This is a genomic window from Ramlibacter sp. (assembly GCF_035548915.1).
Lineage (GTDB): Bacteria > Pseudomonadota > Gammaproteobacteria > Burkholderiales > Burkholderiaceae_C > Ramlibacter.
On the sequence record NZ_DASZSE010000016.1, the window covers coordinates 1 to 55,268 of the forward strand.

The following is a 55,268-nucleotide window of genomic DNA, read 5'->3' on the forward strand; positions in this document are numbered from 1 at the left end:
CACCATCGAGTGCCCGTCCACCATCTCCATCACGATGATGAAAGCCGTGATGGGCGCCTGCGTGATCGCCGCGAGAAAGCCGGCCATGCCGAGCGCGATCAGCGCGGGCGGCGCCGCGTCGTAAGCGCATAGCAATGCGACGTCGCTGCCGAGCCCCGCGCCGATCGCGAGGGAAGGCGCGAAGAGCCCGCCCGGCACGCCCGACCAGATCGCAAGCCACGTGGCGACGAGCCGCAGTGTGACGTACAGAAGCGGTAGCGCCGTCTGCCCCGCCACCAGCGAGCGCGTGAAGTCATAGCCGCTGCCGAACGTCGCGCCTCCGCTCGCCCAGCCGATGCAGGCGATCGCGAGCCCGCAGCCGGCCGCGAAGCGCACCGGATAGCGCGCCTTGCAGCGGCTGAACACATCCGCGCCGCCCGCGCTCGAGGCGTGCAGCAGCCGCGAAAAGACGCCGCCCAGAAGGCCCGCCAGCACCGCCACCAGCACCGCGGGCCCGATGAAATCGGCGTGCAGCGCGGGCACGCGAATCACGCCGAAATAAGTCGAGTTGCCAAAGGCCGACACGGCCACGAGGCCGGCGAGCACGATGGCCGCCACGAGAAGGCCGCTGCTGCGCTGCTCGATGCGCGGCGTGAGCTCCTCGATGGCGAACATCACGCCCGCGAGCGGCGCGTTGAATGCGGCGGCGATCCCCGCCGCGCCGCCGGCCACCAGGAGCCCGTGCGGCTTGATCGACACGTCCTGCGGCAGCCAGCGCCGGGCGTGCAGCATCACGCCGGCGGCGATCTGCACGGCCGGGCCTTCGCGCCCGATCGCGAGTCCGCCGACAAGCCCCGCCGCGGTGAGGCCGATCTTCGCGACGGCCAGGCGCAAGGAAACGAACCGCCCGCGCTGCGCGGGCGCGACCTCCGGGCGCAGCGCCGCGATCACCTGCGGGATGCCCGAGCCGGCCGTGCCGGGAAACCAGCGGCGCGTGATCCACACGACGAGCGCGCACACCGCCGGTGTCCACACGAAGGGCGCGAGCGGCTCCTCGCGGTTCAGGAGCATGAAGCCGTGCAAGGCGCGTTCGCTGAGCCAGGTGAAGCCGACGACACTCGCGCCGGCGAGCGCGGCGTAGGAAAGGACGATGCAGCGCGCAACCCATTCGCGATGGTCGGCGAGGTCCTTGCGCATCGAGGCGAGGACGCTCGGCTGCGCGTGCGCGTGCGCGGTGTGCGGGTCTTGCATCCACCGATTGTATTTGTCGAAATATACCTGGCGCGAGCCGGACTGCGCCTGCCCGAAGATTGTGTCGGTTTGATGACAACCCACCGTCGCGGGCCGCGGCCGACCGGCGCGCTGGACACCCTCTGCCGTCTTGTGGGAAATTAGCGGCTGGCCGCGGTTCACCCCCCTGCCGCCGCACCCCCCGCGTCGCACCCGATGCCCCGGCCCCGTTGCCGTCGAGGATTCCCATGATCGCCATCAAGGCTGCCCGCAAGTTCATCGAGAGCCATCCCACCGATCCGGATGCCGCCATCCTGGCCGACCTGGTGCTCGCCCTGGAGAACGAGTCGGTGTTCTCGCTCGGCACGCTGTACCGGCTGCGTCCCGACCAGTTCGAGCTCGCGATGAGCATCCTGAACGACTGGCGCATCGACCGCTACTACATCGGCAAGGCGAAGCTCTTCGACATCTCGTGGCAGCACCGCGAATTGCGCAAGCCCGACGCTCCGCCCGAAGGGCAGTAAGCTTCGGGGCATGTCGCTGCGCACCCTCCTGGCCGACGAGGCCGTCTACCGTTACGTGCTCGACCATTCGCTCAGGGAGCATCCCGAGCAGGCGGCCCTGCGCGCGGCGACGCGCGGCCATCCGCGGGCGGGCATGCAGATTTCGCCCGAGCAGGGCCAGTTCATGGCACTCCTTGCCAAGCTCGTCGAGGCGAGACGCTGCATCGAGATCGGCGTCTTCACCGGCTACAGCGCGCTCGGCGTGGCGCTCGCGCTGCCGCACGGCGGCAGGCTCGTGGCGTGCGACATCGAGGACACGAACGTGAACATCGGCCGTCCGTTCTGGGACCGCGCGGGCGTCGCCTCGAAGATCGACGTGCGCATCGCGCCTGCCGACCGGACGCTCCAGTCGCTGCTCGATGCCGGTGAGGCAGGGCAGTACGACTTCGTCTTCATCGACGCGGACAAGACGGGCTACGACACCTACTACGAATACGCGCTGAAGCTGCTGCGCGCGGGCGGTATCGTCGTGCTCGACAACACGCTCTGGGGCGGCTCGGTGGCGCGCGAAGCGCGTGACGAGGATACGCGCGCGATCCAGGCGCTCAACGACAAGCTGCATCGCGACGAGCGCATCGATATGGTGCTGCTGCCGTTTGGCGATGGCGTGACGCTCGCGCGCAAGCGCTGACGCGGCGCCGATGAGCTTGCCGCGCGCGCGGCAGGGCGGCAAGATTTGAATAGACTCCCGCCATGAACCCGAGCGCCGCCGACGCCTGGCTCGTGCGCAGCGCCGCCGTCGCCGCCGCGCAGGCCGAGGGCCGCGCCGTGGTCGCCCTCGAGTCGACCATCATTGCGCACGGCATGCCGTATCCGCAGAACGTGCGCACGGCGCGCGAAGTCGAGGACATCGTCCGCCGCCTCGGCGCGGAGCCCGCGACGATCGCGGTGATGGGCGGGCGAATCCGCATCGGGCTCACGAGGGACGAGCTCGATCTGCTCGGCGCCGAAGGCCACGCCGCGCGCAAAGTGAGCCGCCGCGATCTGCCGGCGGCGCTTTCGAGCGGCGCCCTGGGCGCGACGACCGTGGCCGCGACCATGATCTGTGCGGCGCTCGCGGGCATCGAAGTGTTCGTGACGGGCGGCATCGGCGGCGTGCATCGCGGCGCGGCGCAAAGCTTCGACATTTCGGCCGATCTCCAGGAACTCGCGCGCACGTCGGTCGCCGTCGTGTGCGCCGGGGCCAAGTCGATCCTCGACATCGGCCTCACGCTCGAATACCTGGAAACGCACGGCGTGCCCGTGCTCGCTTGCGGGCAGGACGACTTCGCGGCGTTCTACTCGCGCGAGAGCGGCTTTCGCGCCGATTGCCGCATCGACGATGCCGTGGAGCAGGCGCGGTTCATCCGCACGAAGTGGGCTCTCGGGCTTGCCGGCGGCGTGCTTGTGAGCGCTCCCGCGCCTGAACACGCGGCGATCCCGCGCGAGGAAATCGCGGCGGACATCGACGCAGCGCTGGCCGATGCGAAGTCGCGAGGGATCACGGGCAAGGCCGTGACGCCGTTCCTGCTTGCGCGGCTCAATGCGCTCACGGGCGGCCGCAGCCTCGCTGCGAACATCGCGCTCGTGAAGCACAACGCGGAAGTGGGCGCGCGGCTCGCGCAGGCGCTCGTGTCGATGCGGTAAGCAGAGGTCCGCGGTGCGCCTGCGCGAGGCCCTCGGGCGCGCCGAGTCGCTCGCGCCCGCGGGGCGCATGCGAGCGCGGTTCACCGGCGCGCGGGAAGCTGCGCGCGCGCGTCGTGCTTCGCGAGCCGGCCAAGCAGATGCTCGACTTCCGCGAGCGCCGTCTTCGAGATCGCAGCCGCCGGCTTGCGCTGCGCGGACGAAGCGAGCAGCCCCCGCCGCATCAGCACGTGCTTGCGCACGGCAAGCCCCACGCCCGGCTGCTGCTCGTAGCGCAGGAGCGGCAGGTGCGCGTCGAACCGGTCGTGCGCGGCTTCGCGCTGCCCTGCCGCGGAAAGACGCACCACGTCGCACAGCATGTCGGGAAAGCAGTAGCCCGTGTTCGCGCCGTCCGCGCCGCGTTCCATTTCGTAGTCGAGGAACAGCCCGCCGTTGCCGCAGAGGATCGAGATGTGCCGCATGACGCCTTCGCGTTCCCACTCGCGCAGCTGCGCGATCTTCTCGAGGCCCGGCCAGTCCTCGTGTTTCAGCATGGCGCACGAGGCGAGCTCCGTCACGATGCGGCGGATCACGCCGGGCGTCATCTGCACCGAGAACGTGAGCGGATAGTCCTGGATCACGAAGGGCACGTCGGCACCGATCGCCTCGGCCGCCTGCCGGTAGTAGCCGACGATCTGGTCGTCGGTGCGAAGCGTGTTGGGCGGCGCGATCATCACGCCGGCCGCGCCCGCGTCCATGACTTCTTGCGTCAACGCGCGCATCGCGGCGAAGCCGGGTGCCGATACGCCGACGACCACGGGCCGGCCCGCCATGCGGCGGATCATTCGCGTGGCGACTTCGACCGATTCGGAATGTTCGAGCTTGGCGGCCTCGCCGAGCTGGCCGAGCACCGTGACGCCGGCCGAGCCGCACGCGGCGTAGAAGTCCGCGAGCCGGTCGATGGATGCGAAGTCGATCGCGCCGTCGTCGAAGAACGGCGTGGGCGCGATCGGGAAGACGCCACGGGCGTCGGGGGTGAGCTTCATGGGCTGGGCACTCCTTGCGATCCGCGGATCATCTCGCACATCGCGCACATCGCGCGCGCCCGTGCAGGAGCGGCACCCGGGCCGCCGCCCGCACGCGAGCGATACGAACGTCTGGCTGAAACGATTCTGTACCGGCCGCGGGAACCGCGGCCGCGCGGCGGGTACTTATCGGTCTCTGCAAATGCTTTCACAGGAGTCGTACGATGCCACTTTCTCTTTCTCCCCAGCAAGCGTTCGAACGTGTGCAGCGCCACGATCAGGAGCGCGACGCGTTCATCCTTGGCAGCCCGGTGGGCAAGGAGATCGCCGATGAAGGGACGCTCCGCCTCAAAGTCCCGCGCTCCGTGAAGATTGTTGATGCGGATGCGCCGCGGGCGCCTGTGCAGGAACGCTTCGCGGCGGCGGTGAAGTCGCTCGTCACCTCCGGCGGGCAAGAGCCTTCGAAGGACTCCTGAGCGCGGCGTGGCGCGGCGGTGGAGTTCTCGCGCCTGGAAAATTCCGTACCGGACGATGGAACCGAACCGGCTTCGCCGCCACTCACTTGCTCCTCTTTCAGCGCAATCGAACGATGAATGCATGCTCCGCCGCCGGTGCCCGTGCCGGCGAAGTCCAGAAGAGCCCAGGCCCCGCCATTGCGTCAACCGAGAGTCCCGTCGAAGCCAACGAGCCGCGCGCAGCGATGGCGAAGCTGATGGCGGCACTCGACGGACGTCATGACCCGGTGGACGCGGCGAAGGTGTTCCGGATCATCGACGCGGATATCCGGCGGGTTGTCGCGGCTTGGGAGTCCACCAGCAAAAGACAAGTCGATCGCAGGCTCACGGAGAGCGTCCACGACTGCATCCGCAACGAGATGCTCGCCCATCGCGTCGCCAGAGGCTTCCGCGACGCGGTATGCGACGGAATCGACCGCGTCCTCCAGGCCAATCACGCAGATCCGCAGTCCGAAGCCCAGCAACGGGAGGACCTCCTGTTGCTCATCAGACGGCAGTGCGTGACCCCGTAGCCGGGTTCCTCGACAAAGCCCACCGCACGTGCTCCCGCACGAGCGCGCCCGGATGCTCGAGCCGCGACTGCAAGGCTGCGCGAACCGCCGGATCGTCCTGCAAGCCCAGCGCATTGCCCATCGCCACCGCGATGTTCCTGAGCCACCGCTCATGGCCGATGCGCCGGATCGCACTGCCTTCCGTGCGCCGCAGGAATTCTTCTTCGTTCCATGCGAAGAGCTCCACGAGCTCGCTGCCCGTCAACCCTTCGCGCGGATCGAAATCCGCAAGCGGACTGCGTTGCGCGAACTTGTTCCACGGGCAAGCGAGCTGGCAGTCGTCGCAGCCGTAGATGCGGTTGCCCATGAGGGGCCGCAGCTCCTGCGGGATCGCTCCGGGATGCTCGATCGTGAGATACGAAATGCAACGCCTCGCATCCAGCCGGTACGGCGCGACGATCGCGCGGGTCGGGCACACGTCGATGCAGGCCGTGCACGAACCGCAATGGTCCGTGACCGGTGCCGTCGGCGCGAGCGGCAGCGTGGTGTAGATCTCCCCCAGGAAGAACATCGAGCCGCCCGCCCGATCCAGCACCAGCGTGTGCTTGCCCCGCCAGCCCTGGCCGCTGCGCGAGGCGAGCTCCACTTCCAGCACCGGCGCGGAATCCGTGAAGACCCGGTGTCCGAACGGCCCCACGGCCCCGGCGATGCGGTCGCTCAAGCTCTGCAGTCTCGCGCGCAACACCTTGTGGTAGTCGCGGCCCCGGGCATAGAGCGACACGACGGCCTCCTTCGGCTTCGCGAGGCGATTGAACTCGACGGCCTGCCAGCCCTCCAACGTTGCGGCGGGGAGGTAGTCCATGCGCGCGGTGATCACGCTCACGGTCCCGGGCACGAGTTCCGCCGGGCGTGCGCGCTTCAGGCCGTGGGCGGCCATGTAGGCCATCTCGCCGTGAAATCCGTTATCGAGCCAGGCGAGAAAACCCGGCTCCGCGCTCGAAAGATCGACACCGGCCACCCCGATTTGGGAGAATCCGAGCGCACGAGCCCACTCGCCGATCCGATCCGGCTGTAAAGGAAGATCGCCCTGACCGCTCACGAACGTCACTCGCCGATTCTAGAAACCCCGCCGCGCATGGTGCGCTGGCGCACCGAAGCCGACACCCGCGCGTTTGCCGCGCGGCTCGCCGCGCACCCGCTCATCGCCAACGCGTTCATCGAGCTCGAAGGCGACCTGGGCGCGGGCAAGACCACCTTCACGCGCCATCTGCTGCACGCCCTGGGCGTGGAAGGCCGCGTGAAGAGTCCCACGTACACGGTGGTGGAGCCGCACGAGGCGGCCGGGTTCGCGGTGTGGCACTTCGATTTCTACCGCTTCGACGATCCGCGCGAATGGGAAGACGCGGGCCTGCGCGACATCTTCGCATCGCCGGGCCTGAAGATCGCCGAGTGGCCCGAGAAAGCGGCGGGGCTCCTGCCCACGCCCGACCTCGTCGTGCGCATCGAAGCGCAGGCCGACGAAACGCGCGAAGTGACGCTCACGCCGCTCACCGAACGCGGGCAGGAGTTGCTCTCGTGAAGCGCCGCGACGTGATCCAGCGCGGCAGCGTGGTGCTTTTGCTCGGCGCGCACCAGATCGCTTTCGGCGCGACCATCGTGGCCGTGCGCGTGTGGCCCGCGGCGGAGTACACGCGCGTCACGATCGAATCGGACGCGAAACTCGCATCGCGGCAGGCGCCCACCACCACGCCCGCGGGGCTGGCTGTCGACATCGAGGGCATCGAACTCAACCCGGCGCTGAAGGAACTCGTGGGCCAGCTGAAGGCGGACGATCCCTTCATCGCCGCCGTGCGCATCGGACAGCACTCGCCCGGCACGGTGCGGCTTTTCATCGAGCTGAAGCAACCCGCGCTGCCGCAGGTATTCAACCTGCCGCCGGTGGCCGCGTACCAGCATCGGCTCGTCTTCGACTTCTATCCGGTGAAGCAGGTGGACCCGCTCGATGCGCTCATCGCGGAGCTGAAGGACAAGCCGCCCCGGCCTTCGGTCGACGTGACGCCGCCACGGCCGAACGCGAATTCGAACGATCCGCTGGGCGAACTCATCGCCGAACGCAGCGAACGCGCGGTGCGGCCCTCCACCACGGTCGCGGAATTGCCCCGCCCGCTGAAGTCGGCGCCGCCTCGCAGCGTCGGCAAGACCGATCGCCTGATCGTGATCGCGCTGGACCCCGGCCACGGCGGCGAAGACCCCGGCGCCGTCGGCCCGAGCGGCACGCGCGAGAAGGACATCGTGCTGCAGGTCGCGCAGCGCCTGCGCGAGCGCATCAACGCGACGACGGTCAACGGCAATCCGATGCGCGCCTTCATGACGCGCGACTCCGACTTCTTCGTGCCGCTGCACGTGCGCGTGCAGAAGGCGCGGCGCGTGCAGGCCGACCTCTTCATGAGCATCCACGCCGACGCGTTCATCGAGCCCACCGCGCGCGGCGCATCGGTGTTCGCCTTGAGCCAGGGCGGCGCATCGAGCGCGGCGGCGCGCTGGCTCGCCGACAAGGAAAACCGCTCGGACCTGATCGGCGGGATCGACATCAAGACGCAGGATGTCCACGTGTCGCGCGCGCTGCTCGACATGAGCACGACCGCGCAGATCAAGGACAGCCTGAAGCTCGGCAGCGCGCTGCTCGGCGAAATCGGCGGCGTGGGCCGCCTGCACAAGGGGCTGGTCGAACAGGCGGGCTTCGCCGTGCTGAAGGCGCCCGACATTCCGAGCGTGCTCGTGGAGACGGCCTTCATCAGCAACCCCGACGAGGAACAGAAGCTGAGGCGCGACGACTACCAGGACGCGCTCGCCGACGCGCTGATGCGCGGCATCGAGCGCTACTTCGCGAAGAACCCGCCGCTCGCGCGCAACCGGGCTGTGTGACACCGAATGACAGCGTTCCCGCGCGAGCGGACGCTCTCGTTCTTCAGAGGTATTCCTTGTCCGACGAGCCCTGACCGCGGCTGCCGGGCACGACCGAAGCGATCGCGTGCTCCGCATTCTGCCGGGGCATCGGCTGGTCCGGGGATGCGCTTGCAGCGATCGGGCGATCCGCGTTCAGCTGGGGCATCGCCTGGCCCGGGAAGGCTGTTGTCCAGCGCCGTTGCAGACCTCGGAGGATGGCCAGATTCGGCTCGAGCAGCAGGGAGTGGGCTTCCATGGCCTCTCGCAAGGGACGGTCTCTGATATGGTTGTTTTGAATGCTTTGGCAGTTGCTCTCGCAAGCAAGGATTCGCTTTTCCAGTTCGCCCTTCGACATCGGTTCCTTGTTCAGACGTTCGAGGTAGGTCGAGGCGCCGGTTTCGTTCTGCGTCACTTCTTGCGCGAGCTGGCCGAGTCGCTCCCGACACGTCGGCCGTTGATTCTCGATGTCGGTAGGTGCCGACTTGCGGTCGGTTTTCGAGTCCGTGCGCAGGTCGGCGTAGGCCTTGCCGATCTCAACCTGCAGTTCGGCCTGCCGCCCATCGAGCCTTTTCACGGCATTCGTGAGAGATTTCCTCTCCCACCACCCGGGGGACGGTTGACTCAGGGAGAGCGGGCTGGACTTGAGATTGGCAGTTGCGCCATCCGCGGGACGCTTCTCGAGACTCAGAATTCTTGGATCTTTCGAGCCGCCGACACCTTCACCGGCGGCTGGGCGCGGCTCGCCCGAATCGTCAAAGCGTCGAGCTGCATCAGCTCTATTGAGCGACCACATGGGTTAGTCCTTCGATAAGAAGATATGTTCTCCGAAGTAACGACCGGCCCGAACTCGTTCCATCCAACCGACCATACTTTGGGCTGGCCTTGCACCACTCACGCCAAGATGCAGTCAGGTGCATCCCGTTGCTCGCCGCGGCCACGATGACACGCATTCGAAGTCTCGGGCGCCGAGCGCGATCCGCGCGCGCCTCAGGCACAGCAATGTCGTGGCTTCGGCGCGGCACCGGCGATGAAGGGCACCGCGCGGGGGTCACCGGCGGTTTCGGCTTGCACGGGCTCGCGCGGACAAGACGACAGGCCCCGTCAAGCCGCTCCTACAGTCCCGCTGAGGCCTGCTTCCTACAGTAGACGCACGCTACGGCCGCGGCTCGAACCTCAATGCGGCTACCAACAAGGATCAGGAAGGTGAACGCTATGAAGACCCGTTTGATCGCCACGATGCTCGCCGCTGCCACGCTGCTGGGCCTGGGTGGCTGCGCATCGATGGACCGTGAGACCACCGGCACGGTGGGTGGCGCGGTGGTGGGTGGCCTGCTCGGCAACGCCATTGCCGGCACCGGCGGCGCGATCGTCGGCGGTGCGGCCGGCGCGTACGTCGGCAACCAGGCCGCGAAGCGCTGACGCGCCTCGTGGACAACGACAGCGTTCCCGCGCGAGCGGGACGCTGTCGTTCCGTTCAGACTTACCTCTTGCACCGCGCAGCCCTGACGTCTTGCGTCTCCGGTTCCGGGTGGCCCGCGATCTCCCCGCTTTCGATGCGCCAGGCCTCGCATCCGGCGAGCGCTAAGATGCATTCATGCGGTGTTTCCCGATCCTGCTCGCCGCGGCGGCGATGACGCTCGCGTTCGAAGTTCAGGCGGACGAACGCGCGCTCGACACCGAAGTCATGGCCGCCGCGCCGCCCGTGCAGCGCGCCTGCCCCGGCGAATTGCCCTCGGGCGCGCTCTGCTTCGCCGGCCAGGACGGCGTGGGCTCGACCTACTGGGTGGCGCTTCCCGAAGCCTGGAACCACGACGTGCTCGTCGTGCACACCCACGGCGGACCGGCAGACACCGGGCCCGCGCGACCTTCGCGCGCGCTCGAAGACCTGAAACGCTGGGCCGTGACCGTGAAGGCGGGCTACGCCTGGGCCGGCACGACGTACCGGCGCGGCGGCTACGGCGTCACGATGGCCGCCGAAGACGCCGAACGGCTGCGGCGGATCTTCGTTCGCTTCTTCGGCACGACGCGCCGCACGCTCCTGCACGGCAACAGCTACGGCGCGGGCGTGGCCGCGAAGACCGCGGAACTGTTCGCGACCGTCGACGGCCGCCGCGGCCCCTACGATGGCGTGCTGCTCACGAGCGGCGTGCTCGGCGGCGGCGTGCGCGACTACGAGTTCCGGCTCGACCTGCGCGTGGTCTATCAATTCTTCTGCCGCAATCATCCGCGCCCCGACGAGCCCGCCTACCCGCTGTGGATGGGCCTGCCCAAGGAGAGCACCCTCACGCGTGCCGAACTCGCGCGCCGCGTGGACGAGTGCACGGGCGTGCGGCATCCAGTCGCCGAACGCACGATGGCACAGCGCTCGCGGCTCGCGGCCATCCTCGACGTGATCCGCATTCCCGAGAAGACGCTCGTAGCCCACCTCGCCTGGGCGACCTTCCTCTTTCGCGACCTGACGCAGATTCGGCTGGGCGGACGCAATCCGTGGGGCAACGTCGGCGCCACGTACCAGGGCTCGGAGCAGGACGACGTGCTGAACGCGGGCGTGCTGCGCTATCCGGCCGATCCGGCCGCCGTGGCGCAGCTCGCCGCGGACAGCGCGCCCACCGGGCGCGTGAACGTGCCGATCCTCACGCTGCACGCGGTGGACGACCCCACGGCCTTCGTCGAATTCGAATCCGCATATCGCGCCGTCCTGGAGCGCGCGGGCACGGCCGATCTGCTCGTGCAGACGTTCAGCGATGACGCCGAACATAGCTACCTCGGCGACACGAAGTACGTCGCGGAATTCCAGGCGCTTTTGGCGTGGATTGACCAGGGCAACAAGCCCACGCCGCTCGCGGTCGCGCAGCGTTGCCTCGGTCTCGAGCCGCGCTACGGCGCCACGTGCCGCATGCTGCCCGGGTACTTTCCCGCGCCGCTCGAGTCCCGGGTCGCGCCGCGGCCTCGGTGAGTTGCCGCGCCGGCTCTTTCGGTCAGTAGAGCGGCGACGGATACAGGATGGCCGGCAGCGCGAGCTGGCCGTTCACGAGGCCGAAGAAGCGCAGCGACGGCCCTTCGGCCGGCGTCGCGCCCAGCACCTTGTAGCCGAGGAACTCGCCGACACCCTGCGGCACGCCCGCCGCCGGGCAGCCCGTGCCGCTGAAGGCCGCGCGCAGCCGGTAGATGTTGCGGTTCGGATCGGTCGCATGCAGCGTGCCCTCGATCACGCAGTTGAGCGCGTAGAGGCCCGCGATGCGCCCGGTCTGCCCGTCGATGCGGACGCTGTCGCCATTGAACCAGCCGCCATTCGGCAGCGCGGCCGTGTTCGGTGCCGTGCCGACGTACGTCTGCGCGAGCGTGAAGTCGCTCGCCACCAGCGGCTGCGTGGCCGAGCCGAGCGTGAGGTGCATGCGGGGGTTGCCGCGCGTGTCGAAGTCGGGCCCCATCGTCGCGCTCACCGTCACGGTGCCGGTCACGAACGTGCTGCTGGATGCGGCGCGATGCGAAAGCACCGCCCCGATGCTCGTCGCGTGCGCGCCCGTCACGTTGAAGGTGCCCATGATCACGTCCTCGGCATTCGGCGTCTGCGGCGCCGCGGTCGAACTCACGGTCGCGATGAAGCGTCCGCTCGAATCCACCAGCATCTGGATCGCCGGTGCGAACGTGTCGGCAAGGGTGGCCGACGGACCTTCGAAGCCCTGGTACTCGCCGCCGATCAGGTTCGTGACCGCGGCCACGGGCGGATCGATGAAGCCGCCCACGGGCGAGAGCGAGCCGTCGGGAATGTGCGCGTTCGGGTTCGTGACGCGCACGGCGTCGAACATCACGAGATCGTTGTCGATGAGCGCTGCCATCTGCAGCACGGCGTCGCCCTGCTCCGCGCCCGCGGGCTGGTGCGCCGTGCGCAGGTACCCGAGGAATTTCGAGGGCGCGTTCGAGGTGCCTGGGCAGCCGGGGCCCTGCAGCGTGGTCTGGAACGTGTAGACCGGACTCGTGTCCGAGGTGATGATCGTGTCCGCGATGATGTGGCACGCATCGTTGATCTGGCCCACGATGTGGCCGTTCGCGTCGATCGCGAATTCGATGCCTTGCGAGCCGTGCATGTAGAGGCCCTGCAGCGTGGCCTTCGAAGCCGTCGCGAACGCCGGATCGGGCGGCGTATAGCTGAGCGTGAGCTGCGGAAACTGGATCGCGGGCAGCGGCGGCGGCGGCACGTTCACGACCAGCCGGACGCCCGCCTGGACGCTGCCCGTGATGGTCGTCGTGCCGGTGCCGTAGAGCACCGAGCTCAGCGCGCCCGCGGGCGCGATGCGGTAGCCGATGTCGGCCGGGCCAATCGTCCACGAGTTGTCGGCCTGCAGCGCCGCATGGCCGTCGAACATCGCATCGACCTTCTGCTGCGGATCGGTGCGGCTCACCTGCCCGACCATGTAGCCCGTGGCGTCGGCAAAGACGAAGCCGTCGTTGCCGCTGCCGGGCGCCGCGACCCAGAAGCCCGCGAGCGGCGTGCCCGGAACGGATGTGTCGACGCCGCCGCCGCTGCCGCAGGCGGACAACACGAGCGCCAGGGCCAGGGCCGCCGCGGCATCGAGCCATGCAGCCAGGCGTGCAGTGAATGCCTTCGTTCGCATCGCGCTTCCTCTTCGGGCGTGACGCCCGCCGATACCGATCTTATCCGCGCCGCGCGCGCCATCCGCTCGCGATCACGATGAGGCCGGGAACGAGGATCATGGTCCAGATGATCTTGTCGAGATTCGCCTTGACCCATGGGACGCTGCCGAAGAAGTAGCCCGCGGTGACGACCGAGCCGACCCACAGGGCGCCGCCCGCGACGTCGTAAAGCGTGAACCTGGCGCGCGTCATGCGCGCCACGCCGGCCACGAACGGGGCGAAGGTGCGCAGGAAAGGCGCAAAGCGCGCGGCGACGATCGTGATGCCGCCGTACTTCTCGTAGAACGCGTGGGCGCGATCGAACGCGTGCTTGTTGAAGTAGCGCGAGTGTTCCCACTGGAAGACGCGCGGGCCGAAGAAGCGGCCGATCGTGTAGTTGCTCTGGTTGCCCGCCACCGCGGCGGCGAAGAGGAGGCCGAGCGAAAGCGGATAGCTGAGGACGCCCGCGCCCGACAGCGCCCCCACCACGAAGAGGAGCGAGTCGCCGGGGAGGAACGGCATCACCACCAGGCCCGTCTCGACGAAGATGATGAGAAAAAGGAGCGCGTAGACCCAGCTGCCGTAGTTGCCGATGAACGCTTCGAGGTGCCGGTCGACGTGCAGGGCGAAGTCGAGCACGAAGGCGAGGAATTCCATGGGGCGCGATTATCTCCGGCGGGTCCTAGAATCGACGGCTGTGCACGCCGTCCTCACCCCGCCCGAGCGCCGACCGATCCGCGAGCTGCCCGACGAACTGGTGAGCCAGATCGCCGCGGGCGAGGTGGTCGAGCGGCCCGCTTCCGTCGTGCGCGAACTGGTGGACAACGCGCTCGACGCGGGTGCCTCGCAAGTCACGGTGCGGCTGCTGGCCGGCGGCGTGCGGCTCGTCTCGGTCGAAGACGACGGCATGGGCATCGCGCGCGAGGAACTGCCGCTCGCGTTGCGCCGCCACGCGACGAGCAAGATCGGCTCGCTGGCCGATCTCGAGTCGGTGGCGACGATGGGATTTCGCGGCGAGGCGCTGGCGGCGATCGCATCCGTCTCCGATCTCAGCATCCTCTCGCGCACGGGCGGCGATGCCACGGCGTGCCTGCTCGAAGCGTCGACGGGCGAACTGCGGCCTGCCGCGCGCGCGGTCGGCACGACGGTGGAAGTGAAGGAGCTTTTCTTCAGCACGCCTGCCCGGCGCAAGTTCCTGAAGACCGATGCCACCGAACTCGCGCATTGCGTCGAAGCCGTGCGGCGGCATGCGCTCGCGCGGCCTGACGTGGGCTTCGCGGTGTGGAACGAGGGGCGGCTCGTGGAGCAATGGCGCCCGGCGAGTTTCGACGGGCGGCTGGCCGACGTGCTGGGCGAAGACTTCGTCGCGCGCAGCGTGACGCTCGAGTACGAGGCGGGGCCGGTGCGCGTGCGCGGTCGCGCGGGCCTCCCCGATGCGGCGCGGTCGCGTTCGGACTGGCAGTTCGCCTACGTGAACGGCCGCTACGTGCGCGACAAGGTGCTTTCGCATGCCGCGCGCAGTGCGTACGAGGACGTGCTGCATGGGCAGAAGCAGCCGGTCTATGCGATGCGGGTGGAAGTCGATCCGGCGCGCGTGGACGTGAACGTGCATCCGACGAAGATCGAGGTGCGTTTTCGCGATGGGCGGGAGGTGCATCAGGCCGTGCGGCATGCGATCGAGAATGCGCTGGCCGCGCCGCGGGCGGGGATGGCGGGAGTTGGGTCCGGCGCGGAAGCGCCGGCGCACCGGAGGCCGACGCCGTGGGTGCAGCCGGCGATGCAGTTCGGGCATGTGGTGTCGGATGTGGGGGCGTTGTGGGGAAGTGGGTCCTCTGCGGCCGCGTCCGGTCCTGCCGGCGACCCTGCTTCCTCTTCCGGCATCTCCGCTTTCTCTCCCGTCATTCCCGCTTCCTCACCCGCCATACCCCCGTCCTCTTCCCTCATTCCCGCCCCCTCACCCGTCATTCCCGCCTCACCCGTCATAACCGCCTCACCCGTCAGTCCCGCGAAAGCGGGAATCCAGGACTTCCAGGGCGCCCTGGATTCCCGCTTTCGCGGGAATGACGGGGAGGGACACGACACCCGCTCCCAGTGGCCGCTCGGCCGCGCCATCGCCCAGCTCCACGGCATCTACATCCTCGCCGAGAACGCCGAGGGCCTCGTCATCATCGACATGCATGCCGCGCACGAACGCATCGTGTACGAGCAGCTCAAGTCCCAGGCCGACACGCACGCCGTGAAAAGCCAAGCCCTCCTCATCCCCGCCACTTTCGCCGCCACGCCGCAGGAAGTCGCGACCGCCGAATCGAACGCGGCCGCGCTTGCCGAGCTCGGACTCGAGATCACACCCTTCTCTCCGAAAACGCTCGCGGTGCGCAGCGTGCCCAGCACGCTCGCGCACGGCGACCCCATCGAGCTCTCACGCAGCGTGCTGGCCGAACTGGCTCAGCACGATGCGAGCGGCGTCATCGAACGCGCACGCAACGAGTTGCTCGCCACGATGGCGTGCCACGGTGCGGTCCGCGCGAATCGCAAACTCACCGTCGAGGAAATGAACGCGCTGTTGCGGCGGATGGAAGAGACGCAGCGTTCGGATCAGTGCAATCACGGACGGCCAACGTGGCGGCAGGTGACGGTGAGGGAGCTGGATGCACTGTTCATGCGGGGGAGGTGAAGGGTGCGTTTGGGTCGGGGTGGGTGAGGGCTTGCGTTGCGTGTGACTGAGTGGGATCGGGGCGCTCGTGCCCCCATCTCAGTCACCACCGCGACTCTACCGCCCCCCGCCGCAACACCTCCAGCACCGCACGCACCTCATCGATCGGCACCTGCCCGGGCGCGGACGCATTCGCTCCCACCGCAAACGTGAGCGCCGAGCCGAACACCCCGCCCGCAAGCCGAGTCACAGCCCCCAGCCCTCCCATCGCCATACCCACCACCGGGATTCGCAGCGCGCGACTCGCCCGCAGCGTCGCCTGCAGCAGCGCGAGCACGTCTTCCTCGCGCCGCGGCATCACGGCGATCTTCGCCACATCGGCTCCGAGCCGCTCGGCCCGCTCGAATCCTTCCAGCAGCCGATCCGGCTCGGGCGTCCGATGGAAATCGTGCCACGATAGCACGAGCCCGACCCCATTCGCGCGCGCGGCATCGCGCACCTCGCTCAGGTGTCGCGGCTCACTCGCGGCTTCGAAGTCCACCAGGTCGGCCGCGCCGGCCCGACACACTTCGCGATAAAGCGCGACTACCTGCTCCTCGCCGATCGAAGCGGCCTCGCCGCCCTCACGCATCGACCTGCGCGTGAAAAGCAGCGGCATCCCGGGAGCGGCGCTGCGAATGGCGGCGGCCGTGTCGATCACCAGGCGCGCATCGCCGATCCCCGAGAAGAAATCCACACGCCACTCGAGCAGATCGGGCCCGCGCGCCGCGACGGCCGCCGCCTCGGCGACGAGCGCATCGCGGTCTCGCGCAACGAGCGGCGCGCAGATCGCGGGCAGGCGCCCGCCCGCAAGCGCCGAGCCGTGAACATGGATAGGTCGCATCGCGACCATTCTAGGCAGAGGCGATGCCGGCCCGGAAGAGACTTCGAACGGACCTCCAGCGCGATGCGCCGCGGGCAGCGCCGCGACGGCTCACGCGTGTTCCGGCTTCGTGCGCGCCTCGTTCAGAAGCGAGATCAGCGCATCCAGCTCCACCGGCTTCGTGAGGTGCGCGTCGAACCCCGAGGTGCGCGTGCGCCGCCGGTCGTCTTCGTTGCCGTAGCCGGTCATCGCGATCATGAAGGCGTTCTCGACCCCGGGCAGCGCAAGGAGCCTGCGGCGCGTCTCGAAACCGTCCATGCCCGGCATGGCGAGATCGAGCATGATCACATCCGGCTTCATGCGCTCGGCCGTCTCCAGCGCCGCGGCGCCGGTGTACGCGCACTCCGCGTCGTTGCCGAGCAGGCGCAGGATGTCGGTGGCGCTGTCCGCCGAGTCCCGGTTGTCGTCCACGACCAGCACTTTCAATCCGCTCACTTCGTCCTCCCGTTGACGCGATGTTTCGGCCTCCTCCGCGGCGGCCGAGGCCAGCCGCACGGTGAAGGTGCTGCCCTGGCCGGGCCCGCTGCTGGATGCCTCCAGCGAGCCGCCGTGCAGCTCCACGAGCGAGCGCGCGAGCGTGAGCCCGATGCCCAGCCCGCTTTCGCCGCCGCTGCCCGTCTCGGCCTGCATGAACAACTCGAAGATCCGGTCGAGCTGCGAGGGCTCGATGCCGCGCCCGTTGTCCGAGATGGTGACGGTCGCGAAGCCATCGCCTTCCGCGAGCGCGAGGCGGATCAGCCCGCCGTCGGGCGTGTACTTCGCGGCATTCACGAGCAGGTTCTGCAGCACCTGCGACAGGCGCACCGAATCGCCTTGCACGTACACGGAGGCGGACGGCATATCCAGTTCGAGCCGGTGGCGGCGCGCCTCGATCACGGGCCGCGCGGTCTCCACGCTGCGCATCACCACGTCCGACAGGCGCAGCAGCTCCTTGCGCAGCTTGATCTTGCCCGTGGTGAGGCGCCCCACGTCGAGCAGGTCGTCCACGAGCCGCGTGATCTGCGTGAGCTGCCGGTCGATCACGTCGCGCACGTTGCGCAGCGCCGGGCTCGCGATCGATTCGAGCTGCATGATCGTGACCGCGTTGCGGATCGGCGCGAGCGGGTTGCGCAGTTCGTGCGCGAGCATCGCCAGGAATTCGTTCATGCGGCGGCTGGAGCTTTCGAGCTCTTCCAGGCGGCGGCGCTCCGTCATGTCGCGCGTGACCTTGGCGTAGCCGAGCAGCCGCCCTTCGCTGTCGCGCATCGCGGTCACGATCACGTTGGCCCAGAAGAGCGTGCCGTCCTTGCGCACGCGCCAGCCCTCGTCCTCCACGCGGCCCTGGTCGCGCGCGAGCGCGAGCTTGCGCTCGGGCTTGCCCATCGCGGCTTCCTCCGGCGTGTAGAACATGCGGTAGTGGCGGCCGATCACCTCGTCGGCGGTGTAGCCCTTGATCGCCTGCGCGCCGCCGTTCCAGCTGCGCACGAACCCCTCGGGGTCGAGCATGAAGATCGCGTAGTCGCGCACGCTCTCCACGAGCAGGCGCAGCCGCTGCTCGCTCTGGCGCAGCTCTTCTTCGTGCCTGCGGCGCTCGGTGAGGTCGCGCGTGATCTTCGCGTAGCCCGCGAGCGTGCCGTCCGGCTCGCGCAGCGCGGTGATGACCACGTTCGCCCAGAAACGCGTGCCGTCCTTGCGCAGGCGCCAGCCTTCGTCTTCGAAGCGGCCGAGCGCGGCCGCGCGGCGCAGTTCCTCCTGCGGCCAGCCCGCGGCGACGGCTTCGGGCGGATAGAACACGGAGAAGTGATGACCGAGGATCTCCTCGCGGCTGTAGCCCTTCAGCCGTTGCGCTCCGGAGTTCCAGGAGCTGATGTGGCCTTCGGGATCGAGTACGAAGATGCCGTAATCCGTGACCGCGTCGATGAGCAGCTGAAGCCGCTGCTCGAAGGCCTGGCCGTTTTCGGGGGTGATGCTGTTGACTTGTTCCACGCTGGTCGCGATACCGACGCTCGGCATTATCGAGCCCGGTGGTTGGGAGCGCGCCCCAGCATTGTGCAAACGCGGCACAGTCCTACAGACGCAAGACGGCGGCCGCGTCTCGACAGCACGTTCTGCTAACCTCGGCCGCATGCTCGCCCCACGCTCGAAGCCGCCCGTCGTCGCGCTGGCGGGGCCGACGGCCAGCGGCAAGAGCGCGGCGGCGCTGGCGCTCGCGAGCGAACTGCGAGCCGAGATCGTGAGCGTGGATTCGGCGCTCGTCTACCGCGGCATGGACATCGGCACCGCCAAGCCGACGCGCGCGGAGCTTGCTGCGGTGCCGCACCATCTCATCGACATCCGCGATGCGCGGGAAGCCTACAGCGCGGCGGAGTTCGCGGCGGACGCCCTGAATTGCATCGAAAGTATCCGCTCCCGCGGCAATGCGACGCTGCTCGTGGGCGGCACGATGCTTTACTTCAAGGCGCTCTTCGAAGGGCTGGACGCGATGCCGCCGGCAGACCCGGCGATCCGCGCGCGGATCGACGCCGAGGCTCGCGAGCGCGGCTGGCCGGCGATGCACGCGCAGCTCGCGCAAGTGGATGCGGCGACTGCGGCGCGGCTCGCGCCGAACGATTCGCAGCGCATCCAGCGCGCGCTGGAAGTGTTCCGCTCGGTGGGGCGGCCCCTGTCTTCTTTCCATGCGGCGCCGGGCGGCCTGCGCGGCCTGCGCGGCATGAGCCCTGACATGTTCCTCTCGCTCGAACCCGCGGACCGCGGCTGGCTGCACGAACGCATCGCGCGGCGCTTCGACGCCATGCTCGCCGCGGGCTTCCTCGATGAAGTGCGCACGATGCGCGCGCGCGGCGACTTGTCGCTCGCGCTGCCGAGCGTGCGCAGCGTGGGCTACCGGCAGGCGTGGGAGCTGCTCGATGCCCAGGACCTGGCGCACAACGCGCAGCCCTTTCCCCTCGACACCTTGCGCGAGCGCGGCATCGCCGCGACGCGACAGCTCGCCAAGCGCCAGCTCACCTGGCTGCGCGGCATGGCGGATCGACAGGTCGTCGCCTGCGACGCCCCCGATGCGCTCGCGCGGCTCCTCGCACTCGCGAAGGCGTTGCGGTGATTCTTTCTGTCCGGGGCCTGGCCAAGCGCTATGGCGACACGCCCGTCTTTCGCGACGTCTTCCTCGATGCCGGCGCGGGCGAATTCGTCGCGATCGTCGGCGAATCGGGCGTGGGCAAATCGACGCTGCTCAACTGCATGGCCGGGCTCGACACGTGGGAGGAAGGCAGTGTGCTGCTGCAGGGCGCGGACCTCGGAGCGCTCGACGACGCGCAGCGCGCGCTCTTGCGCCGGCGCCTGGTCGGCTTCGTGTTCCAGGCATTTCATGTGCTGCCGCATCTGGACGTGGCGCAAAACGTCGGCCTGCCGCTCTTGCTGCTGGGACGGCCCGATGCGGGCCGGGTGGAGGAACTGCTCGATGCGGTCGGCCTGCGGGGTCTCGGCGCGCGGCTGCCGCAGGAGCTGAGCGGGGGGCAACTGCAACGCGTCGCCATCGCACGCGCGGTCGTGCATGCGCCCAAACTGCTGTTGGCCGACGAACCCACCGGCAACCTCGATCCGGCGACGGCGGCTCGCGTGATGGAAGTGCTCCGGACGCAAGCCAGGCGCGCGAACGCGGCGCTCGTGCTCGCGACGCATTCGCAAGCGGCGGCCGCGCGAGCCGACCGGGTGCTTCAGCTCACGAGCGAAGGCATCACTGCTGCGTCGTCTGCACACCCAGCCAGCTAGCGAGTTCGGCCGTGGGCATGGCGCCTTCGTGCGTGACGACGGCGCCGCTTTGCGCGTTCTTCGTCACGAGCGCGGGGACGGAATTGAAGCCGTACTTGTTGAAGAGTTCGGTGTTCGACTTCACCGTGGCGAGTTGCGGCTCGATGTTGCCTTGCGCGACGATGCCGCCCTGCTTTTCGCGCATGGAGGCTTCATGGCCCTCCATCGCGGCGGCCGGGTCCGGCGAAGCGAGAATAGCCGCGCCTTGCGTGGTGCTGTTGCCGTTCAGGAGGCTGATGGGCAGCCACACGAAGCGGGCCTGCGTCTTCAGGGGCTTCGCGAATTCCCACAGCGCCGCGCAATGGGGGCATTGCGCGTCGAAGAAGACGTAGACCACACGCGCGCTCATCGCCGGGCCGACGCTGAAGCCCTGCGCCTTCGATGCGATCGCGTCGATGTCGACGGCGGCGGGCTTCTGCGCGGCAGCGGACCCGGCGGTGGCGGCGGACGATGGAGCCGGGGCTTCTTCCTTGCCGCAGGCGGCGAGCGTCACGGCGGCGGCCGCGAAAAGACAGGCGAGTGCGATTCTCATGCGATGGGGGCCCGGGTGGGGCGAAACGGCCGGAAGCCGGCGACCCCGCTATTGTGCTCGACGCACAACCCGGCCGAGCGCACCCGTCAATGGAGCCTTCCGTCGCGCAGCTCTCGCTCGAGGCGCTCGCGCTCGGCCTTTTCCTCTTCGAGCAGTTCGCTCACCTCGGCCAGTTCCTCGGCGGCCTGGCCGATCTTGCGGCCGACCGCTTCACTCTGGTCGAGCGCCCATGCGACGTCGCCCTGCTGCGTCTCGGGGGGCAGTTGGCGCTCGAGCGCCTCGTGCGCGAGGTCGAGTTCCGCTTCGGCCACCTGCAAGTCGCCATGAACCTTGCCGGTCTTGCGCTGAGCCGTCTCGATCGGCAAGGGCGAATGGGGTGTGGGGATGCGTGTCATGAACCGGACGATAACGGCGAAGCCCTGCCATGCCGTGTCGGCGCGATGCGGTGCGTCGCGCGGGATCGCGCCGCGCGAAGCCCTTCCTTGGCTTGCCGTCGTCCGGCGTCTCCCCTGCAAGGCGGAACTTCTCCTACACGGGAAGCCGCGGCTCATGCAGATGATCGGCGGGTCACAACACACTCACACACACACACACACAGGAGAATCGAGATGCCCAACAGCCGTGGAGAAAAAGACGCTTGCGACCTGCTGGATACGGATCACCGCAACGTGAAGAAGATGTTCAAGGAGTACGAAGAGCTCATGAACTCGCGCGCGCGCAATGTGGCACAGAAGAAGATGGAGCTCGCGCGTCAGATCTGCCAGGAGCTCACCGTGCACGCGCAGATCGAGGAGGAGATCTTCTACCCGGCGCTGCGCGAGACGCTGAAGGAAACGGACATGATCGCCGAGGCCGAGGTCGAGCATCAGTCGGCGAAGGACCTCATCGCGCAGATCGAAGGCATGTCGGAGCCCGACGAGATGTTCGACGCGAAGGTGAAGGTGCTCGGCGAATACATCGATCATCACGTGAAGGAAGAACGCAACGAAATCTTCCCGAAGGCGCGTGGCGTGCGCAAGCTCGATCTCGTCGGCATGCGCGATCAGCTCGAGGCGCGGAAGGATGAGCTGATGGGAGAGATGGCGTAGGCCGCCTGGCCGCGCGATCGCATACCCGCTACCGTTGGAGCGCCTATCCGCATGCGCGGGCCGGTTGACTCTCCGTCAGTCCACGCGACAATCGGAAGTCGGCTACTCCCATGCAGAGTCATCCATCGGTTTCCCTCCAGGGCTCATGCCACTGCGGCGCGGTGAGGCTGACCTTGCCTGCCATGCCGCAGAAGGCGACGCGCTGCAACTGTTCGCTCTGCCGACGACTCGGCTCGGTATGGGCGTACTTCGAGTTCGGCACGGTCGTGATCGAAGGTCATCCCGAACGAACGGATGAGTACGTTCAGGGAGACAGGACCTTGCGCACGATCCGCTGCAAGACATGCGGCGTTGTGACGCACTGGGAGCCGCTGCCACCGCAGCCCGGGGCACGACACGGCGTCAACCTGAACAACTTCGAGCCCCGGCTTCTCGAGTCCGTGCCCATTCGCCGCTTCGACGGGGCGGATACATGGAAATTCCTTGACGAGGAAAGCGAGTGACGCTGTGGCGAGGTCTTCGGCAAGTCCAATGTGCGACCCCGTCGATGACAATGTTCGCCCGCATCTGTATGCTCTGGAGAAAAGTACACATTCCAGGACGGCCATGAGGGGCTCGCATGGGGCCGATTTCCGTCCGTCGACTGCGGCGGCAGCCCATTGGAACGAATCATCTTGCGTCTCTGGTCGCTACACCCCCGATATCTCGATCCGCAAGGCCTGGTTGCGCTCTGGCGCGAGGCGCTTCTCGCGCAAGCGGTCCTTCAGGGCAACACACGGGGCTACAAGTCTCACCCTCAGCTGGAACGCTTTCGCGCGCGGCGCAACCCTGTGGCCGCGGTCGGCGCCTACCTGGTGGCGGTGTGCGACGAAGCTCGCGAACGCGGGTATGCCTTCGACCGGACGAAGATCGCCATGGCAAAGTCGCACAAGCCGATCCCGGTGACCGCTGGACAAGTTGCCTACGAGTGGCAGCACCTCCTCGGCAAGCTCGCCGGACGCAGCGTGGAGATTCATCGGCGACTGCGCACGGTGCAAACGCCGCAGTGCCACCCCCTGTTCGAAATCACTGCCGGCGATGTCGAGGCGTGGGAGCGGCCCAGCGCAAGAGAATAGCTCCCGCCCCGCGCGGCTGAGGAAGTGGCCACTGCGGCGCACCAAGCGGCTCGAGGCTCACGGCTACCCGCCTTGCCCGGCCCAATACTCGTACCCCCAGGCCGTCCCGAACCCGGCGCGCCGATACACCGACTGCGCCGTCGCGTTGCCCTGCTCCACCTGCAGGAACACCCGCCCGATGCCGCGTCGCCGCGCTTCCTGCGCGAACGCGGCGAGGATGCGCGACGCAAAGCCCTTGCCGCGAAGCGCGGGCGACGTGCGCATCCCATGCACGCCACACCATCCATGGCTGAAACACGCGGCGCCCACCGCGGCCACGCGCCCCTGGACCTCGACACTCGCAAACACCGAATCGCGCGACCTGCGCAGGATCGCGAGCCGGCTCGCGCCATCCAGCGGATCGAAGCCCACGCCGAGGAACACCGAAGCCCACCCCTCGCCCGGTTGCGCGTCGAGCCGCACGCCATCGGGCGCGGCCACGGCCGCCATCGCCTCCACCGTGCCGGTCTGCACGAAAGTCGGCTTCGCCATCTCGTAGCCTTCGGCACGCAGCACGGCCCGCAACAGCTCGAATGACGCGAGCTGCGGCAGCCGGAACATCGGCTGAAGCCCCTGCGCGCGATAACGCGCTTCGATCCTCGGCACGATCCCGACGCGAACGTCGTCATGCATGAGCGGCGCCGCGCTGTGCGCACGTCCCACCGTGCCGTCGTCCAGCGCGACGAGCCAGCCCTCGATCTTCTCCTGCGCGCGCGGCGGCACCGCCGCCAGCGTCGCGCGTTCCAGCGATTCCACGTCGTCCATTCCCCGGAGTGTAGGTGCCGTCACAATGCATTCCCATGCTCGCTCTCCTCGGCACCTTCTCCCTGCGGGAGCTGCGCCACCACCCGTGGCGCAACGCGGCCGCGGTGCTCTCGGTGATGCTGGGGGTCGCGCTCGCGTTCTCGGTGCAGCTCATCAACGCCTCCGCGCTCGACGAGTTCTCGAGCGCGGTGCGCTCCACCGGCGGCCAGCCCGACGTGGAACTGCGCGCCGTGCAAGGCGGCTTCGACGAGGCGCTCTATGCACGAGTCGCGGCCAGCGACAGCGTCGCGCTGGCTTCGCCCGTGCTCGAACTGCAGACCACCGCGCTCGTCCCCGGCGGCGAACGCCGGCCGCTGCGCGTACTGGGCATCGATGCGCTCGTGGCCGGCGCCGTCGCGCCCGGGCTCGTGCCCGCCTTGCACGAGCAGGACCGGTTCGCGCTCTTCGCACCGGGCAACGTGTTCCTCAATCCGGCGGCCCAGCAGCAGTTGGGCGACCGCTTCTCCGTGCAGTCCGGCCTGCAGGTGCACGAGGTGCGCGCTGCAGGCACGGTGAGTGCAGCGGGTGCGCCGCTCGCCGTGATGGACATCGCCGCCGCGCAGGACCTCTTCGGGCGCGACGGCGAGCTCACGCGCATCGACGTGCGGCTGAAGCCCGGCGCGGATCGCGATCGGTTCGTGCGCTCGCTCGATCTGCCCGACAGCGTGACGGCCGCGAACCCCGGCGATGCGACTCAGCGCGTGGACAGTCTCTCGCGCGCTTACCGCGTGAACCTCACGGTGCTCGCGCTCGTCGCGCTCTTCACCGGCGCGTTCCTCGTGTTCTCGGTGCTCGCGTTGAGCGTGGCGCGTCGCGCGCAGCAGTTCGCGCTGCTCGCGGTGCTCGGGCTCACGCCGCGCGAGCGGCTCGCGCTCGTGCTCGTGGAGTCGGCATGGCTCGGCGCCATCGGCAGCGTCGCGGGCATCGCGCTCGGTGCGCTGCTCGCCGAACTCGCGTTGACGCTGCTGGGCGGCGATCTCGGCGGCGGCTACTTCCCCGGCGTCGCCCCGCGGCTGCAATGGAGCACGCCCGCGGCCATCGTGTACGCGGTGCTCGGCATCGTCGCGGCGATGGCGGGAGGCTGGCTGCCCGCGCGCAACGCGCAGCGGCTGCCCCCCGCGCGGACGCTCAAGGGACTCGGCTACGGGCTGCCCGGTTCACGTGCGCACCTGATGAGCCTCGCGTTCATCGTCGCGGGCGCCTTGTGCGCCTTGCTGCCGCCGGTGGCAGGCATTCCGCTTGCCGCCTATGTCTCGGTGGGTCTGCTGCTGGTGGGCGGCATCACCGGCTTGCCGTGGGTCGTGGCGCTGCTCTACGACCGGCTCGCGAAATTCGCTTCGCAGCGCGCGCTCGTACAGCTCGCGGTGGAACGTGCCCGGCGCGTGCGCGAAAGCGCGGCCGTCGCCGTGAGCGGTGTGGTGGCCGCGTTGAGCCTGGCGGTGGCGTTGACCGTGATGGTCGCGAGCTTTCGCGACTCGGTCGCGCACTGGCTCGACGTCGTGCTGCCCGCCGATCTCTACGTTCGCACGGCGGGCTCGAGCGCCGCGGCCGACACGGCCTTTCTCCCCGCCGCATTCGCCGACGGCGTGTCGCGCATCGAGGGCGTGGCCCGCGTGCGAGCGCAGCGCCTGCGCCCGCTTCAGCTCGATCCGGCGCGCCCGGCCGTGACGTTGCTCGCACGAGCCATCGGCGACCCTTCGATCAACCTGCCGCTCGTGCAAGGGCCCGTCGCGCCGCCCGCCGCTGCGGTGCCGGTCTACGTGAGCGAAGCCATGGTCGACCTGTACGGCGCGCGCATGGGTCAGCCGCTGCCCGCGCTTGCGCGCGCGTTCGGCGGACACGGCACATTTTTCGTCGCGGGCGTCTGGCGAGACTACGTGCGGCAAAGCGGTGCCGTGCTCATGGAGGAAAGCGACTACCGGCGCCTCACAGGCGACACGCGAGCGACCGAGTTGCAGGTGTGGCTCCGGCCTGGCGCCGCGGCGGCAGAGGTGAGCCGAGGCATCCGTGCGCTGGCGGCGGCTTCGTCGCAAGGCGCGGATCTCATCGACGTCGCTTCCGCCGCCGAACTGCGCGCCACCTCGCTGCGCATCTTCGATCGCAGCTTCGCCGTCACTTACTGGCTGCAGGCGGTCGCCATCGCGATCGGTCTTTTCGGCGTGGCCGCGAGCTTCAGCGCGCAGGTGCTCGCGCGGCGCAAGGAGTTCGGGCTGCTCGCGCACCTCGGGCTCACTCGCCGGGAGATCCTCGCGGTGGTCGCGGGCGAAGGCGCGGCGTGGACGCTGATCGGCGCCGTCGCGGGCATCGCGCTCGGACTCGCGGTGTCCGTGGTGCTCGTGGACGTCGTGAATCCGCAGAGCTTTCACTGGACGATGGACTTGCGCGTGCCGTGGCTGCGGCTCCTCGCGCTCGCGTGCGCGGTGATCGCGGCGGGGACGCTGACCGCCCGGTTCGCGGGCCGCGCGGCGGCTTCGCGCGATGCGGTGCTCGCGGTGAAGGAGGACTGGTGATCCGGCGCCGTCCCATGCTCGCCGCATTGCCCGGGCTCGCGCTGCCGTTGCGCGCCGCCGCGCTCGACGAACGCGCATTGCAGTTTCCGCGGGACCACGGCGCGCATCCGGCGCTGCGCACGGAATGGTGGTACGTCACGGGCTTCGCGAGCGCGGGTGAGCGCGAGTTCGGCTATCAGGTCACGTTCTTTCGCTCGCGCGTGGAGGGCACGCAGGCGATGCGCTCGCGCTTCGCCGCAAAGCAGCTCGTGTTCGCGCATGCGGCCGTCACGGATGTGGAGGCGCGCAAGCTCGTGCATGCCCAGCGCATCGCGCGCGAAGGCTTCGGCATCGCCGACGCCGCCGAAGGCGATGCGGCGCTGAAGCTGCGCGACTGGTCACTCGTGCGAAAGGAGGGCCGCTGGACAGCCCGCGTCGCCGCGGACGACTTTGCTTTCGATCTCACCTTCTCGCCCACGCAATCCGTGCTGCCGCAAGGGCGCAACGGCATCTCGCGGAAGGGGCCGGATCCGCGACAGGCGAGCTACTACTACAGCGAGCCGCAGCTGCGCACGACGGGCCGCCTCACCGTGCAAGGGCGCAGCGCGGCCGTGCAGGGCAAGGCGTGGCTCGACCACGAATGGAGCGAGGAACCGATGGCGCCCGAAGCCGTGGGCTGGGACTGGATCGGCATGAACCTCGACGACGGCAGCGCGCTGATGGCGTTTCGCCTGCGGCGCAAGGACGGCTCGACGCTCTGGGACGGCGGCTCGTTTCGCAGTCCGGGCGGGCATGTGTATATCGCATCGAACGGCGAGAACGAATTCCGCGCGCGGCGCAAGTGGACGAGCGCGGCGTCCGGTGCGACCTATCCCGTCGAATGGGTCGTGCGCACGCCCGCGGACTTCTACACCGTCCGGGCGGTGGTCGACGACCAGGAGCTCGACTCGCGCGCGTCCACGGGTGCGATCTACTGGGAAGGCCTGAGCGATCTCTTCGACAGCAACGGCAAGCGAGTCGGACGCGGCTACCTCGAGATGACGGGGTATGCGTCGCGGTTGCGCATCTGAGACGCTTTCAGTGCGCGCCGGCCGCGGCGTCCGAACTTCCGCCGCCGTGCTGCGGACGGCTCAACCAGATCACCGGGATCAGCAGCACGAAGAGCACGGCCGAGGCCCAGAACAGATCCGTGGCCGCCATCGTGAACGCCTGCTGGTCCGCGAGCCGGTTGATCTGCGCGAGCGCCTGCTCCGCGGTGAGCCCTGCCGCCTGCAACCCCGACAGCGTGGCCTGCGCCGCGGGATTGCCCGGATTCACGGATTCCGCGAGCTGCGTGTGATGCAGGATCGCGCGATGCTCCCAGAGCGTCGTGGAGATCGACGTGCCGAACGCACCGGCCGTGATCCGCGCGAAGTTGCTGAGGCCCGACGCCGCGGGGATCTTCTCGGGCGGCAAGCCCGACAAGGTGATCGTCACGAGAGGCACGAAGAAGAACGCGACCGCGACGCCCTGGATGATCGTCGGCCACACGATGGCGGCGTAGTCGGCCTGCGTGGAAAAGCGCGCCCGCATCCACATGATCAGCGCGAAGACGACGAAGGCGAAGGTCGCGAGCCGCCGCGGGTCCGTCCGGTTCACGTTCTTGCCCACGAGCGGCGACAGGAGCATGGCGAAGAGCCCCACGGGCGCGAGCACCTCGCCCGCGTCGCTCGCGGTGTAGCCCATGAACTGCTGCAGCCACAGCGGCAGCAGCACGAGCGCGCCGAAGAAAAGCGCGTACGCGAGCGCCGTCGAAAGCGTTCCGGCCCAGAAGTTGCGCCGCGCGAAGAGACGCAGCTCCACCACCGGGTGTTCGTCGGTGAGCTCCCACACGAGAAAGAAGGCGAAGCCCACCACGGCGACCACCGCGAGCCCCTGCACGAGCGCGGACTCGAACCAGTCGTACTCCTTGCCGATGTCCAGCATCACCTGCATCGCGCCGACCCAGATCACGAGCAGCGCGAGGCCGACCTTGTCGATGGGAAGGCTGCGCGTGACGCTTTCGCGCTTGCGGTAGATCGCCCAGGTCGCGAGCGCCGCGAGCACGCCCACCGGCACGTTGATGTAGAAGATCCACGGCCAGCTGATGTTGTCCGTGATCCAGCCGCCGAGCAGCGGCCCCACGACAGGCGCGATCAGCGTCGTCATCGACCACGCCGCCATCGCGCTGCCGGATTTCGCGCGCGGGTAGCTCGTGAGCAACAGCGCCTGCGACAGCGGGATCATCGGCCCCGCGACGAAGCCCTGCACCGCGCGGAAGAAGATGAGCATCGCCATGTTGGGCGCGAGCCCGCACACCAGCGATGCGATGACGAAGAGGATGACGCTCGCCACGAAAAGCCGCACCTGCCCGAAGCGCTGCGACAGCCAGCCCGTGAGCGGCACACCGATGGCGTTGGCCACCGCGAAGCTCGTGATGACCCAGGTGCCCTGGTTCGGGCTCACGCCGAGGTCGCCCGCGATGGCGGGCAGCGACACGTTCGCGATCGACGTGTCCAGCACGTTCATGAACGTCGCGGCCGACAGGGCGATCGTGCCCCACATGCGCGCGGCGCCCTCGAGCGGCGGGTATTGCACCGCAGCCGGGCTCGCGGCCATCAGCGCGCTCCGATCCTGCTTCCGGCGGGACCCGCGCCCACCACCCGGAGGTCGCGGCCCGTGTTGGCCGCGATGATGCGGCGCACTTCGGTGTCGGCGCCTTCTTCGGAGCCCGCGAACACCGGTGTCTGCGAGACGGGCGCGTTGCGCGGCGCGTCGGCGAGCGTGCGGCCATCCTGATTGCTCACGTCGACCGTCACGTCCATCGAGAGGCCGACGCGCAGCGGATTGCGCTGCAGCTGCTGCGCATCGAGCGCGACGCGCACGGGCACGCGCTGCACGACCTTGATCCAGTTGCCGGTGGCGTTCTGCGCGGGCAGCAGCGCGAAGGCCGCGCCCGTGCCCACGCCCAGGCCCTGCACCACGCCGTCGTATTCGACGTGCTTGCCGTAGACGTCGGCGGTGAGCTTCACCGGCTGGCCGATGCGGATCTTGCGCAGCTGCACTTCCTTGAAGTTCGCATCGACCCAGAGCTGGTTGAGCGGCACGATCGTCATGAGCGGCGCGCCCGCGTTCACGCGCTGGCCGAGCTGCGCGGTGCGCTTCGCGACGTAGCCATCCACCGGCGCGGGCAAGGCCGCGCGCTGCGTGGCGAGCCACGCCTCGCGCACTTTCGCCGCGGCCGCCTGCACCTGCGGATGCGATTCGACGTTCGTGCCTTCGGTCATGGTCTGGTTGCTCGCGAGCTGCTCGCGCGCGGCGACGGCGCCCGCGCGCGCGGCTTCGAGCTGGCTGCGCGCATTGGCGAGCTGCTGCTGGGCGTGATCGAGCTCTTCCTTCGACACGGCGCCGTTGCCCGTGAGGCTCTGCCGGCGCGCCACGTCGTCCGCCGCGCGCTTCACTTCGGCCTCCGCGCGGGCGATGTCGGCTTCGCGCTGCCGCACCTGCGCGGCGAGCGTTCCGTTGGTCGCGTAGATCGTGCGCACCTGGCGCACGGTCTGGCCGAGCGCGGCCTCCGCCTGCTGCAGCGCGACCTGCACGTCGGCCGGATCGAGCTTCACGAGCGGCTGGCCCGCCTTCACGAAGTCGGTGTCGTCCGCGTAGATCGCCTGGATCGTGCCGCCGATCTGCGGCGTGATCTGGATGATGTTGCCCTGCACGTAGGCGTTGTCCGTGGATTCGTAGCGGCTCGCCACGAGCCAGTCGTACAGGAACCAGGCGGCCCCCACGGCCACCACCGTCACGGTGAGGAGAGTGAGCGCCTTCCTGCGCTTGTTGCCGCGCAGCGGCGCGTCGGCCTGCGGCTGTTGTTGTTGGGGGGCGTTCACGGCTGTTCCTTCTTCGAAGATTCGTTGGATTCGAGTTGCGCGGTGCGTGCGTCGGGCTGCCATCCGCCGCCGAGCGCGCGCATGAGCTGCACCTGCGCATCGAGCGCGCGGCCGGCAAGGTCCACCGAAAGCCTGCGCTGCTGCAGCACGGACGATTCCGCGGTGAGCACGTTCAGATAGGTGCCGAGCCCGGCGCGATAGCGCTGCAGCGCGATGTCGTACGCGGCTTCGGCCGAAGAGAGCGCATCGGCCTCTTCCTTTTGCTGGCGCGCGATCGATCGCAGCGACGCGAGCTGATCGGCGGCGTCCTTCACCGCGTCGATGACGGTGGAGTTGTAGGTTTCGATGGCGATGTCGAGATCGGCCGTCTTGCCGCGCAGGCCCGCGCGCAGCCGCCCGGCGTCGAAGATCGGCAGGTGGATCGCCGGGCCCACGCCCCACTGGAGGCTGCCCGGCTCGAGCAGCTTGCCCACACCGAGGCTCGAGAGGCCGATGAAGCCCGCGATGTTGATGTTGGGGTAGAAGTCCGCCTTCGCGCTTCGGATGTCGTGCGTGGCGGCCTCCACGCGCCAGCGCGCGGCGGCGACGTCGGCGCGGCGGCCGAGCAGGTCCGCGGGCAGCGGGCCCGCCACGGGCACGGGCTTGAGCGCCGCAAGCGGCTTCGCCTCGACCGCGGCTTGCGGATCGGCCACGAGCGCGGCGATGGCATGCCGCGTGAGCTCGATCTGCTCGGCAACGGCTTCGATCTGCTGGCGCGCTTCGGGCAGCGACCCTTCGCTCTGGCGCAGCTCGAGCGCGGTGTCCAGCCCCGCGTTGAAGCGGTCGCGCACGAGCCCGTGCGATGCCTGCCGCTGCGCGAGCGTGCGCTCGGCAACCTGCAGCTGGTCATGCAGGCGCGCGAGCTGGATGTAGGCGCGCGCGATGTTGCTCGCGAGCAGCACGCGCGCCGCATCGGCATCGGCCTCGGCCGCGCGCGTCGTGCCGAGCGCGGCGTCGAGCGCCTGGCGGTGCTTGCCGAAGAAATCGAGTTCCCAGCTTCCGTTCGCCTGCAGCGTCGCGCTGTTGCGCATCGAGCCGGCGATGGGCGGCGGGAACAGGCCGTTTTCGGTATAACGCTGGCGCTGGAGGTCGAGCTCCCCCGACACCTGCGGCAGTTCGGCGGCATGCGCGGCCTCCACGGCCGCTCGCGCCCGCGCGATGCGCGCCTGAGCGACCTTGAGGCTCGGGCTGTCCTTCAGCGCCTGCGCGATGAGGCGATCGAGGCCGGCGTCGCCGAAGGCATGCCACCACTCGGCGTTCACGGGCGCGGCTTCCGCAGCGAGCCCGGAAGCGACGGTGCCCGCCGCCTTGCCGAGCCCGAGCGATTCGGGTGTGCGAAGCGTCGATTGCGGCTCGATGCCCTGGTAGCTCGCGCAGCCCGAGGCGAGCATGGCCAGCGCGAGCACGGTCCATGCCGCCGGCGCGAATCGCGGGCGGTTCGTGCGTTCAGGCTTCATGCGCGACGTTCTCCCTTTCGGCCTGCAGTTCGAGCGCGTTTTGCAGCATGCGCTGCAGGAGCGACTTGAGCGTCTGCCACTCCTCGGCGCTGAATCCGCGCAGATGGGCATTCAGGACCTTGCACAGCGCGGCCGGAACGCGCTCGGCGGTCGAGCGCCCCTCGGGCGTGAGTTCGAGATTGACGACGCGCCGGTCCTCGGCGGACCGAACGCGGCGGATGAGCGCCTTGGCTTCCAGCCGGTCGAGCGTGCGCGTCATGGCGCCGGCATCGAGATCGCAGGCCCCCGCGAGCTCCGCCGCCGTGGCGGCGTCACCCGTGTACAGCTTGAAGAGTGGCACCCACTGGGCGTGCGTGAGGCCTTCGGGCTCGAGCTCGGCATCGGCCTGGGAGCCGATGCTCGCGATCACGCGCTTCATGAGGTAGCCCACGCTTTCGTTGGGCTGGAGCGAGGCGGGCTTGTAGAAGCCCACCGGCCGGCCGCGCGGTTTCGGATTGGTCATGGGTGCGGATAATAATTGCCTGAGCAATTATTGTCAAGGCGACCTTTGGTTGGGCAAGGGACTGCTACACTGCTCGGCAATGGCCCCGCCCCCGCCGACTTCATCGATTTCCCCGGCCGCGCCCGCGGCGCCGGACTTGCGCGGCATGCCCGTCGCGCCGGGCAAGGTCTCTCCCCAGTCCCTCACCGGCTTGCTGCCGTTCCTGCGGCCTTATCGCGGCCGCATCGTGCTCGCGGGACTCTTCCTGCTGCTCGCGGCCTTCGCCACCTTGCTTTTCCCGGTCGCGTTGCGCGGCATGATCGACGGCGGCCTCACGACCGCGGGCAAGGGCGAGCGCGTGCTCGCCCTGCGCGAGCATTTCTTCGAACTCTTCGGCGTGGCCGTGGCGCTCGGCCTCTTTTCGGCCGCGCGCTTCTACACGGTGAGCTGGCTCGGCGAACGCGTGACGGCCGACCTGCGCAATGCCGTCTACGCGCACGTGCTCGAACAAAGCCCCGAGTTCTTCGAGACCACGCAGACGGGCGAAGTGCTCTCCCGCCTCACGACCGACACCACGCTCGTGCAGACGGTCGTCGGGTCTTCGTTCTCGATGGGCCTGCGCAACACCGTGATGGGGATCGGCGCGCTCGCGATGCTCGTGTGGACGAACCCCTACGTCATGACGCAGGTGCTTCTCATCATCGTGCTCGTGGTGCTGCCTTCGGCGTGGATCGGCCGGCGCGTGCGCAAGCTGTCGCGTGCGAGCCAGGACCGCGTGGCCGGCTCGAGCGCCATCGCGGCGGAGGTCCTGAACGCGATTCCCACCGTGCAAAGCTACACGGCCGAGTCGCGCGAGGCAAGGCGCTTCGCGGATGCGACGGAAGACGCGTTTCGCACCGGCATCCGCCGCACGAAGGCACGCGCGGCGATGGTCGCATTCATCATCATCGCCACCGCCGCGCTGCTGCTGTGGGGCCTGTACCAGGGCACGCAGGCCGTGCTCGCCGGGCGCATTTCCGCCGGGCAACTCGGCGAGACGGTGGTGTACGTGATCATCCTCGCGGGCGCCGTCGGCGTGCTCGGCGAAGTCTATGGGGACCTGCTGCGCGCGGCCGGCGCGACCGAGCGGCTGATGGAGCTGCTCGCGGCGAAGTCCCCGGTGCAGCCGCCCGCGCATTCCGCGAAGCTCGATGCGCCGCAAGGTCCCAGCGATGTTGTCTTCGAGGACGTCACGTTCCACTATCCCTCGCGGCCACAGACCGCGGCACTGTCGCAATTCAGCCTGCGGGTCGCAGCGGGCGAGACCGTCGCCCTGGTCGGGCCGAGCGGAGCGGGCAAGACGACGGTGCTGCAACTGCTCCTGCGCTTCTACGACCCCGAGGCGGGCACGATCCGGCTGGACGGCATCGCGACGCGCGAGCTTGCCTGGCAAGACCTTCGCGGCCGCGTCGGGCTCGTGCCGCAGGAGCCCGTGATCTTCTCCGCGAGCGCGCTCGAAAACATCCGCTACGGCAAGCCCGGCGCGAGCGACGACGAAGTGCGCGAGGCCGCGCGCAAGGCGTTCGCGCACGATTTCATCGAAGCGCTCCCCGAGGGCTACGGCACGTTCCTCGGAGAACGCGGCGTGCGTCTATCGGGCGGCCAGCGCCAGCGCATCGCGATCGCGCGGGCGATCCTCAAGAATCCACCGCTGCTGCTGCTGGACGAAGCGACGAGCGCGCTCGACGCTCAGAGCGAACGCATGGTGCAGGCGGCGCTCGAGTCGGCGATGCGCCATCGCACGACGCTCGTGATCGCGCATCGGCTCGCGACGGTGCAGCAGGCCGATCGCATCGTCGTGCTGGATCACGGGAAAATCGTGGAACAGGGAACGCACGAGGAACTCGTGCGCGCGCAAGGAACCTACGCGAGGCTCGCGGCGTTGCAGTTCATGGATTGAACCGCCTCGTTCAGCCGAGCCAGCCTACTGCACCGGCCCCTTCAACGCCTTCGGCATGGGCAGCGGCAGCACGCCGATGCCTTCTTCGAGCAGCGCGCGAGTCTCTTCCTGCGTCGCCTGGCCGCGGATGCCGCGCTCCTTGGCTTCGCCATAGTGGATCGCCCGGGCTTCTTCGGCGAATCGCTCGCCGACGTCCTCCGTCGCGTCCATCACCTGGCGCACCACCGAAAGCCACTGCGCTTCGAGACTCGCATCCGGCGTGGCCGCGACATCCTGCCTCGGCTCGGGCCGGGCACCGAGGTTCAGCCGCGGCGCCGTGGGGAGCTTGCCGATCTCGCAATCGCCGCACATCGGGCACTCCACCAGGCCGCGCGCGAGCTGGCCCTGGAAATCGTCTTCCGAGGCGAACCAGCCTTCGAACGAATGCGAATGTTTGCACCGGAGGTTCAGGACCTTCATCGGGTCCAATTATGAGCGCCAGTGGAGATTCCAAGCCCCCGAAAGGACATTCTGCAGCCAGAGAGCGCCCGCGAGGGTCTTGGAATCCTTCACCTTGCCGTCGCGGCACCAGGCGAGAAAGTCGCCCGGGTCGGCCAGGATCACTTCCACGAATTCGCCGTCATCGAGCTCGGGCTTCGTGAGCGTGAGGCCCCGCGCGAACCAGATGTCGATGCACTCGTCCGAATAGCCCACCGCGAGATTCAGCGCGCCCGCGAGCGCCCATTCGCGCGCGGCGTAGCCGGTTTCCTCCAGCAGCTCGCGCTTCGCGCAGGCGAGGTGATCTTCGCCCGCGTCCAGCTTGCCGGCCGGAAACTCCACCAGCACGCCCTTCACCGGGTGGCGATACTGCCGCTCCAGCACGATGCGGCCGTCGTCCAGCAGCGGAATCACCATCACCGCGCCGGGATGCAGGATGTATTCGCGCGTGGAGGTCCTGCCGTTCGGCAGCCGCACCGTGTCGCGCACGACGTGCAGGAAGCTCGCCTTCAGCAGTTCCTCCGTCGCCACCGTGTGCTCGACGAGATGCGGGTCTTCGGTGCTCATGGCGCGCTCGCTTTCAATGGCGGCGCTTGTACAGGTAGCGCCAGACGAATCCTGGAAACGCGAAGGTGAGAAAGAGCGCCGCGGTAACGGCGTAGAACTCCCACCCCTGCGGTGCGATCTGCCCGAGCCGCTTCTCCAGCGCAAGGCCGATGCCGCCCACCGCGAAGTAGAGCACCACGAGCTCCGCCAGGCGAATCGCGAGATTCTTGCCGCCGGGCAAGGCGATCACGCCGAAGAGCTTGCGCGTGACGAAAGGCAGGTTGGCCGCCAGGAACGCGGCCACCAGGACGAACCAGACGGAGGCGGCCTCGGACACGTGCTGACGACCGCTTCGGAAAAGGACAAAGAAGAAAAAGGCGCCTCAGGTGCCGAGCGTCTGCACGATCGCGTCGCGGCAGAGCGTCATCAGCCCGCCGGGCAGGATGCCCAGCGCGAGGACGAGGGCGCCGTTGATCGCGAGCACCACGCGCACTTCGGTCGGCGCGGACACCGTCGTCGCGGTGATCGGCTCGTCGAAGTACATCACCTTCACCACGCGCAGATAGTAGAACGCGGCGATGAGCGACAGGATCACGGCGAACACCGCCAGCGCGATGTACGACGCCTGCCCCGACACCACGAGCGCCTGCAGCACCGCGAGCTTCGCGTAGAAGCCCACGAGCGGGGGCACGCCCGCGAGCGAGAAGAGGCACACCGACATGATCGCGGCATAGAGCGGGCTGCGCTGGTTGAGGCCGGCGAGGTCCGCGATCTCCTCGCTTTCGAAGCCTTCTCGCGCGAGCAGGAGGATCGTGCCGAAGCTCGCGAGCGTCGTGAGCACGTAGGTGACGATGTAGAACATCGCGGAGCTGTAGGCGTTGGCGGCCGAGAGCGTATTGCCGTTCACCACACCGGCCATGAGGCCCAGCAGCACGAAGCCCATCTGGCCAATGGTCGAATAGGCGAGCATGCGCTTCAGGTTCGATTGCGCGATGGCCGCGAGATTGCCGATCAAGAGCGAGCACACCGCGAGGATCGCAAGCATCTGTTGCCAGTCGATGGCAAGCGGCAGCAACCCTTCCACGAGCAGGCGGATCGCGATCGCGAATGCCGCGAGCTCCGGCGCCGAGCCGATGATGAGGGTGACCGCGGTCGGCGCGCCCTGATACACGTCCGGAATCCACATGTGAAACGGCGCGGCGCCGAGCTTGAAGCCGAGTCCCGCGACGATGAAGACGAGTCCGTAGACGAGCACCTGGTGCTTCACCTGCGCGGAGTTGACCACCTTGAAGACGGTCGCCGTGTCGAGCGAGCCCGTGGCGCCGTAGATCATGGAGAGCCCGTAGAGCAGGAAGCCGCTTGCCATCGCGCCGAGCACGAAATACTTCATCGCCGCTTCGGTCGACACGGCATGGTCGCGGCGCAGCGCCACGAGCGCGTAGCTCGAAAGCGTGAGCAGTTCGAGGCCCAGGTACAGCACCAGGAAGTTCATGCCCGAGATCATCACGAAGATGCCGAGCAGCGCGAAGAGCGAGAGGGTGAAGAGTTCGCCGCCGCTGCGCAGCATGTCGCGGTCGGCGGCGTAGGGCCGGCCGTACACCATGCACACGAGCATCGCGACGGAGGCGAAGCATTTGAGCCAGTTGCCCATCGGGTCGCTCACCACCATGCGGCCGAAGCCGTACCAGGTGTCGCCGTGCGCCGCGAAGTCGGCGGTGAACCAGGCCACGGCCCCGAGCGTGAGGATCGTGAGCCAGTAGGTGAGCTCGCGCAGCCGCGTCTTCACGCCGAGGTCGACCAGGGCGATCAGGCACGCCATGCCGAGCAGCAGGATCTCGGGGGAGACGACGATCAGGTCTCTGTAGTTGTCGAGCATGTGTGTTCTTCAGAGCTTGGAGACCGCGACGTGCTTCAGGAAGCCGGTGATCGAAGCGTCCATCACGTCGGTGAAAGGCTTGGGGTACACGCCCATCGCGAGCACCGCGGCGGCCAGCAGCCCGAGCATCAGGAATTCGCGCGAATTGATGTCCGTGAGCGCCTTCACGTCTTCGTTGGCGGGGGCGCCGAAGTACACGCGCTTCACCATCCAGAGCGTGTACGCCGCACCGAGGATGAGCGCCGTGGCCGCGGCGAGCGCGAGCCAGAAGTTCGCCTTCACCGCGCCGATGATCACCATCCACTCGCCGATGAATCCCGCCGTGCCCGGCAGGCCGCAATTGGCCATCGCGAACAGCACCGCGAGCGCAGTGAAGGTCGGCATGGTGTTCACCACGCCTCCGTAGCTCGCGATCATGCGCGAATGCACGCGGTCGTAGAGCACGCCCACGCAGAGGAACATGGCCGCCGACACGAAGCCGTGCGAAATCATCTGCACGATGCCCCCGGCCACGCCGAGCTGGCTGAAGATGAAAAAGCCGAGCGTGACGAAGCCCATGTGCGCAACCGACGAATAGGCGATCAGCTTCTTCATGTCCTGCTGCACCATGGCCACGAGCCCGATGTAGACCACGGCGATCAGCGACAGCGCGATCATGAGCCACGCCCATTCGCGCGACGCGTCCGGCGCGATCGGCATCGAAAAGCGCAGGAACCCGTAGGCTCCGAGTTTCAGCATGATCGCGGCCAGCACGGCGGAGCCGCCCGTGGGCGCTTCCACGTGCACGTCGGGCAGCCACGTGTGCACCGGCCACATCGGCACCTTCACCGAAAACGCCGCGAGGAAAGCGAAGAAGATGAGCGTCTGCGTGGCAAGCGGCAGCGGCAGGTTGTGCCACGTGACGATGTCGAAGCTGCCTCCCGACTTGGTGTAGAGATACACCAGCGCGATCAGCATGAGCAAGGACCCGAGCAGCGTGTAGAGGAAGAACTTGAACGCCGCGTAGATCTTGTTGGGCCCGCCCCAGATGCCGATGATCAGGTACATCGGGATCAGCGTGGCTTCGAAGAACACGTAGAAGAGCACCGCGTCGAGCGCGCAGAACACGCCGATCATGAGCCCCGAGAGGATCAGGAACGCGCCCATGTACTGGTTCACGCGTTCGTTGATCACTTCCCAGGCCGAGATCACGACGATCACGGTGATGAATGCCGTGAGCAGCACGAACCAGAACGAGATGCCGTCGATGCCGAGGTGATAGTTCACGTTGAAGCGGTCGATCCACGGCTGCTTCTCCACGAACTGGAAGGCGGCCGTCGTGCGGTCGAAGCGGCTGTAAAGCGGCAGCGTGACGAGAAAGCTCGCGACGGAGCCCACGAGTGCGATCCACCGCACGGAGCGCGCCTGATCGTCGCGGCCGAGCGCGAGCAGCACGACGCCGAAGACGATCGGCGTCCAGATGGCCAGGCTCAAGAGTCCCATTGTTGTTCTTCTCCTAGGGGGCGCCGAGGAAGGCCTTCACCGTGGGCCAGGTCACGAAATACGTCATGAGCACGATCACGCCGATCAGCATCGCGAACGCGTAGTGGTAGATGTAGCCGGACTGCACCCAGCGCACGACGCCCGCGAACCAGCCGACGAGCCGCGCGCTGCCGTTCACGAGCACACCGTCGATCACGCCCTGGTCGCCGCCCCTCCAGAGGCCGGTGCCCACCGCGCGCGCGGCCGGCGCGATCAGGTTCTCGTTGATCCAGTCCATGTAGTACTTGTTGTCCAGGAGCTTGTAGACCGGCATGAAGCGCTGCTGGATCGCGGCCGGCAGCGCCGGGTTCTTCAGGTACATGTACCAGGCGGCCACCACGCCCGCGAGCGCGAGCCAGAAGACTGGAGACAGGAGCCCATGCAGCGCCATCGCGAGCGGGCCGTGGAATTCGCGGCCCATCTCCTCGAGCGCGGGATGCTGCTCGGCGTTGATGAAGATCGCATCCTTGAAGAAGTCGCCGTAGAGCATCGGCCCGATCGTGAGATAGCCGATCACGACCGAGAAGAAGGCGAGGATGATGAGAGGCACGGTGACGACCCATGGCGTCTCGTGCGGCTCGTGGTGATCGCCGTGGTGCGCGTCGTGGTGCGCGTCGTGCGAATCGTGGTGACCCTGCACGTCGGGCTCTTCGTCCGAATAATGCTGCCCGTGCGCGTCCGGATTCTGGTCGAACCGTTCCTTGCCGTGGAAGACGAGGAAGTACATCCGGAACGAATAGAACGCCGTCACGAACACGCCCGCCATCACCGCGAAGTACGCGAAGCCGGCGCCGGGCAGCTTCGACAGATGCGCCGCCTCGATGATGCTGTCCTTCGAGTAGAAGCCCGCGAAGAGCGGCGTGCCGATGAGCGCGAGCGAGCCGATGAGCGACGTGATCCACGTGATCGGCATGTACTTGCGCACGCCGCCCATCCAGCGGATGTCCTGGTTGTGGTGCATGCCGATGATGACCGAGCCCGCGGCGAGGAAGAGAAGCGCCTTGAAGAACGCGTGCGTCATCAGGTGGAACACCGCCACCGAGTACGCCGAAGCGCCGAGCGCCACCGTCATGTAGCCGAGTTGCGAGAGCGTCGAATACGCCACCACGCGCTTGATGTCGTTCTGGATGATGCCCAGAAAACCCATGAAGAGCGCCGTGATCGCCCCGATCACCATCACGAACGAAAGCGCCGTCTCCGACAGCTCGAACAGCGGCGACATGCGCGCGACCATGAAGATGCCCGCCGTCACCATCGTCGCCGCGTGGATCAGCGCGGAGATCGGCGTCGGGCCTTCCATCGAATCGGGCAGCCACACGTGCAGCGGGAACTGCGCGCTCTTGCCCATCGCGCCGATGAAGAGGCAGATGCAGATCGCGGTGATCACCTGCCAGTCGGTGCCGGCAAGCGTTCCGGCCTTCGCGAGTTCGGGCGCCTTCGCGAACACGTCGGCGTAGCCGAGCGAGCCGGCATAGGTGAGGATGATGCCGATGCCGAGGATGAAGCCGAAGTCGCCCACGCGGTTCACGAGGAACGCCTTCAGATTGGCGAAGATCGCGCTCGGACGCGTGAACCAGAAGCCGATCAGCAGGTACGACACGAGGCCCACGGCCTCCCAGCCGAAGAAGAGCTGCAGGAAGTTGTTGCTCATCACGAGCATGAGCATCGAGAACGTGAAGAGCGAGATGTAGCCGAAGAAGCGGTTGTAGCCCGGGTCGTCTTCCATGTAGCCGATGGTGTAGATGTGCACCATGAGCGAGACGAAGCTCACCACCACCATCATCATCGCGGTGAGTCCGTCGACGAGGAAGCCGACTTCCATCTTCAGGCCGCCGACCACGGCCCATTCGTACATCGTCTGGTTCAGGCGCGCGCCGTCCACGGCCACGCTCCACAGGGTCATCGCCGAGACGATGGTGGCGACGAGCACGCCGAGGATGGTGATCGAGTGACAGGCGCGCCGGCCGAGGACGTTGCCCCCGAGCGTGGTGCCGAAGACGCCGGCGAGGACCGCGCCCGCCAGCGGGGCGAGCGGGACGATCGCGAGCGTCGATGCGTTGAGTGTTGCGCTCATGTTTCTTCTTGGGCCCGGTATCGCGCGGGCTACCCTTTCAGGGCATTGAGTTCTTCGACGTTGATGTTCGACTTGTTGCGAAAGAGAAGCACGAGGATCGCAAGCCCGATGGCCGATTCCGCGGCGGCCACCGTGAGGATGAAGAAGACGAAGACCTGTCCGTGCATGTCGCCGAGGAAGTAGGAAAACGCCACGAAGTTCATGTTCACCGCAAGCAGCATCAGCTCGATCGCCATGAGCAGCACGATCAGGTTGCGGCGGTTCAGGAAGATGCCGACCACCGACAGCGCGAAGAGAATGGCGCCGAGGGTGAGGAAGTGGCCCAGCGTGATGTTCATTCGAACGTCTCCGTGCCGCGTGCCGCGGCGTGCGTCCTGCGAGCGTCGCGGTGCCTCATGCCTTCGTCTCCACGTGCGCGGCGGGCGCTTCGGGCGGCGCGGGCCGCATCACCGGCATCTTCACGAGCCGCACGCGATCGGCCGCCTTCACGCGCACCTGGATCGAGGGGTCGATGTGCTTGCTGTCCTTGCGGCTGCGATGCGTGAGCGCGATCGCCGCCACGATGGCCACGAGCAGGATCACGGCGGCGATCTCCAGCGGGAAGAGGTATTCGGTGTAGAGGAGCCGGCCCAGCTCCTTCGTGTTGGAAAGCTGCTGGCCCGCCTGCACGGCCGCCGCCGCGACGGCCGGCCGGTCTTCGCCCGTGCGGAAGCCCCCCATCAGCACGGCGGCCATTTCGAGCGCGATCAGCGCGCCGATCGTCGCCGCGAGCGGGAAGTGATTCCAGAAGCCGCGCCGTATCGTGTCGATGTTGATGTCGAGCATCATCACCACGAAGAGAAAGAGCACCATCACCGCGCCGACGTACACGAGCACGAGCGAGATCGCGAGGAATTCGGCGCGCAGCAGCAGCCACACGGCCGAGGCCTGAAAGAACGTGAGCACCAGAAAGAGCGCCGCGTACACCGGGTTGCGCGCGGTGATCACGCGAAAGGCCGCGAAGAGCAGGATCGCGGAGAAGAGGTAGAAAAGGCCGGTGCGGATTTCCATGCGCGTTGTCTCGTGTGCGTGGTCAGCGGTAGGGCGCGTCGGCCGCCTTCGCCGCGGCGATCTCGGCCTCGTAGCGGTCGCCCACCGCGAGCAGCATGTCCTTGGTGAAGTAGAGGTCGCCGCGTTTTTCCCCGTGGTACTCGAGGATGTGCGTCTCCACGATCGAGTCGACGGGGCAGCTTTCCTCGCAGAAGCCGCAGAAGATGCACTTGGTGAGGTCGATGTCGTAGCGCGTCGTGCGGCGCGTGCCGTCGGCGCGCTGGTCCGACTCGATCGTGATGGCGAGCGCCGGGCACACGGCTTCGCACAGCTTGCAGGCGATGCAGCGTTCCTCGCCGTTTTCGTAGCGGCGCAGCGCGTGCAGGCCGCGAAAACGCGGGGAAAGCGGCGTCTTCTCCTCCGGGAACTGCACGGTGATCTTGCGGGCGAAGAAGTATTTGCCCGTGACGCGCATGCCCTTGAAGAGCTCCACGAGCAGGAAGCTCGAGAGGAAGTCCCTGAGCGAAAAGCCGGGGTTGCGGTGGGCCAGTGCTTGTGCCATGGCGTTATTTCCAGGGGTTCCACGGTGTCTGCATGAGCGCGCCCACGACGACGAGCCAGACCAGCGTGACGGGAATGAAGACCTTCCAGCCGAGCCGCATGATCTGGTCGTACCGGAAGCGCGGGAAGGTGGAACGGATCCAGAGGAAGAGCGTGACCATCACGAAGGCCTTCAGCCCGAGCCAGATCCATCCGGGGACCGCGTTGAGCAGCGGCGTGTCGAACGGGGGCAGCCAGCCGCCCAGGAACATCGTGGTCGCGAGCATGGCGACGAGCCACATGTTGGCGTACTCCGCGAGGAAGAACATCGCGAAGCTCATGCCCGAATATTCGATCATGTGGCCCGCGACGATCTCCGATTCGCCTTCCACCACGTCGAAGGGCGCGCGATTCGTCTCCGCGAGGCCCGAGACGAAGTACACGACGAAGATCGGCAGGAGCAAGAGCCAGTTCCACGAGAGGATGTTCACGCCGTGCGTGGCCCAGTAGCCCTTGTCCTGCTGCATCACCACGTCGGTCAGGTTCAGGCTGCCGGAGACCATCAGCACCACCACGAGCGCGAAGCCCATCGCGATCTCGTAGCTCACCATCTGCGCCGATGCGCGCAGCGCACCGAGAAAGGCGTATTTCGAGTTCGACGCCCAGCCGGCGATGATGATGCCGTACACCTCCATCGAGGTGATTGCCATCAGGAAGAGCAGGCCCGCGTTGATGTTGGAAAGCGCGACTTCGGGGCCGAACGGAATCACGACCCAGGCGGCGAGCGCGGGCATGATCGTCATCACGGGGCCGAGATAGAAAAGCGGCCGGTTCGCCGCCGACGGCAGGATGATTTCCTTCGTGAGAAGCTTCAGCGCATCGGCGATGGGCGTGAGCAGACCGAGCGGTCCGACGCGATTGGGCCCCGGGCGCAGCTGCGTGAAGCCGATGGCCTTGCGCTCCCACAGCGTGAGGTACGCCACCGCGCCCATGAGCGGCAGCACGAGCACCATGATCTTGACCAGCGTCCAGACGATGGGCCAGCCCACCCCCGTCCACCAGGAAGCGCCCACGAGGCCGTTGCCGAATCCGTAGAGCGTGTCGATCATGCCGCGGCCTCCTCGGGCGCCGGCATCGCGGAAAGACGGCCGTCGGCCGTGAGCTGCAGCGAGCCCGCGCGGCGCACGATCGAGTCGAGCTGGTAGATCGCCGCGGTCGCGGGCTTGCCCGCCGTCGCCGACAGCTGGATCGCCGCGCTCGTCGCGTTCGAGAGCTTGCCGCCCTGCACCAGCGATTCCCCGGCGTCGGATGCGCCGCGCGCGGCCACCAGCACGTCCTGCGCGGACTCGAAGTCGAAGCCCGGCAGGCCCAGCACGTTGGCGAGCACGCGCATCACCTTCCACGCGGGCCGTGTCTCGGCGAGTGGCTTCACCACCGCATGGAAACTCTGCACGCGCCCTTCCGCATTGACGAACGTCCCGGGCGTTTCGGTCCACGGAGCGATCGGCAGCAGCACGTCGCTGAATTCCAGGTTGCACTTGAAGGGGCTGAGCGTCACGACCATGTCGGCCGATTCGAGCGCCGCCGCCGAGCGCGCGCCCGCGGCCGAGTCGAATTCCGGTTCCGTGTTCAGCAGGAGCACGGCCTTCAGCCCGCCCGACAGCATCTCGCCCGCGTTCAATCCGCCGTTGCCGGGCATGGCGTTCACGAGTTGCGCGCCGACCGTGTTGGCCGCTTCCGTGAGGTAGCCCACGCTCGCGCCGGTCTGCCCGCCGATCCAGTTCGCGAGCGCGAGCAGCGACGACGCATTGGCGTGATGCGCGGCGGCGTTGCCAAGCAGGATGGCCTTGCGTTCGCCGCTGAGAAGCGACTGCGCGATAGCCTTCGCGGCGTCCGTCGCATTGCCGCCTTGCACGGGCGCCTGGGCACCCGTCTCGCTCGCGACCGCTGCGGCGACGTCCGCGAGCGACTGCGCCCACTGCGACGCGGGCACGATGGATTTCGCCGCGACGGGCATCGCCCAGTCGTGATCGGCGTCGTGGATCACCGAGAGCCGAGCGCCCTTGCGCGCCGCCGCACGGAGGCGCAACGAGAAGAGCGGATGGTCCTTGCGCAGGTTCGAGCCGACGATGAGGGCGCCCTGAAGCCGGCCCAGCGAAGCGATGCTCGTGCCGAGCCAGCGCACACCCTGATGCGGTCCGAATTCCGCGTTGCGCAGGCGATAGTCGATGTTCTCGCTGCCGAGCGCGCGCAAGAGCTTGCCCGCGAGGAAGAGCTCCTCCACCGTGCTGTGCGGCGACACGAGCGCGCCGATGCCGGCCGCGCCATGCTGCTGCTTCACCTGCTTCAGGCCGTTGGCCACGTATTCGAGCGCGGTCTGCCAGTCGACGGTGCGCCACTCGCCGCCTTGCCTGATCATGGGTGCGCCGAGGCGCTCAGGGCCGTTGAGCGCCTCGTACGAGAAGCGGTCGCGGTCGGCGAGCCAGCACTCGTTCACGTCCTCGTTCTCGAGCGGGAGCACGCGCATCACCTTGTTGTTCTTCACCTGCACGATGAGGTTGGCCCCCGTCGAATCGTGCGGGCTCACCGACTTGCGCCGCGAGAGTTCCCAGGGCCGCGCGCTGTAGCGGAAGGGCTTGCTCGTGAGCGCGCCCACCGGGCACAGGTCGATCATGTTGCCCGAGAGTTCCGAATCCACCGTGTCGCCGAGCACGGTCGTGATCTCCGAGTGCTCGCCGCGATGGATCATGCCGAGCTCCATCACGCCGGCCACTTCCTGGCCGAAGCGCACGCAGCGCGTGCAATGGATGCAGCGGCTCATCTCCTCCATCGAGATGAGCGGGCCGACGTCCTTGTGCAGCACGACGCGCTTTTCTTCCTCGTAGCGCGAAGCGCCCGGGCCGTAGCCCACCGCGAGGTCCTGCAGCTGGCATTCGCCGCCCTGGTCGCAGATCGGGCAGTCGAGCGGATGGTTGATGAGGAGGAACTCCATCACCGACTGCTGCGCCTTCAGGGCCTTGTCGCTTCTCGTGCGCACGATCATGCCGTTGGTGACGGGTGTCGCGCACGCGGGCATGGGCTTGGGCGCCTTCTCGATGTCCACGAGGCACATGCGGCAGTTCGCCGCGATGGAGAGCTTCTTGTGGTAGCAGAAGTGCGGGATGTAGGTGCCGGCCTTGTCCGCGGCATGCATCACCATGCTGCCTTCGGTGACCTGGACCTTCTGTCCGTCGAGTTCGATCTCAATCATGTTTCTTACTCCCTCTCCCTCTGGGAGAGGGTTGGGGTGAGGGCATCGCCGGCCGGGGCGGGGTCGTGCGCCTGCGCCCGCGCGATCTTCGCTTCGAACTCATGCCGGAAGTGCTTGATCATCGCCCGCACCGGCATCGCCGCCGCGTCCCCCAGCGCGCAGATCGTGCGTCCCTGGATGTTGTCCGCGACCGAATTCAGCAGCTCGAGATCGCTCGGCTTTCCATGGCCGTTGTGGATGCGATCCACCACGCGCCAGAGCCACCCCGTGCCTTCGCGGCAGGGCGTGCACTGCCCGCACGACTCGTGCATGTAGAAGTACGACAGGCGCAGCAGGCATTCGACCATGTCGCGCGTCTCGTCCATCACGATCACCGCGCCCGAGCCGAGCATCGAGCCCGCCTTCGCGATGGAGTCGTAGTCCATCGTGCAGTTCATCATGATGTCCGCTGTCAGCACGGGCGCCGACGACCCGCCGGGGATCACCGCCTTCAGCTTCCTGCCGCCGCGCATGCCGCCCGCGATTTCGAGCAGCTTCGAAAACGGCGTGCCGAGCGGGATTTCGTAGTTGCCGGGGAGCTCCACGTCACCCGAAATCGAGAAGATCTTCGTGCCGCCGTTGTTCGGCTTGCCGCACTCGAGATACGCCTGCCCGCCGTTGCGGATGATCCAGGGCACCGCGGCGAAGGTCTCGGTGTTGTTGATGGTGGTCGGCTTGCCGTAGAGGCCGAAGCTCGCCGGGAACGGCGGCTTGAAGCGCGGCTGGCCCTTCTTGCCTTCGAGGGATTCGAGAAGACCCGTTTCCTCGCCGCAGATGTAGGCCCCGAAGCCGTGGCACGCATAGAGTTCGAAGCTGAAGTTCGAGCCGAGGATGTTCTTGCCGAGATACCCCGCCGCGCGCGCTTCCTCCAGCGCTTCCTCGAAGCGTTCGTAGACCTGGAAGATTTCGCCGTGGATGTAGTTGTAGCCCGCCACCGTGCCCATCGCGTAGGCGGCGATGATCATCCCCTCGATCACCATGTGCGGGTTGTACATGAGGAGGTCGCGGTCCTTGCACGTGCCCGGCTCGCCCTCGTCGGAGTTGCACACGAGGTACTTCGCGCCGGGGAACTGGCGCGGCATGAAGCTCCACTTCAGGCCCGTCGGAAAGCCCGCGCCGCCGCGGCCGCGCAGCGCCGATTCCTTCAGCGTCGCGATCACCTGATCGGGCGTGATGCCGTCGTTCAGTATCTTCCTGAGCGCGGCGTACCCTTCGCGGCCTTCGTAGTCCGCGCGGCGCCAGTTCGTGCCGTCGAGGTCCTTGTAGATCTGCGGCTCGATGTGGCGGCCGTGGAAGCACGTCTGCACGCCGGTGGCCATGAACTGGGAGAGCACCTGTTGCGGCGTCATCACTTGGCTCCTTCGGCAGACCGCAGGCCGTCGATCAGCTGATCGAGCTTCTCGTCGGACATGAAGCTGCACATGGTGCGGTCGTTCACCAGCATCACCGGCGAATCGGCGCACGCGCCCAGGCATTCGCTCTGCTGCAGCGTGAACATGCCGTCGGGCGTCGTCTCGCCCATCGAGATGCCCAGCTTCTTTTCGAGGTACCGCAGCGCGTGCTGGCCGTCGCGCAGCTGGCACGGCAGGTTGGTGCAGACGTTCAGCTTGTACCTGCCCACCGGCCGCTGGTTGTACATGTTGTAGAAGGTCGTGACTTCGTGCACCGCGATCGCGGGCATGCCCAGGTAGGCGGCCACTTCCTTCTCGCTTTCGGGGCTCACCCAGCCTTCTTGCTGCTGCACGATGGCGAGGCACGCCATCACGGCCGACTGCTTCTGGTCGGCCGGGTACTTCGCCACTTCGCGGTCGAAGCAGCTTCGCATGTCGTCAGTGATCATCTGTCGATCTCTCCGAACACGATGTCCATCGTGCCGATCACGGCCACGGCGTCCGCGATCATGTGGCCGCGGGCCATCTCGTCCATCGCGGCGAGGTGCACGAACCCCGGGGGGCGTATCTTCATGCGATAGGGCTTGTTCGCGCCGTCGCTCACGATGTAGATGCCGAACTCGCCCTTCGGGTGTTCCACCGCCGCATACGCCTCGCCTTCGGGCACGCGCATGCCTTCGGAAAACAGCTTGAAGTGGTGGATCAGCTCCTCCATGTTGGACTTCATCGACTCGCGCGAAGGCGGCGCCACCTTGTGGTTGTCGGTGATCACCGGCCCGGGGTTCGCGCGCAGCCAGTCCACGCACTGGCGGATGATGCCGTTGGACTGCCGCAGTTCTTCCACGCGGCACAGATAGCGGTCGTAGCAGTCGCCTGTCTTGCCCACCGGCACGTCGAAGTCGATGCGGTCGTACACCTCGTAGGGCTGCGTCTTGCGCAGGTCCCACGCGATGCCCGAGCCGCGCAGCATCGGGCCGGTGAAGCCCAGGTTGAGCGCGCGCTCCGGCGTCACCACGCCGATGCCGACCGTGCGCTGCTTCCAGATGCGGTTGTCCGTGAGGAGCGTCTCGTACTCGTCGACGTACTTCGGAAAGCGCCGGGTGAAGTCCTCGATGAAATCGAGCAGCGACCCCTGCCGGTTCTCGTTGAGCCGGGCAATGGCGCGTTCGTTGCGAATCCTGCTCGCGCGGTACTGCGGCATCGCATCCGGCAAGTCGCGATACACGCCGCCCGGGCGGTAGTAGGCCGCGTGCATGCGCGCTCCCGACACGGCCTCGTACATGTCGAAGAGGTCTTCCCGCTCGCGAAAGCAGTAGATGAGCATGTTCATCGCGCCGCAGTCGAGGCCGTGCGCGCCAAGCCACAGGAGGTGGTTCAGAAGGCGCGTGATCTCGTCGAACATGACGCGGATGTACTGCGCGCGCAGCGGCACGTCGATGCCGAGCAGCTTCTCCACCGCGAGGCAGTAGGCGTGCTCGTTGGACATCATCGACACGTAGTCGAGGCGGTCCATGTACGGCAGCGTCTGCAGATACGTGCGCGTTTCGGCGAGTTTCTCGGTGGCGCGATGCAGCAGGCCGATGTGCGGGTCGGCGCGCTGGATCACTTCGCCGTCGAGTTCCAGCACGAGGCGCAGCACGCCGTGCGCGGCCGGGTGCTGCGGGCCGAAGTTGAGGGTGTAGTTCTTGATCTCTGCCATCAGAGGCCGCCGTAATTTTCTTCGCGGATGATGCGCGGCGTGATCTCGCGCGGCTCGATCGTGACGGGCTGGTAGATCACGCGCTGGCGCTCTTCGTCGTAGCGCATTTCCACCTGGCCCGAGACCGGGAAGTCCTTGCGAAACGGGTGGCCGATGAAGCCGTAGTCCGTGAGGATGCGCCGGAGATCCGAATGCCCTTCGAAGACGATGCCGTAGAGGTCGAACGCTTCGCGCTCGAACCAGTTCGCGCTGCTCCAGAGTCCGGTCACCGAATCGACGACGGGCAACTCGTCGTCGGGCGCGAACACGCGCACGCGCACGCGCTGGTTCAGGCTGACCGACAGCAGGTGCGCGACCACGGCGTAACGCGCGCCTTCCCACGCGCCTGCGCCGAAGTCGGAATAGTCCACGCCGCACAGATCGATGAGCTGTTCGAACTTGCAGGTCGGCTCGTCGCGCAGCGTGCGGCAGGCGTCGAGGTAGTTCTTCGCGTCGACGATGACGGTGACCTCGCCGAGCGCGAGCTCCACGCGGCGCGCCTTGTCGCCGAGCGCGGCGCCGACGGTGCGAACGAGCGCGGCGGGGTCGGCGGCCGACCAGGGGGGCATATGCGTCATGTGCGGCGTGGGCAGCGCAGTCGGCGTGGGCGAAGTAGGCGACGTGAGCGACGTAGTCATCGGCGGTTCGCTTTCGTCTCTAGGCGCGCGCGATCGTCTGCGTGCGGCGAATCTTCTGCTGCAGCTGAATGATCCCGTAGAGAAGCGCCTCGGCCGTCGGCGGGCAGCCGGGCACGTAGACGTCCACGGGCACGATGCGGTCGCAGCCACGCACGACGGAGTAGCTGTAGTGGTAGTAGCCGCCGCCATTGGCGCACGAGCCCATCGAGAGCACCCAGCGCGGCTCGGCCATCTGGTCGTACACCTTGCGCAGCGCGGGCGCCATCTTGTTGCACAGCGTGCCGGCCACGATCATGAGGTCGCTTTGCCGCGGGCTCGGGCGAAAGAGCATGCCGAAGCGGTCGATGTCGTAGCGCGCGGCACCCGCGTGCATCATCTCCACCGCGCAGCATGCGAGGCCGAAGGTCATCGGCCAGAGCGAGCCGGTCTTGGCCCAGTTCACGACCGTGTCCACGGTCGTGGCGACGACACCCTTTTCGAGAATGCCTTGGTTCATGGCGTCACTTTCCGCGGGCGCGTCCGGGATCACTCCCAGTCGAGCGCGCCCTTCTTCCACTCGTAAACGAAACCGACCACCAGGATGGCCAGGAAGATCATCATCGACCAGAAGCCGATCGCGCCGATTTCCTTGAGCGCCACGGCCCACGGGAAGAGGAAGGCGATTTCCAGGTCGAACAGGATGAAGAGGATGGCCACGAGGTAGTAACGCACGTCGAACTTCATGCGCGCGTCCTCGAACGCTTCGAAGCCGCATTCGTACGGAGAGTTCTTCGCGGCGCCGGGCTTCTGAAAGCCCATGAATTTCGCCGCGGCCCAGCCGATCGCCTGCGGCGCCACGCCGATGCCCATGCCGACGAGGATGAACAGGAGGACAGGCAGGTACTGGTCGAGGTTCATCTTCGAGGCTGAGTCCGCGCTCGCCCGCCGGTGCTTGAGCGACCGGCCGGGCTCTTTCGTGTTGGTGCCGTCGGCGAGACTCGAACTCGCACAGCTTTCGCCACTACCCCCTCAAGATAGCGTGTCTACCAATTCCACCACGACGGCATTCTTTTTCATCGCGCCCGGACGAGCATGAGGTTTGCGCCTTCCGGACAACCGCTAAGTGTACTCGCAAATGAAGTCGATGCCGCCGGGGACGAGGAGGTCTTGCCCCCGATCAACACCCCCGACGGCAAGGAGAACCGAAGGGGCATCTCACCGCCGAAAATGCACTCCCCCCGCGAACATCTAGCGGGTCGGAATCTGGGCGGCGCCCGACGCCGGCACCGCGGGTGCGGGTGCGGCTGCGGGTGCCGGTGCGGCAGGCGCCACTGCCGCGGCCGGAGCGCTCGTGCCGGGAATCTGCCCTGCGGCGTTGGCACTGGATGCGGCAGCCGCCGCGGGGGCCGGCACCGCGGCGCGCTCGAGCACGCTGTTGCCGGTATCGGCGGGCCGCAGGTGGCCGAAGTAGGCGAGCGCGAGCGTGCACGCGAAGAAGATCGCGGCGAGGATCGCCGTCGTGCGCGACAGGAAGTTCGCGCTGCCGCTCGCACCGAAGAGGCTGCCCGATGCGCCGCTGCCGAAGGCCGCGCCCATGTCCGCGCCCTTGCCGTGCTGCAGCAGGATGAGGCCGATCATGCCCAGCGCCGTGAGCATCTGCACGGCGAGGATGACGGTCAGCATGACATTCATTTGCGTTTCACTCCGTTGTCGTTGTGCTCTCAGCCCGCCGCGCGGCCGGCCGAAGCGATGATCTGCAGGAAGTCGGCGGCCTTCAGCGACGCGCCGCCGACGAGCCCGCCGTCGATGTCGCCCTGGGCCAGGAGCCCCGCGGCATTGGCGGCATTCATGCTGCCGCCGTAGAGGATGTGCACGCGCTCGGCGTGCGCGGTGGCGGCGGCGAGTTGCCTGCGCAGGAGCGCATGCACTTCCTGCGCCTGCTCGGGCGTTGCCGTGCGGCCCGTGCCGATCGCCCAGACGGGCTCGTACGCCACGCAGATTTCGCTGATGCAGTGGCCGTTCACGTGGATCACCGCGGCCATCTGGCGCTTCACCGTTTCTTCGGTCCGGCCCGCCTCGCGCTCTTCGAGCGTTTCGCCCACGCACACGATCGGCGTGATCCCGTGCGCGAGCGCGATCTTCGCCTTCTGGGCGACGACGGCATCCGTCTCGCCGTGATACTGGCGCCGCTCCGAATGGCCGACGATGCAGAAGCGAACGCCGAATTCGCGCAGCATCGCCGCGCTCACTTCGCCCGTGAAAGCGCCTTGCTCGTGACACGAAACGTCCTGCGCGCCGAGTTCGAGCGGCGAGCCCGACTGCAGCGCCCGCACCTGCGCGAGATAAGGCGCCGGCACGCAGACCGCCACGGTCGCGAATGCGTCCGCGCCCTGCGCTCCCATGCCCGCCAGCACCGCGCGCACGAGGGCGTCGTTCGCCTCGAGGCTCGCGTTCATCTTCCAGTTGCCGGCGATCAGGTTTTTCTTCATGGGCGGCTTACCACGTGAGGACGATCTTGCCGATGTGACGGTTCGATTCCATCAGCGCGTGTGCCTGCGCGGCATCCGCCGCGGGAAAGGTCGCGTGGATGATGGGCTTGATCGCGCCGTTTTCAAGCAGCGGCCAGACCTTGTGCTGCAGCGACGCCGCGATCGCGGCCTTGAACGCGGTGGAACGCGGACGCAGCGTCGAGCCCGTGATCGTGAGGCGCTTGCGCAGCACGAGCCCGGTGTTCACTTCGCTTTTCGTGCCGCCTTGCACCGCGATGATCGCGATGCGGCCGTCGTCGGCCATGCAGGACACCTCGCGGCTCACGTAGGCACCCGCGACCATGTCCAGCACCACGTTCACGCCCTTGCCGCCGGTGGCCTTGTTCGCCTCTTCCGCGAAATCCTGCGTCTTGTAATTGATCGCATGGTCCGCGCCGATTTTCAGGCAGGCTTCGCACTTCTCGTCGCTGCCCGCCGTGGCGATCACCTTCGCGCCGAGCGCCTTGGCCATCTGGATCGCCGTGACGCCGATGCCGCTCGTGCCGCCTTGCACGAGCAGCCACTCGCCCGGCTGCAGTTGCACGCGGTCGAAGACGTTGCTCCACACCGTGAAGAACGTTTCCGGCAGCGACGCGGCTTCGACGTCGTTCAGGCCCTTGGGGACCGGCAGGCACTGGCCCACGGGCGCCACGCAGAGTTCGGCGTAGCCCCCGCCCGCGACGAGCGCACAGACGCGGTCGCCCTTCTGGAAGCCGGCTTCCACCAATGCGGCCGCGTCACCGTCGACGATCTCGCCGGCGACTTCGAGGCCGGGGATGTCGGACGCGCCCGGCGGCACCGGATAGTTGCCCGTGCGCTGCAGGACGTCGGGGCGGTTGACCCCGCTCGCGCTCACGCGAATGAGGAGTTCGCCCGCGCCCGCCTTCGGATCGGGGCGCTCGCCCAGGCGCAGGACTTCGGGCGCGCCGTATTGGGTGATTTCGACAGCTTTCATGGATGCCTCCTGTCATTCCCGCGCAGGCGGGAATCCAGAGTCTTTCGACCGAAGACGCTGGATCCCCGCCTTCGCGGGGATGACGACTTACCCCTGCTGCTCCGTGTCGCCGGTGGCCGCGTCCTGCTGCTGCTGGCCGGCCGGCGTCTCCGTCTCGACGGGCTGGGGCTGGGGTTGCTGCTGCGGGCTCGGACGCTGGTCGCGGGCTTCGCGCGGTTCACGCTGCTCGCGAGGTTCACGCTGCTCACGCGCTTCGCGCGGCGGCGCTTCCGTAAGCGCCTTCATCGACAGCTTCACGCGGCCCTTGTCGTCGGTTTCCAGCACCTTCACGCGCACGATCTGCCCCTCGGACAGGTAGTCGGTGACCTTCTCCACGCGCTGGTGCGCGATCTGGCTGATATGCAGCAGCCCGTCCTTGCCGGGCAGCAGGTTCACGAGCGCGCCGAAGTCGAGGATCTTCGTGACCGGGCCCTCGTAGACCTTGCCCACTTCCACCTCGGCCGTGATCTGCTCGATGCGCTTCTTCGCCTCTTCGGCCTTCACCGAGTCGGTCGAGGCGATGGTGATCGTGCCGTCTTCCGCGATGTCGATCTGCGTGCCGGTCTCCTCGGTGAGCGCGCGGATCACCGCGCCGCCCTTGCCGATCACGTCGCGAATCTTCTCGGGGTTGATCTTCATCGTGTACAGGCGCGGCGCCCAGTCGCTCACATCCGACTTCGCGGAGCCGAGCGCATCCTGCATCTTGCCGAGGATGTGCATGCGCGCTTCCTTCGCCTGCGCGAGCGCGACCTGCATGATCTCCTTCGTGATCCCCTGGATCTTGATGTCCATCTGCAGCGCCGTCACGCCGTTGGCCGTGCCGGCCACCTTGAAGTCCATGTCGCCCAGGTGGTCCTCGTCGCCGAGGATGTCGGTGAGCACGGCGAAGCGGTTGCCCTCCTTGATGAGGCCCATCGCCACGCCCGCCACGTGCGCCTTCATCGGCACGCCCGCGTCCATGAGCGACAGGCAGCCCCCGCAGACGGACGCCATCGAGGACGAGCCGTTCGACTCGGTGATTTCCGACACCACGCGCATCACGTAGGGGAACTCTTCCTTCGACGGCAGGCAAGGGATGAGCGCGCGCTTGGCAAGCCGCCCGTGGCCCACTTCGCGCCGCTTGGTGGACCCCATGCGGCCCGTCTCGCCGGTCGCGAACGGGGGCATGTTGTAGTGAAAGAGGAAGCGGTCGTGAAACTCGCCGGCGAGCGCGTCGATGCGCTGGGCGTCCTGCTCGGTGCCGAGCGTCGTCACCACGAGCGCCTGCGTCTCGCCGCGCGTGAAGAGCGCCGAGCCGTGCGTGCGCGGCAGCACGCCGGTGCGGATCTCGATCGGGCGCACGGTGCGCGTGTCGCGGCCGTCGATGCGCGGCTCGCCGTTGAGAATCTGCCCGCGCACCACACGCGCTTCGATGTCGAAGAGGAGGTTGTCGACCTTGATCGGGTCGAACTCGACGCCCTGCTCCTTCAGCGCCGCATGCACGCCGGCATTGGCATCGCGCAGCGCCTGCGTGCGCGCCTGCTTGGAGCGGATCTGGTAGGCCGCGCGCAGCTTCTCTTCGCCAAGTTCGGTGACCTTCGCGATGAAGGCTTCATCCTTCGCGGGCGCCTGCCAGTCCCACACGGGCTTGCCGGCTTCGCGCACGAGTTCGTGGATCGCGTTGATCGCGATCCTGCCCTGTTCGTGGCCGAACACCACCGCGCCCAGCATCACTTCCTCGGTGAGCTGCAGCGCTTCCGATTCCACCATCAGCACCGCGGCTTCCGTGCCCGCGACGACGAGGTCGAGGTCGGACATCTTGCGCGCCGTCGGGCCCGGATTCAGCACGTATTCGCCGTTCACGTAGCCCACGCGCGCCGCGCCGATCGGGCCGTTGAACGGAAGGCCGGAGATCGCGAGCGCGGCCGACACGCCGATCATCGCGGGGATGTCGGCATCGACTTCCGGGTTCAGCGACACCGTGTGGATCACCACGTGGACTTCGTTGTAGAAGCCTTCGGGGAAGAGCGGGCGGATCGGGCGGTCGATGAGGCGGGAGGTGAGCGTCTCGTATTCGCTCGGCTTGGCCTCGCGCTTGAAGAAGCTGCCGGGAATCTTGCCCGCGGCGTACGTCTTCTCGATGTAGTCGACGGTAAGGGGAAAGAAGTCCTGGCCAGGCTTGGACGTCTTGGAGCCGACGACCGTCGCGAGGATGACGGTGTCATCGACGTTCACCAGCACGGCGCCGGAGGCCTGGCGCGCGATTTCGCCGGTTTCCAGCGTGACGGTGTGGTTGCCCCACTGGAAGCTCTTGGTGACCTTGTTGAAGATGCTCATGTTGTATGGCTCTCTGGGTTGGAGATCGGTTGAAGTGCCGGAGCCGAACACGATGCCATTCCAGGAAAGCCCGCCCGGCGACCGGAGGGCTTTCTTG

The 55,268-nt window shown here is 67.9% G+C and carries 54 protein-coding genes and 1 tRNA gene; 18 read left to right on the forward strand and 37 right to left on the reverse strand.

From position 1 onward, the window contains the following. Nucleotides 1–1,230 (reverse strand): chloride channel protein (locus VHA82_RS03635; protein WP_325540373.1); only part of this gene is annotated, 1,230 nt, incomplete at its 3' end. Between the two features lie 227 nt (nt 1,231–1,457). Here VHA82_RS03635 and VHA82_RS03640 point away from each other — a divergent pair. From VHA82_RS03640 to VHA82_RS03650, 3 genes are all read left to right on the forward strand, one after another. Then, nucleotides 1,458–1,733, forward strand: coding sequence for a hypothetical protein (locus VHA82_RS03640; RefSeq protein WP_325540375.1), 276 nt, complete (start codon nt 1,458–1,460; stop codon nt 1,731–1,733). Nucleotides 1,734–1,743: 10 nt separating this feature from the next. Next, nucleotides 1,744–2,403: a class I SAM-dependent methyltransferase gene (locus tag VHA82_RS03645; protein WP_325540377.1), complete on the forward strand. Its 660-nt coding sequence runs from the start codon at nt 1,744–1,746 to the stop codon at nt 2,401–2,403. Nucleotides 2,404–2,465: 62 nt separating this feature from the next. After that, nucleotides 2,466–3,398 (forward strand): pseudouridine-5'-phosphate glycosidase, encoded by a 933-nt coding sequence (locus tag VHA82_RS03650; RefSeq protein WP_325540379.1) that lies wholly within the window; start codon nt 2,466–2,468, stop codon nt 3,396–3,398. A gap of 80 nt (nt 3,399–3,478) precedes the next feature. Here the strand turns inward: VHA82_RS03650 and VHA82_RS03655 are convergent, their stop codons facing one another. Further along, the gene (locus VHA82_RS03655) at nt 3,479–4,420 is read right to left on the reverse strand and encodes a dihydrodipicolinate synthase family protein (RefSeq protein WP_325540381.1); all 942 of its coding nucleotides are present in this window, start codon (nt 4,418–4,420) and stop codon (nt 3,479–3,481) included. A gap of 242 nt (nt 4,421–4,662) precedes the next feature. Here VHA82_RS03655 and VHA82_RS03660 point away from each other — a divergent pair, with 242 nt between their 5' ends. Then, entirely contained in the window at nt 4,663–4,875 is a 213-nt protein-coding gene (locus VHA82_RS03660; protein WP_325540383.1) for a hypothetical protein, read from the forward strand. A 224-nt stretch (nt 4,876–5,099) separates the two neighbouring features. Further along, nucleotides 5,100–5,426 carry a hypothetical protein gene (locus VHA82_RS03665; RefSeq protein WP_325540385.1) on the forward strand — a complete coding sequence of 109 codons (327 nt, stop codon included), beginning with the start codon at nt 5,100–5,102 and terminating at the stop codon, nt 5,424–5,426. Here VHA82_RS03665 and queG read toward each other — a convergent pair. Beyond that, complete coding sequence (gene queG, locus VHA82_RS03670) at nt 5,401–6,465, reverse strand: tRNA epoxyqueuosine(34) reductase QueG (RefSeq protein ID WP_325540551.1); 1,065 nt, start codon at nt 6,463–6,465, stop codon at nt 5,401–5,403. The genes VHA82_RS03665 and queG overlap by 26 nt on opposite strands. 75 nt (nt 6,466–6,540) lie before the next feature. On the opposite strand from queG, the gene tsaE reads away from it, so the two are divergent. Both tsaE and VHA82_RS03680 read left to right on the forward strand, forming a co-directional pair. Further along, a complete protein-coding gene (gene tsaE, locus VHA82_RS03675; protein ID WP_325540387.1) occupies nt 6,541–6,984 on the forward strand; it encodes a tRNA (adenosine(37)-N6)-threonylcarbamoyltransferase complex ATPase subunit type 1 TsaE in 444 nt (147 codons plus the stop codon). Then, on the forward strand, nt 6,981–8,330 hold the full coding sequence (locus VHA82_RS03680; protein ID WP_325540389.1) for an N-acetylmuramoyl-L-alanine amidase: 1,350 nt from the start codon (nt 6,981–6,983) through the stop codon (nt 8,328–8,330). Before tsaE ends, VHA82_RS03680 begins: the two co-directional genes overlap by 4 nt. Nucleotides 8,331–8,373: 43 nt before the next feature. On the opposite strand, the gene VHA82_RS03685 is transcribed toward VHA82_RS03680, so the two are convergent. Continuing rightward, nucleotides 8,374–9,144, reverse strand: coding sequence for a hypothetical protein (locus VHA82_RS03685; protein ID WP_325540391.1), 771 nt, complete (start codon nt 9,142–9,144; stop codon nt 8,374–8,376). Between the two features lie 419 nt (nt 9,145–9,563). Between VHA82_RS03685 and VHA82_RS03690 the strand changes: the two genes are divergently transcribed. Together VHA82_RS03690 and VHA82_RS03695 are read left to right on the forward strand one after the other, a co-directional pair. Then, nucleotides 9,564–9,770 carry a glycine zipper 2TM domain-containing protein gene (locus VHA82_RS03690; RefSeq protein ID WP_325540393.1) on the forward strand — a complete coding sequence of 69 codons (207 nt, stop codon included), beginning with the start codon at nt 9,564–9,566 and terminating at the stop codon, nt 9,768–9,770. A gap of 175 nt (nt 9,771–9,945) precedes the next feature. Further along, nucleotides 9,946–11,307 (forward strand): hypothetical protein, encoded by a 1,362-nt coding sequence (locus VHA82_RS03695; RefSeq protein WP_325540395.1) that lies wholly within the window; start codon nt 9,946–9,948, stop codon nt 11,305–11,307. 22 nt (nt 11,308–11,329) lie between these two features. Here the strand turns inward: VHA82_RS03695 and VHA82_RS03700 are convergent, their stop codons facing one another. Both VHA82_RS03700 and VHA82_RS03705 read right to left on the reverse strand, forming a co-directional pair. Then, nucleotides 11,330–12,967: a hypothetical protein gene (locus VHA82_RS03700; protein ID WP_325540397.1), complete on the reverse strand. Its 1,638-nt coding sequence runs from the start codon at nt 12,965–12,967 to the stop codon at nt 11,330–11,332. A 40-nt stretch (nt 12,968–13,007) separates the two neighbouring features. Beyond that, the gene (locus tag VHA82_RS03705; RefSeq protein ID WP_325540399.1) at nt 13,008–13,643 is read right to left on the reverse strand and encodes a VTT domain-containing protein; all 636 of its coding nucleotides are present in this window, start codon (nt 13,641–13,643) and stop codon (nt 13,008–13,010) included. Between VHA82_RS03705 and mutL the strand changes: the two genes are divergently transcribed. Continuing rightward, on the forward strand, nt 13,642–15,660 hold the full coding sequence (mutL, locus tag VHA82_RS03710; RefSeq protein WP_414708617.1) for a DNA mismatch repair endonuclease MutL: 2,019 nt from the start codon (nt 13,642–13,644) through the stop codon (nt 15,658–15,660). The two genes, VHA82_RS03705 and mutL, sit on opposite strands and share 2 nt — an antisense overlap. A gap of 82 nt (nt 15,661–15,742) precedes the next feature. Here mutL and aroD read toward each other — a convergent pair whose 3' ends face one another. Continuing rightward, nucleotides 15,743–16,522: a type I 3-dehydroquinate dehydratase gene (gene aroD / locus VHA82_RS03715; RefSeq protein WP_325540403.1), complete on the reverse strand. Its 780-nt coding sequence runs from the start codon at nt 16,520–16,522 to the stop codon at nt 15,743–15,745. A gap of 90 nt (nt 16,523–16,612) precedes the next feature. After that, complete coding sequence (locus VHA82_RS03720; RefSeq protein ID WP_414708618.1) at nt 16,613–18,553, reverse strand: PAS domain-containing hybrid sensor histidine kinase/response regulator; 1,941 nt, start codon at nt 18,551–18,553, stop codon at nt 16,613–16,615. A gap of 112 nt (nt 18,554–18,665) precedes the next feature. Here VHA82_RS03720 and miaA point away from each other — a divergent pair, with 112 nt between their 5' ends. Together miaA and VHA82_RS03730 are read left to right on the forward strand one after the other, a co-directional pair. Continuing rightward, the gene (miaA, locus tag VHA82_RS03725) at nt 18,666–19,640 is read left to right on the forward strand and encodes a tRNA (adenosine(37)-N6)-dimethylallyltransferase MiaA (protein WP_325540407.1); all 975 of its coding nucleotides are present in this window, start codon (nt 18,666–18,668) and stop codon (nt 19,638–19,640) included. Continuing rightward, nucleotides 19,640–20,308: an ABC transporter ATP-binding protein gene (locus VHA82_RS03730; protein ID WP_325540553.1), complete on the forward strand. Its 669-nt coding sequence runs from the start codon at nt 19,640–19,642 to the stop codon at nt 20,306–20,308. Before miaA ends, VHA82_RS03730 begins: the two co-directional genes overlap by 1 nt. Here VHA82_RS03730 and VHA82_RS03735 read toward each other — a convergent pair. Both VHA82_RS03735 and VHA82_RS03740 read right to left on the reverse strand, forming a co-directional pair. Beyond that, nucleotides 20,274–20,879, reverse strand: a complete 606-nt coding sequence (locus VHA82_RS03735) for a DsbC family protein (protein ID WP_325540409.1) — start codon at nt 20,877–20,879, stop codon at nt 20,274–20,276. The two genes, VHA82_RS03730 and VHA82_RS03735, sit on opposite strands and share 35 nt — an antisense overlap. 86 nt (nt 20,880–20,965) lie before the next feature. Then, nucleotides 20,966–21,274 (reverse strand): hypothetical protein, encoded by a 309-nt coding sequence (locus VHA82_RS03740; protein WP_325540411.1) that lies wholly within the window; start codon nt 21,272–21,274, stop codon nt 20,966–20,968. Between the two features lie 213 nt (nt 21,275–21,487). On the opposite strand from VHA82_RS03740, the gene VHA82_RS03745 reads away from it, so the two are divergent. The 3 genes from VHA82_RS03745 (at nt 21,488) to VHA82_RS03755 (ending at nt 23,082) form a co-directional block, all read left to right on the forward strand. After that, nucleotides 21,488–21,967 (forward strand): hemerythrin domain-containing protein, encoded by a 480-nt coding sequence (locus VHA82_RS03745; RefSeq protein ID WP_325540412.1) that lies wholly within the window; start codon nt 21,488–21,490, stop codon nt 21,965–21,967. A gap of 182 nt (nt 21,968–22,149) precedes the next feature. Continuing rightward, the gene (locus VHA82_RS03750) at nt 22,150–22,470 is read left to right on the forward strand and encodes a GFA family protein (protein WP_325540414.1); all 321 of its coding nucleotides are present in this window, start codon (nt 22,150–22,152) and stop codon (nt 22,468–22,470) included. Between the two features lie 156 nt (nt 22,471–22,626). Beyond that, complete coding sequence (locus VHA82_RS03755) at nt 22,627–23,082, forward strand: pyrimidine dimer DNA glycosylase/endonuclease V (RefSeq protein WP_325540416.1); 456 nt, start codon at nt 22,627–22,629, stop codon at nt 23,080–23,082. Between the two features lie 63 nt (nt 23,083–23,145). Here the strand turns inward: VHA82_RS03755 and VHA82_RS03760 are convergent, their stop codons facing one another. Continuing rightward, nucleotides 23,146–23,886, reverse strand: coding sequence for a GNAT family N-acetyltransferase (locus tag VHA82_RS03760; RefSeq protein WP_325540418.1), 741 nt, complete (start codon nt 23,884–23,886; stop codon nt 23,146–23,148). A gap of 35 nt (nt 23,887–23,921) precedes the next feature. Between VHA82_RS03760 and VHA82_RS03765 the strand changes: the two genes are divergently transcribed. Together VHA82_RS03765 and VHA82_RS03770 are read left to right on the forward strand one after the other, a co-directional pair. Continuing rightward, nucleotides 23,922–26,435, forward strand: a complete 2,514-nt coding sequence (locus VHA82_RS03765; RefSeq protein ID WP_325540420.1) for an FtsX-like permease family protein — start codon at nt 23,922–23,924, stop codon at nt 26,433–26,435. Nucleotides 26,436–26,449: 14 nt separating this feature from the next. Continuing rightward, nucleotides 26,450–27,484: a carotenoid 1,2-hydratase gene (locus VHA82_RS03770; RefSeq protein ID WP_325540555.1), complete on the forward strand. Its 1,035-nt coding sequence runs from the start codon at nt 26,450–26,452 to the stop codon at nt 27,482–27,484. A gap of 7 nt (nt 27,485–27,491) precedes the next feature. Here the strand turns inward: VHA82_RS03770 and VHA82_RS03775 are convergent, their stop codons facing one another. The 4 genes from VHA82_RS03775 to VHA82_RS03790 are packed head-to-tail and all read right to left on the reverse strand — an operon-like array spanning nt 27,492 to nt 32,317. Next, nucleotides 27,492–29,051 carry a DHA2 family efflux MFS transporter permease subunit gene (locus VHA82_RS03775; RefSeq protein WP_325540422.1) on the reverse strand — a complete coding sequence of 520 codons (1,560 nt, stop codon included), beginning with the start codon at nt 29,049–29,051 and terminating at the stop codon, nt 27,492–27,494. Then, nucleotides 29,051–30,319, reverse strand: a complete 1,269-nt coding sequence (locus VHA82_RS03780; RefSeq protein ID WP_325540423.1) for an efflux RND transporter periplasmic adaptor subunit — start codon at nt 30,317–30,319, stop codon at nt 29,051–29,053. Before VHA82_RS03780 ends, VHA82_RS03775 begins: the two co-directional genes overlap by 1 nt. After that, nucleotides 30,316–31,815 carry an efflux transporter outer membrane subunit gene (locus VHA82_RS03785; RefSeq protein ID WP_325540425.1) on the reverse strand — a complete coding sequence of 500 codons (1,500 nt, stop codon included), beginning with the start codon at nt 31,813–31,815 and terminating at the stop codon, nt 30,316–30,318. Before VHA82_RS03785 ends, VHA82_RS03780 begins: the two co-directional genes overlap by 4 nt. Then, nucleotides 31,805–32,317, reverse strand: a complete 513-nt coding sequence (locus tag VHA82_RS03790) for a MarR family transcriptional regulator (protein WP_325540426.1) — start codon at nt 32,315–32,317, stop codon at nt 31,805–31,807. The genes VHA82_RS03785 and VHA82_RS03790 overlap by 11 nt, the downstream gene beginning before the upstream one ends. 145 nt (nt 32,318–32,462) lie before the next feature. Between VHA82_RS03790 and VHA82_RS03795 the strand changes: the two genes are divergently transcribed. Beyond that, nucleotides 32,463–34,235 (forward strand): ABC transporter transmembrane domain-containing protein, encoded by a 1,773-nt coding sequence (locus VHA82_RS03795; RefSeq protein WP_325540557.1) that lies wholly within the window; start codon nt 32,463–32,465, stop codon nt 34,233–34,235. Nucleotides 34,236–34,259: 24 nt separating this feature from the next. Here the strand turns inward: VHA82_RS03795 and VHA82_RS03800 are convergent, their stop codons facing one another. From VHA82_RS03800 to pnp, 22 genes are all read right to left on the reverse strand, one after another. After that, complete coding sequence (locus VHA82_RS03800; protein WP_325540428.1) at nt 34,260–34,694, reverse strand: DUF1178 family protein; 435 nt, start codon at nt 34,692–34,694, stop codon at nt 34,260–34,262. Nucleotides 34,695–34,703: 9 nt separating this feature from the next. After that, the gene (locus tag VHA82_RS03805) at nt 34,704–35,279 is read right to left on the reverse strand and encodes an NUDIX hydrolase (RefSeq protein ID WP_325540430.1); all 576 of its coding nucleotides are present in this window, start codon (nt 35,277–35,279) and stop codon (nt 34,704–34,706) included. 13 nt (nt 35,280–35,292) lie between these two features. After that, nucleotides 35,293–35,595: a DUF2818 family protein gene (locus VHA82_RS03810; RefSeq protein ID WP_325540432.1), complete on the reverse strand. Its 303-nt coding sequence runs from the start codon at nt 35,593–35,595 to the stop codon at nt 35,293–35,295. A gap of 45 nt (nt 35,596–35,640) precedes the next feature. After that, complete coding sequence (gene nuoN, locus VHA82_RS03815; protein WP_325540434.1) at nt 35,641–37,134, reverse strand: NADH-quinone oxidoreductase subunit NuoN; 1,494 nt, start codon at nt 37,132–37,134, stop codon at nt 35,641–35,643. Between the two features lie 9 nt (nt 37,135–37,143). Next, nucleotides 37,144–38,616: an NADH-quinone oxidoreductase subunit M gene (locus tag VHA82_RS03820; protein WP_325540435.1), complete on the reverse strand. Its 1,473-nt coding sequence runs from the start codon at nt 38,614–38,616 to the stop codon at nt 37,144–37,146. A gap of 13 nt (nt 38,617–38,629) precedes the next feature. Beyond that, entirely contained in the window at nt 38,630–40,729 is a 2,100-nt protein-coding gene (gene nuoL, locus VHA82_RS03825) for an NADH-quinone oxidoreductase subunit L (RefSeq protein ID WP_325540436.1), read from the reverse strand. A 29-nt stretch (nt 40,730–40,758) separates the two neighbouring features. Then, nucleotides 40,759–41,067 (reverse strand): NADH-quinone oxidoreductase subunit NuoK, encoded by a 309-nt coding sequence (gene nuoK / locus VHA82_RS03830; protein WP_325540437.1) that lies wholly within the window; start codon nt 41,065–41,067, stop codon nt 40,759–40,761. Between the two features lie 55 nt (nt 41,068–41,122). Further along, nucleotides 41,123–41,779 carry an NADH-quinone oxidoreductase subunit J gene (locus tag VHA82_RS03835; RefSeq protein WP_325540439.1) on the reverse strand — a complete coding sequence of 219 codons (657 nt, stop codon included), beginning with the start codon at nt 41,777–41,779 and terminating at the stop codon, nt 41,123–41,125. Between the two features lie 22 nt (nt 41,780–41,801). Further along, nucleotides 41,802–42,320 carry an NADH-quinone oxidoreductase subunit NuoI gene (gene nuoI / locus VHA82_RS03840; protein ID WP_325540441.1) on the reverse strand — a complete coding sequence of 173 codons (519 nt, stop codon included), beginning with the start codon at nt 42,318–42,320 and terminating at the stop codon, nt 41,802–41,804. A 4-nt stretch (nt 42,321–42,324) separates the two neighbouring features. Then, nucleotides 42,325–43,407, reverse strand: a complete 1,083-nt coding sequence (gene nuoH / locus VHA82_RS03845; RefSeq protein ID WP_325540443.1) for an NADH-quinone oxidoreductase subunit NuoH — start codon at nt 43,405–43,407, stop codon at nt 42,325–42,327. Continuing rightward, nucleotides 43,404–45,548, reverse strand: a complete 2,145-nt coding sequence (nuoG, locus tag VHA82_RS03850; RefSeq protein WP_325540445.1) for an NADH-quinone oxidoreductase subunit NuoG — start codon at nt 45,546–45,548, stop codon at nt 43,404–43,406. The genes nuoH and nuoG overlap by 4 nt, the downstream gene beginning before the upstream one ends. 5 nt (nt 45,549–45,553) lie before the next feature. After that, nucleotides 45,554–46,936 (reverse strand): NADH-quinone oxidoreductase subunit NuoF, encoded by a 1,383-nt coding sequence (nuoF, locus tag VHA82_RS03855; protein WP_325540447.1) that lies wholly within the window; start codon nt 46,934–46,936, stop codon nt 45,554–45,556. Further along, on the reverse strand, nt 46,936–47,427 hold the full coding sequence (nuoE, locus tag VHA82_RS03860; protein ID WP_325540449.1) for an NADH-quinone oxidoreductase subunit NuoE: 492 nt from the start codon (nt 47,425–47,427) through the stop codon (nt 46,936–46,938). Before nuoE ends, nuoF begins: the two co-directional genes overlap by 1 nt. Beyond that, nucleotides 47,424–48,677, reverse strand: coding sequence for an NADH-quinone oxidoreductase subunit D (locus VHA82_RS03865; protein WP_325540451.1), 1,254 nt, complete (start codon nt 48,675–48,677; stop codon nt 47,424–47,426). The genes nuoE and VHA82_RS03865 overlap by 4 nt, the downstream gene beginning before the upstream one ends. Next, nucleotides 48,677–49,285: an NADH-quinone oxidoreductase subunit C gene (locus VHA82_RS03870; RefSeq protein ID WP_325540559.1), complete on the reverse strand. Its 609-nt coding sequence runs from the start codon at nt 49,283–49,285 to the stop codon at nt 48,677–48,679. Before VHA82_RS03870 ends, VHA82_RS03865 begins: the two co-directional genes overlap by 1 nt. Nucleotides 49,286–49,373: 88 nt before the next feature. Continuing rightward, entirely contained in the window at nt 49,374–49,850 is a 477-nt protein-coding gene (locus tag VHA82_RS03875; RefSeq protein ID WP_325540453.1) for an NADH-quinone oxidoreductase subunit B family protein, read from the reverse strand. A 29-nt stretch (nt 49,851–49,879) separates the two neighbouring features. Then, nucleotides 49,880–50,251, reverse strand: a complete 372-nt coding sequence (locus VHA82_RS03880) for an NADH-quinone oxidoreductase subunit A (protein ID WP_325540455.1) — start codon at nt 50,249–50,251, stop codon at nt 49,880–49,882. A 62-nt stretch (nt 50,252–50,313) separates the two neighbouring features. Then, nucleotides 50,314–50,398, reverse strand: a tRNA-Leu gene (locus VHA82_RS03885). 183 nt (nt 50,399–50,581) lie between these two features. Then, complete coding sequence (gene secG / locus VHA82_RS03890) at nt 50,582–51,025, reverse strand: preprotein translocase subunit SecG (protein WP_325540457.1); 444 nt, start codon at nt 51,023–51,025, stop codon at nt 50,582–50,584. A gap of 29 nt (nt 51,026–51,054) precedes the next feature. Next, nucleotides 51,055–51,822 (reverse strand): triose-phosphate isomerase, encoded by a 768-nt coding sequence (gene tpiA / locus VHA82_RS03895; protein ID WP_325540459.1) that lies wholly within the window; start codon nt 51,820–51,822, stop codon nt 51,055–51,057. A gap of 7 nt (nt 51,823–51,829) precedes the next feature. After that, complete coding sequence (locus VHA82_RS03900) at nt 51,830–52,816, reverse strand: NAD(P)H-quinone oxidoreductase (protein WP_325540462.1); 987 nt, start codon at nt 52,814–52,816, stop codon at nt 51,830–51,832. An 87-nt stretch (nt 52,817–52,903) separates the two neighbouring features. Then, entirely contained in the window at nt 52,904–55,171 is a 2,268-nt protein-coding gene (gene pnp / locus VHA82_RS03905; protein ID WP_325540464.1) for a polyribonucleotide nucleotidyltransferase, read from the reverse strand. Nucleotides 55,172–55,268: the final 97 nt, after the last annotated feature.

Bases quoted from the DNA above. Each gene is read 5' to 3' on its own strand.
- pnp (WP_325540464.1), bottom strand. From the start codon at position 55,171: ATGAGCATCTTCAACAAGGTCACCAAGAGCTTCCAGTGGGGCAACCAC.
- VHA82_RS03800 (WP_325540428.1), bottom strand. From the start codon at position 34,694: ATGAAGGTCCTGAACCTCCGGTGCAAACATTCGCATTCGTTCGAAGGC.
- VHA82_RS03790 (WP_325540426.1), bottom strand. From the start codon at position 32,317: ATGACCAATCCGAAACCGCGCGGCCGGCCGGTGGGCTTCTACAAGCCC.
- tsaE (WP_325540387.1), top strand. From the start codon at position 6,541: ATGGTGCGCTGGCGCACCGAAGCCGACACCCGCGCGTTTGCCGCGCGG.
- secG (WP_325540457.1), bottom strand. From the start codon at position 51,025: ATGAATGTCATGCTGACCGTCATCCTCGCCGTGCAGATGCTCACGGCG.
- nuoF (WP_325540447.1), bottom strand. From the start codon at position 46,936: ATGACGCCGCAACAGGTGCTCTCCCAGTTCATGGCCACCGGCGTGCAG.
- VHA82_RS03835 (WP_325540439.1), bottom strand. From the start codon at position 41,779: ATGGAAATCCGCACCGGCCTTTTCTACCTCTTCTCCGCGATCCTGCTC.
- VHA82_RS03665 (WP_325540385.1), top strand. From the start codon at position 5,100: ATGGCGAAGCTGATGGCGGCACTCGACGGACGTCATGACCCGGTGGAC.
- nuoL (WP_325540436.1), bottom strand. From the start codon at position 40,729: ATGAGCGCAACACTCAACGCATCGACGCTCGCGATCGTCCCGCTCGCC.
- VHA82_RS03685 (WP_325540391.1), bottom strand. From the start codon at position 9,144: ATGTGGTCGCTCAATAGAGCTGATGCAGCTCGACGCTTTGACGATTCG.
- tpiA (WP_325540459.1), bottom strand. From the start codon at position 51,822: ATGAAGAAAAACCTGATCGCCGGCAACTGGAAGATGAACGCGAGCCTC.
- VHA82_RS03700 (WP_325540397.1), bottom strand. From the start codon at position 12,967: ATGCGAACGAAGGCATTCACTGCACGCCTGGCTGCATGGCTCGATGCC.
- VHA82_RS03740 (WP_325540411.1), bottom strand. From the start codon at position 21,274: ATGACACGCATCCCCACACCCCATTCGCCCTTGCCGATCGAGACGGCT.
- VHA82_RS03820 (WP_325540435.1), bottom strand. From the start codon at position 38,616: ATGGGACTCTTGAGCCTGGCCATCTGGACGCCGATCGTCTTCGGCGTC.
- nuoG (WP_325540445.1), bottom strand. From the start codon at position 45,548: ATGATTGAGATCGAACTCGACGGACAGAAGGTCCAGGTCACCGAAGGC.
- VHA82_RS03775 (WP_325540422.1), bottom strand. From the start codon at position 29,051: ATGGCCGCGAGCCCGGCTGCGGTGCAATACCCGCCGCTCGAGGGCGCC.
- VHA82_RS03795 (WP_325540557.1), top strand. From the start codon at position 32,463: ATGCCCGTCGCGCCGGGCAAGGTCTCTCCCCAGTCCCTCACCGGCTTG.
- VHA82_RS03865 (WP_325540451.1), bottom strand. From the start codon at position 48,677: ATGGCAGAGATCAAGAACTACACCCTCAACTTCGGCCCGCAGCACCCG.
- VHA82_RS03705 (WP_325540399.1), bottom strand. From the start codon at position 13,643: ATGGAATTCCTCGCCTTCGTGCTCGACTTCGCCCTGCACGTCGACCGG.
- VHA82_RS03650 (WP_325540379.1), top strand. From the start codon at position 2,466: ATGAACCCGAGCGCCGCCGACGCCTGGCTCGTGCGCAGCGCCGCCGTC.
- VHA82_RS03750 (WP_325540414.1), top strand. From the start codon at position 22,150: ATGCCGCAGAAGGCGACGCGCTGCAACTGTTCGCTCTGCCGACGACTC.
- VHA82_RS03720 (WP_414708618.1), bottom strand. From the start codon at position 18,553: ATGCCGAGCGTCGGTATCGCGACCAGCGTGGAACAAGTCAACAGCATC.
- nuoH (WP_325540443.1), bottom strand. From the start codon at position 43,407: ATGATCGACACGCTCTACGGATTCGGCAACGGCCTCGTGGGCGCTTCC.
- miaA (WP_325540407.1), top strand. From the start codon at position 18,666: ATGCTCGCCCCACGCTCGAAGCCGCCCGTCGTCGCGCTGGCGGGGCCG.
- VHA82_RS03765 (WP_325540420.1), top strand. From the start codon at position 23,922: ATGCTCGCTCTCCTCGGCACCTTCTCCCTGCGGGAGCTGCGCCACCAC.
- mutL (WP_414708617.1), top strand. From the start codon at position 13,642: ATGGGGCGCGATTATCTCCGGCGGGTCCTAGAATCGACGGCTGTGCAC.
- VHA82_RS03655 (WP_325540381.1), bottom strand. From the start codon at position 4,420: ATGAAGCTCACCCCCGACGCCCGTGGCGTCTTCCCGATCGCGCCCACG.
- VHA82_RS03900 (WP_325540462.1), bottom strand. From the start codon at position 52,816: ATGAAAGCTGTCGAAATCACCCAATACGGCGCGCCCGAAGTCCTGCGC.
- nuoK (WP_325540437.1), bottom strand. From the start codon at position 41,067: ATGAACATCACGCTGGGCCACTTCCTCACCCTCGGCGCCATTCTCTTC.
- VHA82_RS03645 (WP_325540377.1), top strand. From the start codon at position 1,744: ATGTCGCTGCGCACCCTCCTGGCCGACGAGGCCGTCTACCGTTACGTG.
- nuoN (WP_325540434.1), bottom strand. From the start codon at position 37,134: ATGCTCGACAACTACAGAGACCTGATCGTCGTCTCCCCCGAGATCCTG.
- VHA82_RS03785 (WP_325540425.1), bottom strand. From the start codon at position 31,815: ATGAAGCCTGAACGCACGAACCGCCCGCGATTCGCGCCGGCGGCATGG.
- VHA82_RS03690 (WP_325540393.1), top strand. From the start codon at position 9,564: ATGAAGACCCGTTTGATCGCCACGATGCTCGCCGCTGCCACGCTGCTG.
- VHA82_RS03760 (WP_325540418.1), bottom strand. From the start codon at position 23,886: ATGGACGACGTGGAATCGCTGGAACGCGCGACGCTGGCGGCGGTGCCG.
- nuoI (WP_325540441.1), bottom strand. From the start codon at position 42,320: ATGGCACAAGCACTGGCCCACCGCAACCCCGGCTTTTCGCTCAGGGAC.
- VHA82_RS03640 (WP_325540375.1), top strand. From the start codon at position 1,458: ATGATCGCCATCAAGGCTGCCCGCAAGTTCATCGAGAGCCATCCCACC.
- VHA82_RS03805 (WP_325540430.1), bottom strand. From the start codon at position 35,279: ATGAGCACCGAAGACCCGCATCTCGTCGAGCACACGGTGGCGACGGAG.
- VHA82_RS03880 (WP_325540455.1), bottom strand. From the start codon at position 50,251: ATGAACCTCGACCAGTACCTGCCTGTCCTCCTGTTCATCCTCGTCGGC.
- VHA82_RS03875 (WP_325540453.1), bottom strand. From the start codon at position 49,850: ATGAACCAAGGCATTCTCGAAAAGGGTGTCGTCGCCACGACCGTGGAC.
- VHA82_RS03870 (WP_325540559.1), bottom strand. From the start codon at position 49,285: ATGCCCCCCTGGTCGGCCGCCGACCCCGCCGCGCTCGTTCGCACCGTC.
- aroD (WP_325540403.1), bottom strand. From the start codon at position 16,522: ATGCGACCTATCCATGTTCACGGCTCGGCGCTTGCGGGCGGGCGCCTG.
- VHA82_RS03745 (WP_325540412.1), top strand. From the start codon at position 21,488: ATGCCCAACAGCCGTGGAGAAAAAGACGCTTGCGACCTGCTGGATACG.
- VHA82_RS03695 (WP_325540395.1), top strand. From the start codon at position 9,946: ATGCGGTGTTTCCCGATCCTGCTCGCCGCGGCGGCGATGACGCTCGCG.
- VHA82_RS03770 (WP_325540555.1), top strand. From the start codon at position 26,450: ATGCTCGCCGCATTGCCCGGGCTCGCGCTGCCGTTGCGCGCCGCCGCG.
- VHA82_RS03735 (WP_325540409.1), bottom strand. From the start codon at position 20,879: ATGAGAATCGCACTCGCCTGTCTTTTCGCGGCCGCCGCCGTGACGCTC.
- nuoE (WP_325540449.1), bottom strand. From the start codon at position 47,427: ATGATCACTGACGACATGCGAAGCTGCTTCGACCGCGAAGTGGCGAAG.